Source organism: Pseudoxanthomonas daejeonensis (assembly GCF_010093205.1).
Classification (GTDB): Bacteria; Pseudomonadota; Gammaproteobacteria; order Xanthomonadales; family Xanthomonadaceae; genus Pseudoxanthomonas; species Pseudoxanthomonas daejeonensis.
This window is the reverse complement of the sequence record NZ_PDWN01000010.1, coordinates 54195-111865: the sequence shown is the minus strand read 5'-3', so window position 1 is coordinate 111865 and position 57671 is coordinate 54195. Positions and strand designations below refer to the sequence as shown.

44 protein-coding genes, 3 tRNA genes and 1 pseudogene (2 of these 48 cut by a window edge) are annotated in these 57671 nt (G+C 68.4%); 29 read left to right on the top strand and 19 right to left on the bottom strand.

Annotated features, from left to right (window positions below; all coding sequences use genetic code 11):
• Positions 1–162 carry the 5' portion of a DNA mismatch repair protein MutS gene (mutS, locus tag CSC65_RS11380; protein WP_162410692.1) on the bottom strand. 2466 nt of this gene lie to the left of the window's left edge, so 162 of the gene's 2628 nt are visible here — the first part of the coding sequence; it begins with the start codon at positions 160–162; its stop codon lies beyond the left edge, outside the window.
• 179 nt (positions 163–341) lie between these two features.
• On the opposite strand from mutS, the gene CSC65_RS11375 reads away from it, so the two are divergent.
• From CSC65_RS11375 to ubiB, 5 genes are all read left to right on the top strand, one after another.
• A complete protein-coding gene (locus tag CSC65_RS11375) occupies positions 342–1550 on the top strand; it encodes a dipeptidase (protein ID WP_162410691.1) in 1209 nt (402 codons plus the stop codon).
• Positions 1551–1612: 62 nt separating this feature from the next.
• Positions 1613–2632: a cation diffusion facilitator family transporter gene (locus CSC65_RS11370; protein WP_162410690.1), complete on the top strand. Its 1020-nt coding sequence runs from the start codon at positions 1613–1615 to the stop codon at positions 2630–2632.
• A gap of 208 nt (positions 2633–2840) precedes the next feature.
• On the top strand, positions 2841–5387 hold the full coding sequence (locus CSC65_RS11365) for a TonB-dependent receptor (protein ID WP_162410689.1): 2547 nt from the start codon (positions 2841–2843) through the stop codon (positions 5385–5387).
• 428 nt (positions 5388–5815) lie between these two features.
• Entirely contained in the window at positions 5816–6313 is a 498-nt protein-coding gene (locus tag CSC65_RS11360) for a CinA family protein (RefSeq protein WP_162410688.1), read from the top strand.
• A 40-nt stretch (positions 6314–6353) separates the two neighbouring features.
• Positions 6354–8036, top strand: coding sequence for a 2-polyprenylphenol 6-hydroxylase (gene ubiB / locus CSC65_RS11355; protein ID WP_162410687.1), 1683 nt, complete (start codon positions 6354–6356; stop codon positions 8034–8036).
• Positions 8037–8038: 2 nt separating this feature from the next.
• On the opposite strand, the gene CSC65_RS11350 is transcribed toward ubiB, so the two are convergent.
• The 3 genes from CSC65_RS11350 to CSC65_RS11340 form a co-directional block, all read right to left on the bottom strand.
• Positions 8039–8251, bottom strand: coding sequence for a helix-turn-helix domain-containing protein (locus CSC65_RS11350; protein WP_162410686.1), 213 nt, complete (start codon positions 8249–8251; stop codon positions 8039–8041).
• Positions 8251–8814, bottom strand: a complete 564-nt coding sequence (locus tag CSC65_RS11345; protein ID WP_162410685.1) for a hypothetical protein — start codon at positions 8812–8814, stop codon at positions 8251–8253. Before CSC65_RS11345 ends, CSC65_RS11350 begins: the two co-directional genes overlap by 1 nt.
• A gap of 208 nt (positions 8815–9022) precedes the next feature.
• Positions 9023–9559, bottom strand: coding sequence for a hypothetical protein (locus CSC65_RS11340; RefSeq protein ID WP_162410684.1), 537 nt, complete (start codon positions 9557–9559; stop codon positions 9023–9025).
• A 100-nt stretch (positions 9560–9659) separates the two neighbouring features.
• Between CSC65_RS11340 and lexA the strand changes: the two genes are divergently transcribed.
• From lexA to CSC65_RS11310, 6 genes are all read left to right on the top strand, one after another.
• Positions 9660–10313: a transcriptional repressor LexA gene (gene lexA, locus CSC65_RS11335; protein WP_162410683.1), complete on the top strand. Its 654-nt coding sequence runs from the start codon at positions 9660–9662 to the stop codon at positions 10311–10313.
• A 171-nt stretch (positions 10314–10484) separates the two neighbouring features.
• On the top strand, positions 10485–11516 hold the full coding sequence (gene recA, locus CSC65_RS11330; RefSeq protein ID WP_162410682.1) for a recombinase RecA: 1032 nt from the start codon (positions 10485–10487) through the stop codon (positions 11514–11516).
• Between the two features lie 125 nt (positions 11517–11641).
• Positions 11642–12205 (top strand): recombination regulator RecX, encoded by a 564-nt coding sequence (gene recX, locus CSC65_RS11325; protein WP_162410681.1) that lies wholly within the window; start codon positions 11642–11644, stop codon positions 12203–12205.
• Positions 12206–12342: 137 nt separating this feature from the next.
• The gene (alaS, locus tag CSC65_RS11320) at positions 12343–14985 is read left to right on the top strand and encodes an alanine--tRNA ligase (protein ID WP_162410680.1); all 2643 of its coding nucleotides are present in this window, start codon (positions 12343–12345) and stop codon (positions 14983–14985) included.
• 178 nt (positions 14986–15163) lie between these two features.
• Positions 15164–15370, top strand: coding sequence for a carbon storage regulator CsrA (csrA, locus tag CSC65_RS11315; RefSeq protein WP_162410679.1), 207 nt, complete (start codon positions 15164–15166; stop codon positions 15368–15370).
• A 79-nt stretch (positions 15371–15449) separates the two neighbouring features.
• Positions 15450–15542: transfer RNA gene (locus tag CSC65_RS11310), tRNA-Ser, on the top strand.
• A 184-nt stretch (positions 15543–15726) separates the two neighbouring features.
• Here CSC65_RS11310 and CSC65_RS11305 read toward each other — a convergent pair.
• A complete protein-coding gene (locus CSC65_RS11305; RefSeq protein WP_162410678.1) occupies positions 15727–16941 on the bottom strand; it encodes a BamA/TamA family outer membrane protein in 1215 nt (404 codons plus the stop codon).
• 32 nt (positions 16942–16973) lie between these two features.
• Positions 16974–19445: a hypothetical protein gene (locus tag CSC65_RS11300; RefSeq protein WP_162410677.1), complete on the bottom strand. Its 2472-nt coding sequence runs from the start codon at positions 19443–19445 to the stop codon at positions 16974–16976.
• A 461-nt stretch (positions 19446–19906) separates the two neighbouring features.
• On the opposite strand from CSC65_RS11300, the gene CSC65_RS11295 reads away from it, so the two are divergent.
• The gene (locus CSC65_RS11295) at positions 19907–20467 is read left to right on the top strand and encodes a DUF4136 domain-containing protein (protein WP_162410676.1); all 561 of its coding nucleotides are present in this window, start codon (positions 19907–19909) and stop codon (positions 20465–20467) included.
• Between the two features lie 111 nt (positions 20468–20578).
• Here the strand turns inward: CSC65_RS11295 and CSC65_RS11290 are convergent.
• The 7 genes from CSC65_RS11290 to CSC65_RS11260 all read right to left on the bottom strand — a co-directional run bounded on the left by CSC65_RS11290 (position 20579) and on the right by CSC65_RS11260 (position 26063).
• A tRNA-Arg gene (locus tag CSC65_RS11290) sits at positions 20579–20655 on the bottom strand.
• Between the two features lie 75 nt (positions 20656–20730).
• On the bottom strand, positions 20731–21570 hold the full coding sequence (locus tag CSC65_RS11285; protein WP_162410675.1) for an alpha/beta hydrolase family protein: 840 nt from the start codon (positions 21568–21570) through the stop codon (positions 20731–20733).
• A complete protein-coding gene (gene thiD / locus CSC65_RS11280; RefSeq protein ID WP_162410674.1) occupies positions 21567–22388 on the bottom strand; it encodes a bifunctional hydroxymethylpyrimidine kinase/phosphomethylpyrimidine kinase in 822 nt (273 codons plus the stop codon). Before thiD ends, CSC65_RS11285 begins: the two co-directional genes overlap by 4 nt.
• Positions 22389–22439: 51 nt before the next feature.
• A complete protein-coding gene (locus CSC65_RS11275) occupies positions 22440–23147 on the bottom strand; it encodes a YoaK family protein (protein ID WP_162410673.1) in 708 nt (235 codons plus the stop codon).
• A gap of 301 nt (positions 23148–23448) precedes the next feature.
• The gene (locus CSC65_RS11270; RefSeq protein WP_162410672.1) at positions 23449–24849 is read right to left on the bottom strand and encodes a PhoH family protein; all 1401 of its coding nucleotides are present in this window, start codon (positions 24847–24849) and stop codon (positions 23449–23451) included.
• 139 nt (positions 24850–24988) lie between these two features.
• Positions 24989–25465, bottom strand: a complete 477-nt coding sequence (locus CSC65_RS11265) for a peroxiredoxin (RefSeq protein ID WP_162410671.1) — start codon at positions 25463–25465, stop codon at positions 24989–24991.
• Positions 25466–25487: 22 nt separating this feature from the next.
• Positions 25488–26063 (bottom strand): glycine cleavage system transcriptional repressor, encoded by a 576-nt coding sequence (locus CSC65_RS11260; RefSeq protein WP_425501351.1) that lies wholly within the window; start codon positions 26061–26063, stop codon positions 25488–25490.
• A gap of 148 nt (positions 26064–26211) precedes the next feature.
• Between CSC65_RS11260 and dapA the strand changes: the two genes are divergently transcribed.
• A complete protein-coding gene (gene dapA, locus CSC65_RS11255) occupies positions 26212–27120 on the top strand; it encodes a 4-hydroxy-tetrahydrodipicolinate synthase (protein WP_162410669.1) in 909 nt (302 codons plus the stop codon).
• Positions 27121–27143: 23 nt separating this feature from the next.
• Positions 27144–27668: a hypothetical protein gene (locus CSC65_RS11250; RefSeq protein ID WP_162410668.1), complete on the top strand. Its 525-nt coding sequence runs from the start codon at positions 27144–27146 to the stop codon at positions 27666–27668.
• 111 nt (positions 27669–27779) lie between these two features.
• On the opposite strand, the gene fdxA is transcribed toward CSC65_RS11250, so the two are convergent.
• The 5 genes from fdxA to CSC65_RS11225 all read right to left on the bottom strand — a co-directional run bounded on the left by fdxA (position 27780) and on the right by CSC65_RS11225 (position 31784).
• Entirely contained in the window at positions 27780–28103 is a 324-nt protein-coding gene (gene fdxA / locus CSC65_RS11245; protein WP_162410667.1) for a ferredoxin FdxA, read from the bottom strand.
• 77 nt (positions 28104–28180) lie between these two features.
• Positions 28181–29080: a 2-dehydro-3-deoxygalactonokinase gene (locus tag CSC65_RS11240; protein ID WP_162410666.1), complete on the bottom strand. Its 900-nt coding sequence runs from the start codon at positions 29078–29080 to the stop codon at positions 28181–28183.
• Positions 29077–29997, bottom strand: coding sequence for an SMP-30/gluconolactonase/LRE family protein (locus tag CSC65_RS11235; RefSeq protein WP_162410665.1), 921 nt, complete (start codon positions 29995–29997; stop codon positions 29077–29079). The genes CSC65_RS11240 and CSC65_RS11235 overlap by 4 nt, the downstream gene beginning before the upstream one ends.
• A gap of 10 nt (positions 29998–30007) precedes the next feature.
• Complete coding sequence (dgoD, locus tag CSC65_RS11230) at positions 30008–31156, bottom strand: galactonate dehydratase (protein WP_162410664.1); 1149 nt, start codon at positions 31154–31156, stop codon at positions 30008–30010.
• 10 nt (positions 31157–31166) lie between these two features.
• Positions 31167–31784, bottom strand: a complete 618-nt coding sequence (locus CSC65_RS11225) for a 2-dehydro-3-deoxy-6-phosphogalactonate aldolase (protein ID WP_162410742.1) — start codon at positions 31782–31784, stop codon at positions 31167–31169.
• A 324-nt stretch (positions 31785–32108) separates the two neighbouring features.
• Between CSC65_RS11225 and CSC65_RS11220 the strand changes: the two genes are divergently transcribed.
• From CSC65_RS11220 to CSC65_RS11180, 9 genes are all read left to right on the top strand, one after another.
• Complete coding sequence (locus CSC65_RS11220; protein WP_162410663.1) at positions 32109–33107, top strand: LysR substrate-binding domain-containing protein; 999 nt, start codon at positions 32109–32111, stop codon at positions 33105–33107.
• A 292-nt stretch (positions 33108–33399) separates the two neighbouring features.
• Positions 33400–36480, top strand: coding sequence for a TonB-dependent receptor (locus CSC65_RS11215; RefSeq protein ID WP_238390369.1), 3081 nt, complete (start codon positions 33400–33402; stop codon positions 36478–36480).
• A 322-nt stretch (positions 36481–36802) separates the two neighbouring features.
• On the top strand, positions 36803–39772 hold the full coding sequence (locus CSC65_RS11210; protein WP_162410661.1) for a TonB-dependent receptor: 2970 nt from the start codon (positions 36803–36805) through the stop codon (positions 39770–39772).
• 197 nt (positions 39773–39969) lie between these two features.
• Complete coding sequence (locus CSC65_RS11205; RefSeq protein WP_238390368.1) at positions 39970–42153, top strand: cellulase; 2184 nt, start codon at positions 39970–39972, stop codon at positions 42151–42153.
• A complete protein-coding gene (locus CSC65_RS11200; protein ID WP_162410659.1) occupies positions 42150–44096 on the top strand; it encodes a sialate O-acetylesterase in 1947 nt (648 codons plus the stop codon). Before CSC65_RS11205 ends, CSC65_RS11200 begins: the two co-directional genes overlap by 4 nt.
• Positions 44097–44128: 32 nt before the next feature.
• Complete coding sequence (locus CSC65_RS11195) at positions 44129–45826, top strand: GH35 family beta-galactosidase (protein WP_162410658.1); 1698 nt, start codon at positions 44129–44131, stop codon at positions 45824–45826.
• 43 nt (positions 45827–45869) lie between these two features.
• Positions 45870–48716 carry a TIM-barrel domain-containing protein gene (locus CSC65_RS11190; RefSeq protein WP_238390367.1) on the top strand — a complete coding sequence of 949 codons (2847 nt, stop codon included), beginning with the start codon at positions 45870–45872 and terminating at the stop codon, positions 48714–48716.
• Between the two features lie 7 nt (positions 48717–48723).
• Positions 48724–51150 (top strand): glycoside hydrolase family 95 protein, encoded by a 2427-nt coding sequence (locus tag CSC65_RS11185; protein WP_162410656.1) that lies wholly within the window; start codon positions 48724–48726, stop codon positions 51148–51150.
• A gap of 282 nt (positions 51151–51432) precedes the next feature.
• Positions 51433–52863, top strand: coding sequence for a sugar porter family MFS transporter (locus CSC65_RS11180; RefSeq protein ID WP_162410655.1), 1431 nt, complete (start codon positions 51433–51435; stop codon positions 52861–52863).
• Between the two features lie 135 nt (positions 52864–52998).
• On the opposite strand, the gene CSC65_RS11175 is transcribed toward CSC65_RS11180, so the two are convergent.
• A tRNA-Glu gene (locus CSC65_RS11175) sits at positions 52999–53073 on the bottom strand.
• A gap of 124 nt (positions 53074–53197) precedes the next feature.
• Here CSC65_RS11175 and pcnB point away from each other — a divergent pair.
• From pcnB to pgi, 6 genes and pseudogenes are all read left to right on the top strand, one after another.
• A pseudogene (gene pcnB / locus CSC65_RS11170) lies at positions 53198–54502 on the top strand (polynucleotide adenylyltransferase PcnB); the annotation flags it as partial.
• Complete coding sequence (gene folK, locus CSC65_RS11165; RefSeq protein ID WP_162410654.1) at positions 54499–55008, top strand: 2-amino-4-hydroxy-6-hydroxymethyldihydropteridine diphosphokinase; 510 nt, start codon at positions 54499–54501, stop codon at positions 55006–55008. The pseudogene pcnB and the gene folK, both read left to right, overlap by 4 nt.
• A gap of 139 nt (positions 55009–55147) precedes the next feature.
• A complete protein-coding gene (gene panB / locus CSC65_RS11160) occupies positions 55148–55963 on the top strand; it encodes a 3-methyl-2-oxobutanoate hydroxymethyltransferase (RefSeq protein WP_162410653.1) in 816 nt (271 codons plus the stop codon).
• A gap of 25 nt (positions 55964–55988) precedes the next feature.
• On the top strand, positions 55989–56831 hold the full coding sequence (gene panC, locus CSC65_RS11155) for a pantoate--beta-alanine ligase (RefSeq protein ID WP_162410652.1): 843 nt from the start codon (positions 55989–55991) through the stop codon (positions 56829–56831).
• 157 nt (positions 56832–56988) lie between these two features.
• A complete protein-coding gene (gene panD, locus CSC65_RS11150) occupies positions 56989–57369 on the top strand; it encodes an aspartate 1-decarboxylase (RefSeq protein ID WP_162410651.1) in 381 nt (126 codons plus the stop codon).
• Positions 57369–57671: the 5' end (the start) of a glucose-6-phosphate isomerase gene (gene pgi / locus CSC65_RS11145; RefSeq protein ID WP_162410650.1), read on the top strand. It continues 1212 nt past the right edge of the window; only the first 303 of its 1515 coding nucleotides appear in the window; its start codon is at positions 57369–57371; its stop codon lies off the right edge, out of view. The genes panD and pgi overlap by 1 nt, the downstream gene beginning before the upstream one ends.

The following is a 57671-nucleotide window of genomic DNA, read 5'->3' as shown; positions in this document are numbered from 1 at the left end:
CAGGCGCGCGGCCTTGCGCGCGTCGTCGTAGAACAGCTCGTAGAAGTCGCCCATGCGGAAGAACAGCAGCAGGTCCGGATAGTCGGACTTGGCCGCGAAGAACTGCTTCATCAGCGGCGTGTGTTCGGGGGCTGCTGCGGACGTGTCGACGGGCTTGGCCATTGCTGCGGCGGTGGGGCAGGGCCGCCGATTGTAATGGCCTGCGCGCGCCGGCGGCCTGGCGGCGGCGCGGTGGAGGTCCGTGGCAGTGGTGCGCGCAGGCCCGATCCGTGGCGTCCGGCAGGGTCGTGCCGCCGCCGGTCGCGTTAGGATCGGGCTTTCCGATCCATGCAGGAGTCCACATGCCCATCCGTCGTTCCGCTTGCCTGCTGCTGCTCGCCGCCGGCCACGCTTTCGCTGCCGGCGCCGCCACCGACCCGCACCAGCTGGCCCGCGAGGCCGTCATCGTCGACACCCACATCGATGCGCCCGGCGAACTGATGGATGGCTGGAGGGACCTGGGCGAGCTCACGCCCGATCGCGAGTTCGACTACCCGCGCGCGCGCGAAGGCGGGCTGGACGTGGCCTTCATGTCGATCTACACCTCCCCCGGGGAGGACCGCGCCGGCACCGCGCGCGGCATCGCGCACAAGCAGATCGACGCGGTCGAGGCGATGGTCGGCCGGCATCCGGACCGTTTCGCCCTGCTGGACTCGCCCGGCGACGTCGACCGCCTGCGCGCCGACGGCCACGTGCTGCTGGCGCTGGGCATGGAGAACGGCGCGCCCCTGGGCGACGACCTGGCCGAGCTGGCCCGCTTCCATGCGCGCGGCGTGCGCTACATCACCCTGGCCCACAGCGAGAGCAACCGGATCAGTGATTCGTCCTACGGCCTCCAGCGCCAGTGGCAGGGGCTGAGCCCGTTCGGCCGGAAGGTGGTCGCCGAGATGAACCGGCTCGGGATCATGGTCGACGTGTCGCACCTGTCCGACGATGCGGTGCGCCAGGCGGTCGAGCTGAGCACGGTGCCGGTGATCGCCAGCCATTCGGGCTTCCGCCATTTCACCCCGGGCTTCGAGCGCAACCTCAGCGACGAGCTGGCCAAGGCGATCGCGGCCCGCGGCGGCGTGGTCCAGGTCACCTTCGGCAGCGCCTTCGTCAATCCGCAGATGGCCGCCGATACCCAGGCCTATTTCCAGGCCGACGCCGAGCTGGACAAGCGCAATGCCGCCGCGCGTGCCGCCGGCCGGCCGGAAGAAGACGAGGCCGCGTTCAACAAGGAGTGGAAGCGCACGCACCCCCCGCGTCCGACCGCGATCGAGGCGGTGGTCGACCACATCGACCACGGGGTCAAGCTGGTCGGCATCGACCACATCGGCCTGGGCTCGGACTTCGATGGCGTGTCGGGCAACCTGCCCGAGGGCCTGCGCACCGTCGCCGATTACCCCAACCTCATCGCCGCCCTGCAGGCGCGCGGCTATTCGGACGCGGACCTGAAGAAGATCCTGGGCGGCAACCTGCTGCGCGTGTGGTCGGCGGTCGAGGCAGGGAGCGCGCGGTCGAAGGATTGAGCGCGGGTCGCGGCGCGGGGATGTAATAGTTTCCAGGCAGGCCCGACCGGATAGTGCAAGGCATGGACCACGACCACGATCACGATCACCACGATGGTGCCGACCGCCATCCCGGCGACTCGCGCGAGCGCGCGCATGGACATGCGCACGGCCACGCCGGCCACCACCACGGGCCAGGCGGCCACACCCACGTGCCCTCGGAGATCCGCTTCGAACGGCCGTTGTGGTGGGCGCTCGGGCTTACCGCGACCGTGCTGGTGGCCGAGGTGGTCGGCGCCTGGCTGACCAACAGCCTGGCACTGCTCTCCGATGCCGCGCACATGGCCACCGATACCCTGGCCCTGGCGATCGCCCTGGTCGCGGTACGGCTGGCGCGCAGGCCGCCGGACGCGAAGCGGACCTACGGCTATGTCCGCTTCGAGGCGCTGGGCGCGCTGGCCAATGGTTCGATGCTGTTCGTGCTGGCCGGCTACATCCTGTGGGAAGCCTGGCACCGGTTCCGCGCCCCCATGCCGGTCGCGAGCGCGGGCATGCTGGTGGTGGCGTTGCTCGGCCTGGCCTGCAATCTCGTCTCGATGCGCCTGCTGCAGGCGGGCAGCGGGCAGAGCCTCAACGTCAAGGGCGCCTACCTGGAGGTCTGGAGCGACATGCTCGGCTCCCTGGCCGTGATCGTGGCGGCGCTGGTGATCCGCTTCACCGGCTGGCTGTGGGTCGACCCCTTGCTGGCGGTCATGATCGGCCTGTGGGTGCTGCCGCGGACCTGGGTGCTGGTGCGCGAGGCACTGAACGTGCTGATGGAAGGCGTACCCCCGGGAGTGGACCTCGCCGCCGTGCGCGCGGACCTGGAAGCGCATGCGCAGGTGACGGGCATGCACGACCTGCACGTGTGGGCGCTTGCATCGCGCACCCCGGCGATGACCGCGCACGTGGTCCTCGCCGAAGGCGCGGAAGGGGCAGCCGTCCGCCGCGAGCTGGAGCAGATGCTCGAGCAGCGCCACCGGATCGTGCACGTGACCCTGCAGATGGAAGCCGCGGGCGAGGATCACTGCGGCGGCACCAACTGTGACCGCAGTCACGCCTGAGTGAACTCGGCAATGCCGTGAGCCAAGGCCTCCATTCTTAATCGGCCTTCTGCGTATCGCCGCACCGCAAAATGCGCTATTTGTGAAGCGGGTTTAACGTCCGGGTGTGGATACCGGTCCGAATGGTCCGGTTCCGCCGCCTGACGAGCGCACCGGCGTTACCGCAGAAAGAGAACATCCGCCATCAAATTACCCTGGGGAGGGAACCATGGCCTGCGCAACCTTTAAGCACACTGGACTGGCGATCGCCGTGGTCGCCGCGTTGACGGCCATTCCTGCCGCACGCGGCCAGTCGGCCGCCGCCACGCCGGCGCCGACGGCCGAAGAGCCGGTCACGCTCTCGACCATGACCGTGACGGCGCAGAAGCGCGAACAGGCACTGCAGGAAGTGCCGATCACGGTGAACGTGCTCAGCGAACAGCTGCTGCAGGACACCGGCGTGCGCGACATCAAGGACATGCAGGTGCTGGTGCCGGGCCTGACCGTGACCAGCACGCAGAGCGCGGCGCAGACCGTGGCCCGCATCCGCGGCATCGGCACGGTGGGCGACAACGCCGGCCTGGAATCGTCGGTGGGCATCGTCGTCGACGGCGTCTACCGCGCGCGCAACAGCGTCGGCTTCACCGACCTGGGCGAGCTGGAGCGGATCGAAGTGCTGAAGGGCCCGCAGGGCACCGTCTTCGGCAAGAACACATCGGCGGGCGTGATCAACGTCATCACCCGCCGCCCGAGCTACACGCAGAGTGCCGAAGGCGAGGTGACCCTCGGCAACTACGGCGCGCTCGGCCTGGCCGGCGCGTACAACGATGCGCTCGGCGAGAAGACCGCGCTGCGGATCTACGCGGCCCAGCGCACGCGCGACGGCGTCGACGACGTGCGCATCGCCAACGGCCCGCGCACCCGGACCGACGACGGCGACCAGAACATGCACACCCTGCGCGGCCAGCTGCTGTGGGAGCCGTCGGACAATGTCGAGGTCGTGTTCGCCGCCGACTACACCAGCCGCGAGGAGAACTGCTGCGTCACCGTCACCACCGTGCGTGGTCCGACCGCGGCCATCCTCAATGCGCTCACCCCCGGTGGCGAGGCGGTGATCCCGGTCGCCGACCCGGACCGTCGCCTGGCCTACAGCAACCGCAGCACCGAGCAGGACATCAAGGACAAGGGCATCCAGGCCGAGGTGAACTGGACCACGCCGTGGGCCAATGAAGCGGTGCTGACCTCCATCACCGCCTCGCGCGAGTGGCAGGCGATCAACGGGCTCGACTTCGACTACAGCGCCGCCGACGTGCTGTACCGCGCGCCGGACGAGGACGAGTCGCTGACCAGGTTCAAGACCTTCAGCCAGGAATTCCGCCTGACCGGCTCGAGCGACAGCATCGACTGGATGGTCGGCCTGTTCTATTCGAACGAGGACCTGGACCGCAACGAGACCTACCGTTACGGCCGCGCCTACGAGCCGTACCTGTCGACCGCGCTGATCGGCCAGATCAACCCGGCGCTGGCCTTGCGCCCGGATGCGCCGCTGTTCCTGTCGCAGGCGACCGGCCGTCCGTTCGGCACGCTGTTCCCGGGCCTGGCCACGCTCGACACCTACAAGCAGAACGCCGAAAGCACCGCGATCTTCACCAACAACACCTGGCACGCCACCGACGCGTTCGACGTCACCGTCGGCCTGCGCTACACCAACGAAAAGAAGACGCTGGAGTCCAACTACACCAACCCCAACGGCAGCCTGGCCTGCGCCTCGTACTTCCTGCCCAACGGCCAGGTCAACCCGGCGGCGCTGCAGCGCATCGGCGCGGCGCTGGTGTCGCGCGGCATCCCGGCCGCCGCGGTGCCGACCATCGCGCCGCAGGTGATCGGCTTCACCTGCCTGCCGTGGGCGAACGTGGCCCACAACGGCCGCGCCACCGACCAGGAGCGTTCGGAGAAGGAGTGGTCCGGCACCTTGAAGCTGGCCTACAGCTTCAGCGATGACGTGATGGCCTACGGTTCGTACGCGCGCGGCTACAAGGCGGGCGGCTTCAACCTCGACCGCGTGCAGTCCTCCAACGGCCTGTCCAGCGGCACCCAGGGCATCCTGCCGGTGGACGACACCTCGTTCCCGGGCGAGTTCGTCGACAGCTTCGAGCTGGGCACCAAGACCACCTGGGCCGGCGGCAACCTGCTGTTGAACGCGGCGTTGTTCTACCAGGAGTACACCGACTTCCAGCTCAACAGCTTCCTGGGCACCAGCTTCGTGGTCCGCTCGATCCCGAAGGTGACCTCGCAGGGCCTGGATGCGGAAATGCTCTGGAACACCGGCATCGACGGCCTGTCGATGCAGGCGGGCCTGGTCTACGCCGATACCCAGTACGGCGACGACGTGCTGCCCGATGCCGGCCTGGTGCTGCTGCCGGGCAGCCAGATGAGCTTCGCGCCGAAGTGGTCGGGCAATGCCAACGTCACCTACGAATGGGACATGGGCTCTCGCCTGGTCGGCCGCTTCAACATCGGCGCCAAGTACATGTCCGAGTACAACACCGGTTCGGACCTGGATCCGGAGAAGCTGCAGGACGCCTACACCCTGGTCAATGCGCGCATCGGCCTCGGCGACGTGAACCAGCGCTGGACGCTGGAGCTGTGGGGCCAGAACCTCACCGACGAGACCTACAAGCAGGTGGGCATCGACGCGCCGATCCAGACCGGTTCGTGGAACGCCTTCCTGGGTTCGCCGCGGCTGTACGGTGTGACCCTGCGCGTTCGCTACTGATCGCGCGGGCAAGGGATGGGCAGGGAGGGGCCGCCTTGGCGGCCCCTCTTTTTTGTCCGGGGCGCCTTGGCGCTCCTTTATTTGCCCCGGCCGTCCTGGCGGCCCCTTTCTCTTGCCCGGGGCGCTTCGGCGCTCCGTGTTCTTTGCGGGTCAGCGAGCGCAGGGCCGGGCAGGTGGCTGGTGCACCGGTGCGAATGCCCCTGGAGGCGAATGTCCCCCGGCGACGGCCTGCGGCCATCGCCTCCTCCTTGATTTCGCCTCCAGGGGCATTCGCACCGGTGAGCGGAGGTGTGCGGCGGTTACAGGGCGAAAGCTGTCGTGGCTGGGGGCGTGCGCGGGTGGCACAGGGGCGGTTGCCAGCGGCCTGCGGGCAGACAGGGGGGAGCGTTTGGGCTAAAACGTCCGCATCCCCCCAAGCGCCTCCCCACATGCCGATTCCTTCCGATGCGCAGCTGCGCGAACAGGCCGATGCCCTCGGCAAGCGGTTGCGTGCCGTCCGCGAACACCTGGTCACGGCCGAAAGCTGCACCGGCGGCTGGATCGCCAAGAGCCTGACCGACATCGCCGGCTCCTCGGACTGGTTCGACTGCGGGATGGTGGTCTACAGCTACGAGGCCAAGCAGGGCCTGCTCGGCGTGCGTCCGCAGACGCTGGAGGAACACGGCGCGGTCAGCCGCGAGACGGCGATCGAGATGGTCTCCGGTGCGCTGGTCCATTCCGGCGCCAGCGTGGCCGTGGCGGTCACCGGCATCGCCGGTCCGGGCGGCGGCAGCGAGGACAAGCCGGTGGGCACGGTGTGGATCGCCTGGAAGCGACGCGGCGGTTATGCGCGCGCGCAGGTGTTCCATTTCGAGGGTGACCGCGAAGCGGTCCGGCGGCAGACGGTGGGCCAGGCGCTGGCCGGGATCGCGGAGCTGTTGCCGTGAGCCGCGCGGGCCGTCTCGCCCGGTCGCGGAGTACGCACTGATGTGGGAGACCCTCGGCACCGTCCGCGACCTGGGCAGGCTGCAGCAGATCGCATCGGTCCTGGTCGGTTACGGCTTCGGCGACATGGTCCGGCGCATCGGCCTGGCCGGCGCGCTGGAACGCGCCGGGCGCCTGCTGCACTGGCAGGATCCGCAGGCGATGGCGCACATGGCCCCACCCGAGCGCGTGCGCCGCGCGCTGGAGGACCTGGGCCCGACCTTCGTCAAGCTCGGCCAGGTGCTGGCCACGCGCGTGGACCTGTTCCCGCCGGAGTGGATCGGCGAACTGGGCAAGCTGCAGAACGCGGTGCCGCCGCTGCCGTTCGAGCGGGTGCGCGCGCAGCTGGTCGAAGACCTGGGGGCGGAACCGGAAGCGGTGTTCGCGCAGCTCGATGAAACGCCGCTGGCCGCCGCCTCGCTCGCGCAGACCCATCGCGCCTGGCTGGTCGATGGCACCGCCGTCGTCCTGAAGATCCGGCGGCCCGGCATCCGCGACACCGTGGAAGCGGACCTGCGCCTGCTGGCGCGACTGGCCGAGATCGTCGAGGCGCAGGCGCCGGACCTGCAGCGCTACCGCCCGCGCGAAGTGGTGCAGCAGTTCGCGCAGTCGCTGCGCCGCGAGCTGGATTTCGCCGCCGAATGCCGCAACGCCGAGCGCATCGCGGCCAATTTCGCCGGCCATGAGGAGATCGTGGTGCCGCGCGTGCACTGGCAGTGGACCAGCGAGCGGCTCAACGTGCAGGACTTCGTCGCCGGCATTCCCGGCCCGGACCTGGCCGCGGTCGACGCATCGGGAATGGATCGTAAGCACCTGGCCCAGGTCGGCGCCGGCATCGTGCTGAAGATGGTGCTGGAGGACGGTTTCTTCCACGCCGACCCGCACCCGGGGAACATCTTCTACCTGTCCGGCGAGCGTATCGGGGTGATCGACTTCGGCATGGTCGGGCGCGTGTCCGAGCAGAGACGCTTCCAGATCGTGCAGCTGCTGCACGGCCTGGTCGAGCGCGAGGCGCAGGCGGTGACCGACGTGCTGCTGGAGTGGGGCGAGGGCGCGGGCGAGGCCGACGAGACGCGCCTGCAGGCCGACATCGGCGCCTTCGTCGACCAGTACCGCGGGGTGCCGCTGAAGGACCTGCGGATGGGCGCGATGCTGCTGGACGTGACCACGATCCTGCGCGACCACGGCCTGAGCCTGCCGCCGGACCTGGCGCTGATGATCAAGGCATTCCTGACCCTGGAGGGCTTCGGTCGCCAGCTGGACCCGGACTTCGACATGGCCGGCGCCGCGCGTCCGTACGTGGAGAAGGTGATGCTGGCGCGCTGGTCGCCGCGCGCGCTGCTGCGCCGCGGACGCCGTGGCGCGATCGACGCGCTGGAGCTGGCCGGCGACCTGCCGCGCGAACTGCGCCGGCTGCTGCGCGCCGCGCGACGCGGGCGCCTGAACATGCAGATCGAGGTGACCTCGCTGAAAGCCTTCGGCGAGCAGGTCGATCGCGCCGCCAACCGGCTGACGATGGGCGTGGTCACCGCCGCGCTGGTGATCGGCTCGTCGATCGTGATGAACAGCGCCGGCGGCGGCGTCCCCAGCCGCTGGCTGCTCGGGCTGGGCGTGGCCGGCTTCATCGGCGCCGCGCTGACCGGGTTGTGGATCCTGCTGTCGATCTGGCGCAGCGGGCGGCGCTGAGCTCAGTCGCCGTCCGGACGATATTCGAGCAGGTCGCCAGGCTGGCACTCAAGCGCCTTGCAGATCGCCTCCAGCGTGCCGAAGCGCACGCCCTTGACGTGCCCCTGCTTGAGCAGCGAGAGGTTGGTCTCGCTGATGCCGATCGCGTCGGCCAGGTCTTTCGACTTCATCTTGCGCCGCGCCAGCATCACGTCGAGGTTGACGATGATCGGCATCAGACGAAGCTCTCGCTTTCGGTCTTCGGGATCAACGCCTGTTGGATGATGCGTTGAAGCAGGGTGAGTCCGATCAGTCCGAGGATCCCGAAATACAGGGGGCCGGCGCTGAAATCGAGATCGACGAAGTTCCTGAACTCGAGGGTCGAGGTCTTTGAAAGCCAGCAGTCGGTCAGCACTTGTGCAGTGAACGACAGCGCGATCGACATCGCCAAGCATGGCCAGCGCAGGTTACCCAGGGAACGCGCGGTGCGTTCGCCAAGGGGTGAGGCGCTGGAAAGGTGGGTGCCCAGGCGGCGGACGAATTCCAAAGATGCCGCCGCGACGGCGGTCTTGATCATGCCGAGCAGGTTGAGCGATGCGAATTCGCCCCGTAGGTAGGCGTGCCTCATGAACTCCACGGGCTGCATGCCTGTTACCGGCTCCTGAATCCAATAGAGAACCCAGGGGACCCGCACCAGCGAGTAGACGAGCGCGATCTGGCCGAGGATGGCAAGGATCGAAACGATCCGTCCGCATTTGCGGATGTACTGCTCGTTGATGATGTAAGTCCTGGTGTCCATAGGCTCGCTGGTGATTGGAAAGGGTGCCCCGGTTCGTCAGGGGGCTGGCTTCATCCGGTGCAGATGCGTCGGTGCAAATCGAATTGCGCGCGCCGGGGCAGGCCGGCAGAGAGAGGCAGGTCTGGGTTGATGTCGATGGCGTCGGTCCGCGCCCTTGCCGTCGCCAGCTGCGGCCTCCAGCAGTGCATCGGGGTACACCAGGTTGGCATCAGACGAAGGCCTCGTTCTCACAGGCAACCGCCACGGCGCGCGCGATCAACAGCGCGATGCACCAGGCCGTGACGATCGCCACGATGGTGGGCAGCAATCCGTTCGTGTTGATGTTCAGCGAGGTCTCGACTTCGTATCGGTTCCAGGCAAGCAGGAGCAAAGCGGAGGCCGCGGCCTGGAACAGCGCCCAGGCAGCCAGGGCCCAAGTGAGATGGCGGAAGGCGGCGCCGGTCGCGGGAGAGATCACTGGGTGCGCGCACAGACGCCAGCCCAGTTCCGCAACTGCGAACCAGGGCAGAAGGCTTCCGAGCGTCCCCACCGCGAGCGCGGCGATTGCGATCGTGCGTGCGGCGGGGTGGCCGGCGAGCCCGACATAGTCGTTGGAGAGGAGGCCGACCTCGAGTACGGGGGGCCGGAGGTCCCCGGCTGCGATGAAAAAGATCGAAGAGGCCACATCGAACACGGAACCGAGCAGGCCAGCGAGTGCCAGGCACGTCAGGATGAGTCCGAAACCGAGGTGCGACGACCGAGTCATTCATTCATCTCGTTGAATAATTTATGTGAAACATAAATTACATCGGGTGATCATTTCAAGAGCTTGTGGGCTGTCTTCGTTAGTAGTATTACTACTAACCATGGACCTGACCGATACCCAGCAAGCCATCCTTGCCCTGATCGCCGAGCGGATCGAAGCGGAGGGCATGCCGCCTTCGCAGGCCGAAATCGCCCGCGCCTTCGGCTTCAAGGGCGTGCGCGCGGCGCAGTACCACCTGGAGGCGCTGGAAGCGGCGGGGGCGATCGAGCGTCTGCCCGGCCGCGCCCGCGGCATCCGGGTCAAGGTCGCGCCGCTGCCGCCACAGGCCCGACTGGCGCTGCCGCCGGCCATGAACGACGACGCGCTGCGCCTGCCGGTGCTGGGCCGGGTCGCTGCCGGCACTCCGATCGGCGCCGATGTGCCGGCCGACATGGCCGAGAGCTTCCTGGTGCTGGACCGGGTGCTGTTCTCGCCCTCGCCGGACTACCTGCTCAAGGTGCAGGGCGATTCGATGCGCGACGAGGGGATCTTCGACGGCGACCTGATCGGCGTGCACCGCACCCGCGACGCACGTTCGGGCCAGATCGTGGTGGCGCGGGTGGACGAGGAGATCACGGTCAAGCTGCTGAAGATCGGCAAGGACCGCATCCGCCTGCTGCCGCGCAACCCGGACTACGCCCCGATCGAGGTTCTGCCCGACCAGGACTTCGCCATCGAGGGGCTGTACTGCGGCCTGGTCCGGCCGAACCGCTGATGCCGGTTTTCTCTCACGGCGGGGCATTTTCCGACACCCGGCCGCGGCCTGCGGCGATGGTCCCGGACTGGCGGCAAGACTAATTTCGATCCCGTCGCCCGACGTCGCAGCCTGTGCGACCGGGCCACCCCAGACTTCGCAACACACCACTGACACCCGAGGACGACCCCGATGGACGAGAACAAGAAGCGCGCACTTGCAGCAGCCCTGAGCCAGATCGACAAGCAGTTCGGCAAGGGTTCGGTGATGCGCATGGGCGACAAGGTCATCGAACCGGTGGAAATCATCCCCACCGGCTCGCTGATGCTGGACATCGCCCTGGGCATCGGCGGCCTGCCGCGCGGGCGGGTGGTCGAGATCTACGGCCCGGAGTCGTCGGGCAAGACCACGCTGACCTTGCAGGCCATCGCCCAGTGCCAGAAGCGCGGCGGTACCGCGGCGTTCATCGATGCCGAGCACGCGCTGGACCCGATCTACGCTGCCAAGCTGGGCGTCCAGGTCGATGATCTGCTGCTGTCGCAGCCCGACACCGGCGAGCAGGCCCTGGAGATCGCCGACATGCTGGTGCGCTCGGGCTCGGTCGACATCGTCGTGGTCGACTCGGTCGCCGCGCTGACCCCGAAAGCCGAGATCGAAGGCGAGATGGGCGACCAGCTGCCGGGCCTGCAGGCCCGTCTGATGAGCCAGGCGCTGCGCAAGCTGACCGGCAACATCAAGCGCTCCAACACCACCGTGGTCTTCATCAACCAGCTGCGCATGAAGATCGGCGTGATGATGCCGGGCCAGAGCCCGGAAGTGACCACCGGCGGCAATGCGCTGAAGTTCTATGCCTCGGTGCGCCTGGATATCCGCCGCATCGGTGCGATCAAGAAGGGCGACGAGATCATCGGCAACCAGACCAAGATCAAGGTGGTCAAGAACAAGCTGGCGCCCCCGTTCAAGCAGGTGATCACCGAGATCCTGTACGGCGAGGGCATCAGCCGCGAGGGCGAGCTGATCGACATGGGTGTTGAGGCCAAGCTGGTCGAGAAGTCGGGCGCCTGGTACAGCTACGGCACCGAGCGCATCGGCCAGGGCAAGGACAACTCGCGCCAGTACCTGCGCGAGAACCCGCAGGTGGCTGCGAAGCTGGAATCCGAGCTGCGCGAAAAATTCCAGCCGGCCGAAGCGGTGCGCAGCGAAGAGGAAGGCGACGACGAGTAAGCCGGGCGACCGGCAACGGGTGTCCGTTCCCCGGCGGTGCGCTGTCAGTGGCGTGCCGGCGGGGAACGGTCCTTGAAAGCCAGGAGGGCAGGCGCCAGGGACGGCGCACATCTTCCAGCGGAACCATGACCCAGCATTCAAACGACGATTCGCCCCAGGACCACCGGCCGCAGGACGACGAGGGTCAGGTGGGAGCGGCCGAAGCCTCGGCGCCGGCCGGTTCCACGCGGCGCAGGAAGCGACCCGAGCCCACCCCGGTGCAGCGTGCGCTTGGCCTGCTGGTCAGGCGCGAGCATTCGCGCAAGGAGCTGACCCGCAAGCTGGCCGCGCGCGGGGTGGATGCCGGCGAAGCCGCTGCTGCGGTCGAACGCCTGGCCGGCGAGGGCTGGCAGGACGACCGTCGCTTCGCCGAATCGCTGGTCCGGGGCCGCGCGCTTGGCGGCTATGGTCCTTTCTACATACGCGCCGAGCTGGGCACGCATGGCCTGGGTGCCGAAGCCGTCGCCGCCGCATTGGACAGCTACGAAGGCGACTGGGCGGCCAACGCCCGCGACCTGGTCCGCCGCCGCTTCGGCCCCGCGGGCCCAGGCGATCTGCAGCAGCGGCGCAAGGCCGCCGACCTGTTGGCCCGGCGCGGTTTCGATGGCGACAGCATCCGCGCGGCCACGCGCTGGGACCCGGACGACTGAGTCGCGGGTATCCGGACCGGGCCTGCCCCGGACCGTGACTCCCGGCCTCTGCTACCCTTTAGTCCGTCGAAAATCCCGTCCCGCCGGGCCGCCTTGGCGTGTCCCCCGGCCCGGACCTGTCCGCCAGCGAAAGCCAGATGACCTCCACTCCGTACACCACCGCCCGCATCCGCAGCGATTTCCTCGAATTCTTCCAGGGCAAGGGCCACACCATCGTGCCCTCGGCCCCGCTGGTGCCGGGCAACGACCCGACCCTGCTGTTCACCAACTCGGGCATGGTCCAGTTCAAGGACGTGTTCCTCGGCGCGGAGAAGCGCAGCTACGTGCGCGCGGCCGACGTCCAGCGCTGCCTGCGCGCCGGCGGCAAGCACAACGACCTGGACTCGGTCGGTTACACCGCGCGCCACCACACCTTCTTCGAGATGCTGGGCAACTGGTCGTTCGGCGACTACTTCAAGAAGGACGCCATCGCCTGGGCCTGGGAGCTGCTGACCGGGGTGTGGAAGCTGCCGGCCGAGCGCCTTCTGGTCACCGTCTACCACAACGACGACGAGGCCTACGCGCTGTGGCGCGACATGGTCGGCGTGCCGGAAGAGCGCATCGTGCGCATCGGCGACAACAAGGGCGCGCCGTTCGCCTCGGACAACTTCTGGCAGATGGCCGACACCGGCCCCTGCGGTCCGTGCACCGAAATATTCTTCGACCATGGCGCGCACATCGCCGGCGGCCCGCCCGGTTCGCCGGACGAGGATGGCGACCGCTACATCGAAATCTGGAACCTGGTGTTCATGCAATTCGACCGCCAGCCCGACGGCACGCTGATCCCGCTGCCGGCGCCGTGCGTGGATACCGGCATGGGCCTGGAGCGCCTGGCCGCGATCCTGCAGCACGTGCATTCCAATTACGAGATCGACCTGTTCCAGGCGCTGATCCGCCAGGCCGCCGAGCTGACCGGTGCGGACCTGGAGAACAAGTCGCTGCGCGTGATCGCCGACCATATCCGCGCCAGCGCGTTCCTGATCGTCGACGGCGTGCTTCCCTCGAACGAAGGTCGCGGCTACGTGCTGCGCCGGATCATCCGCCGCGCGTTGCGCCATGGCTGGATGCTCGGCGTGCGCCAGCCGTTCTTCCACAAGCTGGTCGGCACCCTGTCGGCGCAGATGGGCGATGCATATCCGGAACTGCCGGCCGCGCGCGACCTGGTCGAACGCGCGCTCAAGGCCGAGGAAGAGCGCTTCGCCGAGACGCTCGACGCCGGCATGAAGATCTTCGAGGACGTGGCCGCTCGCGTGACTGACGGGGTGATCCCGGGCATCGATGCGTTCCGCCTGTACGACACCTACGGATTCCCGCTGGACCTGACCGCCGACATCGCGCGCGAGCGTGGGCTGGTGGTGGACAACGCGGGTTTCGACGTGGCGATGGAGCAGCAGCGCAAAACCGCGCGCGCGGCCGGCAAGTTCGGTGGTGGCGTGCAGCTGCCGGCCGACCTGGTGGCCACGCTGCAGCCGACCGCGTTCCTCGGTCACGACGAACTGCAGGCCGGCGACCTCAAGGTCGTCGCGTTGCTGCGCGACGGCCGGCCGGTGGAGTCCGTCGCCGCGGGCGACGAGGCCATCGTGTTGACCGACCGCACGCCGTTCTACGCCGAATCCGGCGGCCAGGTCGGCGATACCGGTGAATTGACCGGCGCCGGCGTGCGTTTCGATGTCGCCGACACGCAGAAATTCTCCGGCCAGTTCCACGGCCACGTCGGGCGCGTCGCGCAGGGCGCGCTGAAGGTCGGCGATGTGCTTTCGGGCGAAGTCGATGCCGGACGCCGTTCGACCATCGTGCTCAACCATTCGGCGACCCACCTGCTGCACGGCGCGCTGCGTGGCCTGCTGGGCACGCACGTGGCGCAGAAGGGTTCGCTGGTCGCGCCCGATCGCCTGCGCTTCGATTTCTCGCATTTCCAGCCGATCGCAAGCGGTGAGCTGGCACAGATCGAACGCCAGGTCAACGACGAGGTGCGCGCCAACCATGCGGTCGTGATCAAGCAGATGGACATCCAGTCCGCGCTCGACGCCGGCGCGATGGCGCTGTTCGGGGAGAAGTACGGCGAGCGCGTGCGCGTGGTGACGATGGGTGACTCGGTCGAGCTGTGCGGCGGCACGCATGTGGGCCGCACCGGCGACATCGGCCTGTTCAAGATCGTGTCCGAAGGCGGCGTCTCCGCCGGCGTGCGCCGGATCGAGGCGGTGACCGGGCAGGGCGCGCTGGACCACGTGGCCGCCGAAGGCCGCAGCCTGGACGAGGCCGCTTCGGTGCTTGGTGGCAGCCGCGGCGACGTGGTCGACAAGGCCCGCTCGCTGGCCGACCGCATCCGCAAGCTCGAGCGCGAGATCGAATCGTTCAAGGCCAAGGCTGCCAGCAGTGCGGCCGCCGACCTGGCCTCGGCCGCGGTGGATGTCGGCGGGATCAAGGTCCTGGCCGCGCGCCTGGAAGGCATCGACGCGAAGGGTCTGCGCGAAGCCGTGGACCGGCTCAAGCAGCAGCTTGGTGATACCGTCGTCCTGCTCGCGGGTGCGCAGGACGGCAAGGCGGCCCTGGTCGCGGGGGTGAATGGCGCCGCAACGGGCCGGGTCAAGGCGGGCGAACTTCTGGCCCATGTCGCCGGTCGTATTGGTGGCAAGGGCGGCGGTCGCCCGGATCTCGCCCAGGGTGGTGGCGAAGACGGGCCCGCCCTTGCACTCGCCCTGGAGGAAGTCGCGTCCTGGGTGGGCCAGCGCCTGCAGTGATGCCGGCGCACCCCCGCGATCCTGACACCGTTTTACCGGCCCTTGCCGGCCCGCTGGCGGGGGCAGTACGATCCGGGGCTGTTCAACCCTTCTGTACGCTGCTGTAGTGGACGCGCGAGGCCTCCCTCCGGAGGCCCCGCGGGCCGGCGAAGGCATGCCGGCGCCATGGAGATAGACAATGCTGATTCTGACCCGCCGCGTAGGCGAAACCCTGATGATCGGTGACTCGATCACCGTCACCGTACTCGGGGTAAAGGGCAACCAGGTGCGCATCGGCATTACCGCGCCCAAGGACGTGGCCGTGCACCGCGAGGAGATCTACCAGCGGATCCAGCGTGGCGAAGGCCCTGGAAACGTCGCTGACGAAGCCGATCCGGCGACCTGACCGGAAAACGTTTGCCGCGAAACGGCCCAGACGGTATCCTTTCGCGGCCCGCAAGCGCTGTGGCGCGATGCGGGTCCACGGAGTGATGCCCGAGAGGCCGAAGGGGCTCCCCTGCTAAGGGAGTATAGGGTCAAAAGCTCTATCGAGGGTTCGAATCCCTCTCACTCCGCCAGATGCGAAACGACCCCCGGAAGGGGGTTTTTTTGTGGCCTGGAGCATGCGAATCCAGGGAGGAAATCCCGGCGCATTGGCGACCCGTGCCGTCGCGATGCAGCACCGGACGGCAGGCCATCGCAGGTGCCGCGGCAACCCGTTCCATTCCGCCGTCCGACGAGCTTCCGGGCGCGCGCAGCACCTCAGCGCCAGGCGCCCCCGAACTGCACGATCACCGTCCGGTCCTCCGGTCCCCAGGCGTAGTCCGCACCCATGTACAGGCCAAGGCGTCGCGCTACCAGGTAGCGCACGCCCAGGCCCTTGCTGACGGCGGTGGTGGCGTCATCGAAGCCGGCACGCGCACCCCAGGCACGGCCCGCGCCGATGAAGCCGATGCCGGCCCAGCGCGGAGTCACGTTCCAGCGCAGCTCCGATTCCAGGACGCCGGTCGTGTCGTCCTGGTAGCGCGCCGAGGCGATGCCGCGCAGGTCGATGTAGGGCAGGCGGTAGAACGGAACGTCGCCATCGGCATGCCGGAAGTCGGCACGTCCACCCAGCACCAGGTGCGCGCCGACCGGCCAATAGCCATAGCCATGCGCCCGATAGGTCTGGAACGTGAGGTCGCTTCCGATCTCCGGCAGGTAGGCGTTGCCCTGGGCCATCAGCAGGTAGCCGCGCGAGGGCGTGAACGGGTTGTCGCGGCTGTCGTATTCCAGGGACAGGCCCAGGCCCGAATTGACCTGTTCGAAATCCATGTCTTCGAACAGCGGGCGTTGCCCCGGATCCTGCAGCCGCGGATCGAGGTCGGTATAGATCCACTGCGCGGAAAGGAACAGCTCGCGGTTGCCGATCCGCCGCGAGACCTGCTGCATCGAGCCCAGGCCGGTGAGGTTGACCGCCACCTGCGTCTCGGGCAGCAGGCGTCCGCTCGTATAGAAGTCGATGTTGAAGTCTGCGTCGGCCACGCCACCCTTGTAGCGCCAGGTGTCGTCGCGGAAGTGGAGCATGCCGCCACCGCCGTATGCCTTGCTGCCGTTTTCCGTCTTCATCACCAGCGCCCCGATGATGTTGGGCGCGATCATCTGGGTGCTGCCATCGGAGGCGGTGCGCGTGGACGCGCTGCCCTTGGGGCGATGGAAGAACGCGAACACCATCCCGCCGCCATAGCCGAGCGCGGGGTCGGTGATGATGATCGGCACGGGCAGGAAGCCATGGCGATCGAGCAGCCACTTCGACATGTCGAAGCGGCCATCATCCGGGTCGCGGAACGTCGACGCTGCCACGGCAGGTTCCGCACCTGGTGCCTGCGTCGCTTCCACTGCCGCGCCTTCGCCGGCGCGACCGGCTGCGTGCAGGTCCGCCGCCAGCGCACCGCCGGCCAGCGCGACCCATGGCATCAACCGCCGCGCGCCGGTCATGCGTGGGTCCTATCGCATCGGTCCAGGCCTGCTCATCGACGGCGTCCGCCGCCGCCCATGGGCCGCGAGAATCCGCCCGCGGGCCGCGAATAACCACCCGCCGGGCGCGAGTAGCCACCGGCGGGCCTCTGCACGCTGCCGCTGTTCGAGCGCTGGTAGCCACCCTCTCGCGCCGAGCGGTCGCGGGACAGGTCGTTGCGGGTCTGTCCGTCGAGGTTGCCCCGGTGCTGTTCGGGCCGACCCACTTCCTGCCATTCGCCGTCCTTGTAGTGGTAGACGTTGCCGTCCTTGCCGGCATAGACGTCGTCGTTGATCCTGGCCACGCCGCCGCGGTCGAACTCGCCGGTGTCGGTGTTGTAGCGGTAGCCGCCGGCGCCGCTGACGTCGACCCGCTGGCCGTCGCTGTTGATCGCGCCGCCGCCCGCCGCGCCCTCCGGGCCCGACACCTTGCCGCCAGCCATTTCGGTGGTGCGCCCGGTCCCGGTGTTGACCACCGTGCGCGTGCCGCCGGCGGCCGACTGGCCGGTATAGGGGTTGTAGGCCGCGCCGCCCGTGCCGCCGACCACGCGACCGGTCTCCGGGTTGTAGCGCACGCCCTGTGCGCCGGCGCTGGTGGTGCCGGTATAGGCGTTGGTATTGACGTAACCGCGGCCGACGCCACGTCCGCCGGTCCGTTCGTTGTAGTAGCCGCCGCGGTAGCCGCGCCCGATGTTCCCGGTGTACGGATTGGCCCAGGCCGCGCCGGTGCCGGCGACCACGGCATTGCCCCAGCGTCCATAGAAGTTCCAGGCGCCGGCGCCGCCCCACCAGCCGCCGGGATACCCCCACCACGGCCCCCACCACGGGTACCAGGGGTAATAGCCCCAACCGAAGCCGAAGCTCCAGCCCGCATAGCTGCTCCAGCCGAAGTACACGCCCATGCCATAGGTGGCCGGGCAGCCGTACCAGTAGGTGTAGATCCACGGGTCGCAGTAGTAGCCGGTGCCGTAGACGACCACGCCACTGCTGGCCACGGTGCCGTAATAGCCGGGCGTGTAGCCGACGTAGACATCGTCGTCTTCGCCGCCGTAGATGCGCACGTAGGTCACGTAGTGCAGCGGCGAGCTGGTCGGGATGGAATAGATTTCCGAGGGCACGCTCTGCGCCACGCTCCACGGGCCGGTCGCGGTCGGGCCGGTGAACCAGACGCCCTTGTCGACCGCATAGAACGCTCCACCCGGCACCAGGATCACCGGCACCGGCGTGTTGGCTGCGTACTGCAGGCGGGTGCCGCCGATGGCTTCGAACTTCGGCTCGCCGTCGTACATCACCTCCAGCTTCGCCTTGCTGCGGTTGACCGTGGCCGTCTGCGGAATGCTGTTGGCGATCAGCGACTCGAACGCCTCGGGAGTTCCGGCGATCGAAGCCAGCACGCTGCCCTTCGGGCTGTCCGGCGGGATCTTTGCGAAATCCACCGGCAGCTTGTCGGGCGCGACGTGCTGCCAGGGGCCACGGCTGGATGCCGCGGTGAACCAGCGTCCGGACACCAGCACGTACCACGCGTTGTCCTTGGCGCCATTGATGATCACGTCGGCACGGCTGTTGGCGATGTAGCTCAGCGCGGTGCCCGGGATCGGCGCGAACTGCGGATCGCCGTCGACCACGATCAGCTCGGTCGGCCCGGTGCGGACGAGGATGTCGGGGAAGCCACCGGCGGCCAGCAGCTCCTGCATCGATTCCGGCGGATCGTCCAGCGTATCCACCAGCTGCGCGCCGACGGCCTGGTCGGCCGCGGCCTGCAGCGTCTTGTCGACCTTGTCGAGCCGGGTCCAGGGGCCTTCGAGTGCCGTGGCCGCGGCCCAGCGTCCGGCGAGGCGGGTGTAGTAGCGTCCATCCTTCTGCAGCAGCAGCGATCGGCTGTTGATGACCCGCTGCACGCCCTCCATCGAGGCCGGCCTGAGCGCGGGCTTGCCGTCGACGAAGATCAGCTGCGAGGGCTTGAAGGCGATCATGATCTCGGGCGGCACGTTCTTCACCGGCAGCGAGGCCGGTTTCTTCTCCGCCTGGCTCACGGCAAGCGCGGCCTCGAGCTGGTCCAGGTCGATGGTGAACGTGGCGCCGTCGCGGACCACGCTGCGCACCAGGCCCAGGTACTTGTCCTGGCTGGCGATCGCGGTCGGGAAGGTGGCGCGATCGAAGGTGGCCTTGCGCAGGGTGACCTCGCGGGCCTCCTTGTCGACCTCGGTGAGCGCGCTGAACCAGACCACGCCGTAGTCCAGGCTGTCGACCGTCTTGCCGTCGGCACCGGTCTCCACGCCGGTCTTCACCGATACGGCGAAGCGGCCCTTGAGCCGGTTGCCTTCCCAGCTTTCCATCTGCGGCTGGTAGACGGTGAAGGGCGTGCTGGATGCGCTGTACTGGCGCGGGAAGGGCCGCGCATCGATCGAGGTCGGTGCGGCACCCCAGGCGGGCAGGGAAATGACGGCCAGCAGGAAGCTGGCCACGAGGGTGGAGGTACGACCCATGCTTATCTCCCGCAGTACACGCAGCTGGTTGTGGTGGGACTCCGCAGGCAGGGCGGGTGCTCGGCTTGCGGCGCGAAGCACCGTTGCCCTGCGCGCCATCCCACGGATGGATGCATTCACGCATCATCGCCAGCGATACCGGGGGTCCGCATTGGGCCTTGGGCCTATATGTGAGGTAGTGGCGGCGAAATACGATCCAGATGGGCGGAGGCGGCGCCACTGCGCCCATTCCCGTAGATTCCATCCAGGGTGCTGCGCGGCGTGACGATGGCGTCGCGGCATCGTTCCGCGAGTAGACGATGATGCGAATCGACCGAGGGCTGCAGGTCATGGCTGCCTGAGGAGAAACGGACGAAACCGGCGCTCCTTTTCCGCAAGAACCTGATTACGACCAGAGGCGCGGCAGGCCGCCCGCGCTCCGCCGGATGCAAGGCCAGCAGCAGACCCAAAGGAGGAGTGACATGAAAGGTCTCTTAGTCATCGCAGCCATAATCCTGATGCTGGCCGGCTGCGCCAGCACCCCGACCGTGCATACCGACGCTGATCCGACCGCGAACTTCAGCGGGTACCGCACCTACACCTGGCTCAACAAGCCGGACCAGCAGGGCGTCCCGCCGCTGGCTTCGCAGCGGATCGTGGAATACGTCAACGCGCAGCTCGCCGCCAAGGGCTGGAAGGAATCGCCCAACGGCGACGTGGCCGTGGTGGCGCACGTGGCCACGCAGCAGCAGCAGAGCCTGGACACCATGTACTCCGGCCCGATGTACGGTGGCTGGGGCTGGGGCCCGGGCTGGTATGGCGGTGGCATGGGCATGAGCAGCGCCACCACGCGCGTGCGCACCTATACCGTAGGCACGCTGGTCGTGGACCTGTTCGACGTCAAGACCAAGCAGGCGATCTGGCGCGGCACGGCCAGCGATACGGTGCCCGATGATCCGGCTAAGGGCGACAAGCTGTTGCGCGCGGGCATCGCCGAGATGTTCTCGGCTTTCCCGCCGGGCAGCGTGCCGGCGAAGAAGTAACCGATACGTTCCCGGCCCGTGCCGCGAAAGCGGCCTGGTCGGGAATGCGGGACCCGGGCAGGAATCGCGGGCAAAAAAAAGGACCGGCGACAAGTCGCCGGTCCTCTGAAATGGTGCGCCCGGAGAGATTCGAACTCCCGACCGCCTGGTTCGTAGCCAGGTACTCTATCCAGCTGAGCTACGGGCGCATTTCAAGACGCGGAATTATGATGGCCCTTCGGGCGGCCGTCAATCATTTGTGTGATCGAAAGTTCGGGGCGCGATCACGCGGGTGATGGAGAGGCCAAGGCCGCAGCCACGGCGGCCGGCTGCTTCATCCAGCTGAAGTGATCGGCCGGGGCCTGCAGGGCGTGGCGATCCAGCTCCGCGACCGTGGCCGGGGCATGGCGCAACTTGGCCAGCAGGGCCTGAAGCGACGAGCGCGGCGCGAGCCAGTCGGCACGCAGGACGATGCCGCGCACCGGTCCGGTGAAGCGCGCCATGTCCGCTTCCAGGTCCGCACCCATGCCGGCTGCGGCATAGCGGTTGACCAGCCCGACCCGGGCCCAGTCCTTGATCAGGCCACGCGCCTCGGTACCACCGAAGCCGAGCCTGCGGCCGTGCAGTACGCCCTGTCGCTGCGCCAGCCAGGGCAGGAAGCGGTACACGAGCGGCAGCACCCAGCCGCGCGGCGCCGGGAAGCTGCGCCAGTAAGGAGTGCCGGAGGCGACCAGCCACAAGCCGGCGAAGGACTCCGGATGCTGGCCGGCCAGGCAGCAGGCCAGTTGTCCGCCGAGGCTGTGACCGCCCAGCAGCACCGGTACGTCACCGCGCAACGTGGCGAGGCTGGCGGGCAGGTCCAGCTCCAGCAGTTCGCGATAGCCCCAGTCCTGCGTGCGCGAAGGGCGCAGCGAACTGCTGCCGTTGCCCCGCCATTCGTGCAGGTGCACGGCGATGCCCCGCGTAGCCAGCGCCTCGGCGAAGGGCAGGTAGTGGCGGGCGGCCACGCCCAGCGCCGGCAGCCACAGCAACCGGGCCTTCGGTTGCGCGGGGAGCCGGGCCAGCAGCGTCCAGCGATGGCCGTCGTCTGCTGCGACCGGTGTTTCCAGAGGGTCGATGCTCATCGGCCGGGCATCGCCGCGAAATGATCCAGCACCAGCACCTCGCCCAGGCCGGGGCGATACCCCGAGCGCAACGCGGCGTGCACGTAGTCCGCCGCGGCCGTGCAGGCATCGCGCAGGGACAGGCCGCGCGCGAGGTTCGCAGCGACGGCCGAGGCCAGCGTGCAGCCGGTTCCATGCGCATCGACCCGCAGGCGCGGGTGCGCGGTGCGCTGCTCGCCCTGTGCATCGGCCAGGATGTCGACCACTTCGCCCGGGCCGGCCAGGTGCCCACCCTTGAGGAGTACCGCCGGCGCGCCCAGGGCACGCAGCGCCGAGGCAGCCTGCGACATCGCGTCGAGGTCGTCGATGCGCCAGCCCAGCAGCAGTTCCGCTTCCGGCAGGTTCGGGGTGACCACGGTGGCCAGCGGCAGCAGGCGCTGGCGCAGCGCATCCAGTGCGTCGGCTTCCAGCAGGCGCGCGCCACTGGTGGCGACCATCACCGGGTCGACCACCACGTGCGCGGGGCGGTGCCGTTCGAGCGCGCGGGCGACGGTGTCGATGACCGTCGCGCTGGCGAGCATGCCGAGCTTGACCGCACCGATGCGGAAATCCTCGAAGCAGGCATCGATCTGCGCGTCGAGGAACTCTGGCGGCGGCACGTGGACCGCGGTCACTCCGCGGGTGTGCTGCGCGGTCAGCGCCGCCAGCACCGAGAGTCCATGCACGCCATGCGCGGCGAAAGTCTTGAGGTCGGCCTGGATGCCGGCGCCGCCGCCGGAGTCGGAGCCTGCGATGGTCAGGACGGAGACGGGCCTGGCGTCGGATCGTGGATCGGTCATGCCGGTATTGTGCACCGGCCCTCCACCGGCGCGCCCGCTACCGGCGTCCGCTCAATCCGGTGAGGGCGGGGGGCGCGTCTCGTCAGGTCGGCGCTGCCGCATCAGTGTTACCTGCCGGTAGGCGACGTAGCCGATCCCGGTCAGTCCGGTGAGTGCGGAGGGGATCAGCAGCGCGTGGTACTGCAGGTGGCGGAACAGCCAGGCGCCAAGGATGCCGCCGCCCAGGAAGCCGCTGATGATCAGCCCGCTGAGCGTGAGCCGTCGCACCGGCAAAGGCAGGCCGCGGAGCAGATGGCCCAGGCCGATGCCCAGGTCGGTGAACATGCCGCTCAGGTGGGTGGTCCGCACCGCCGCACCGCTATAGGTGGTGACCATCGCGTTCTGCAGGCCGCAGGCCATCGCCGCCAGCCACGCGCCGAGCACCTGCTCGCGCACGAACAGCGGCACCGCTGCGGCCAGCAACAGCGATTCGAGGGCGAGGACGACGCCATAACGGCGACCCAGCCGCAGCGTGCCGTCCTGGATGACCAGTCCGCTCACCGTCGCCCCCAGGCAGAACGCGATCAGCACGCCCCACACGTGTCCGGCCGCACGCCAGTTGCCCTCGGCCAGCGCCGCGCCGAGCAGGCTGGTCGTGCCGGTGAGGTGGCTGACCGCCTGGTGCTCGAAGCCGAGGTAGCCGATCACGTTGACCATGCCGGCAATGCACGCCAGCGTGACCGCGCCGATCCAGACCCAGCGTGGCAGTTGCAGGCCCATGGTCGTGGCCGCGCCCGTCAGGAGACGGGCGCGTGGGACTCCAGGTAACCGCAGCCGGCGCGGCGCCAGGTGCGCGTCTCGTTCAACTTGCCCGACGGTTTCAGCCCCCTCCAGAATGATCGGCGCGGTTCGCCTTCAGGCCATGCGGCGACGAAGCGCCCGTGGGAGCCGCGATCCAGCAGGTAGCCGGCCTTCATCCGCGAGTGGCACTTCGGGCATTCGCCGGGAACTGGAAAAGTCATTGTCGGTATGGAATCCGGAGCGGGGTCGCCGCCCCCCCCGGGGGGCGCGGCGGGCGTGATCAAAGTACTTCCGAAGCGAAGTCGGCCAGGCGCGAACGCTCGCCGCGGCGCAGGGTGATGTGCGCGCTGTGCGGCCAGTTCTTGAAGCGGTCCACCGCGTAGGTCAGGCCCGAGGTGGTCTCGGTCAGGTACGGGGTGTCGATCTGCTCCACGTTGCCCAGGCACACGATCTTGGTGCCGGGGCCGGCGCGCGTGATCAGGGTCTTCATCTGCTTGGGGGTGAGGTTCTGCGCCTCGTCCAGGATCAGGTAGCGGGAGAGGAAGGTGCGGCCGCGCATGAAGTTCATCGAGCGGATCTTGATCCGCGAGGCGAGCAGGTCGTTGGTCGCCGCCCGGCCCCAGGCACCGCCTTCCTGGTTGTGGGTGAGCACTTCCAGGTTGTCGGTCAGCGCGCCCATCCACGGGGTCATCTTTTCTTCCTCGGTGCCGGGCAGGAAGCCGATGTCCTCGCCGACGCTCACCGTGGCGCGGGTCATGATGATCTCGCGGTAGCGCTGCTGGTCCATGGTCTGGGCCAGGCCGGCGGCCAGCGCCAGCAGGGTCTTGCCGGTGCCGGCGGTGCCGAGCAGGGTGACGAAGTCGATGTCCGGATCCATCAGCGCATTGAGCGCGAAGTTCTGCTCGCGGTTGCGCGCGGTGATGCCCCACACCGCGTGCTGGCCGCCGCGGAAGTCGTCGACCAGCGCCAGGGTGGCCTTGCCGCCATCGATCTTCGCCACGCGCAGTTCGACTTCGTCCTCGCCCGGCAGGTACAGGTACTGGTTCGGATGCCAGTCCTCGTCCTCGCGCGGTGCGACCTCGTAGCTGGTGCGGCCCTTGTCCGACCACGAGCGCAGGTCGTCGCGGTGGCGCTCCCAGAAATCCTCGGGCAGTTCGGTCGCGCCGGTGAACAGCAGGCTGAAATCGTCCAGCGCGCGGTCGTTCTCGTAATCCTCCGACACGATCCCGGCGATGGCCGCCTTGATCCGCAGGTTGATGTCCTTGGAGACGAACACCACCGGGATGTCGGCCGGGGTCTGCTCCTTGAGCGCCAGGATCGCGCCCAGGATCGCGTTGTCCGGGATCACCGCGCCGAAGCTCTTGCCGGCTTCGAAATGGCTGGTCTGGAAACGCAGCAGGCCGACGCTCTGCCGGCCGCGCAATTGCACGCCCTGCGGCTGCGCCAGCGGGATGCCGTCCTCGAGGTTGTCCAGGCCCGAGGCCTGCACGAGTTCGTTGAGGAAACGGCTGACCTGGCGCGCGTTGCGGCTGGCTTCGGACGTGCCCTTCTTGGCGTTGTCCAGCTCCTCGATGACCTGCATCGGCAGGTAGACGTCGTGCTCCTCGAACTTGAACAGCGCGGTCGGATCGTGCATCAGCACGTTGGTATCCAGCACGTAGATGCGCTTGCCTCGTGTCATCGTGGCTTCCTGGTGGGTGGGGCGTGGCGTCGAAGTGGATGACGGGGCGACGCATGCCGGACCTGCGCATGCGCCGGACAGGGGCGAGCCGTCGCGGCCTGCGGGGCAGGGCGACGGGGGAGGGTGGCGGCGATGGCGGTCACTGCGCGGTTTGGGCCTTCAGTGCATCGAACACGGCCTGCGCGTGGCCGGGGACTTTCACGCCGCGCCACTCCTGGGCGATGCGGCCGTCGGGTGCGATCAGGAAGGTGCTGCGGACCACGCCCAGCACCTTGCGCCCGTACATGTTCTTTTCGTGGATGACGTCGAAGGCGCGGCAGAGCGCCTCGTCCCCGTCGCTGACCAGCGGGAAGGCGAACCCCTGCTTGCTGCAGAAATTGTCGTGCGACCTGACCGAGTCGCGGGACACGCCAAGCACGTCGGCGTCCAGTTTCGCGAACTGCGGCAACAGCGCGTTGAAGTCCAGGCCCTCGGTGGTGCAGCCGGGCGTGCTGTCCTTCGGATAGAAGTAGAGGACCAGCCAGCGGCCGGCGAAATCGGCGAGGGTGGCACTGCGGCCGCCGGACAGGGCCAGCGGCAGGTTGAGGGTCGCGCGATCGAGCTTGCCGTGTTTCATCGTGCCGACATCGTGCTCCTGCTCAGAACTTCATCGGGTCCATGATCGCATCGAGGTTCAGGTGGTCGCAGAACTCGAGGAAATCGTCGCGCAGCGCGGCGATGTGCATGTTCGCCGGCACGCCAATGGTCACCTGCGCCGAGAACATCTCCGCGCCGGTCTGCATCGCCCGGTAACGGGTGCTCTGCAGGTTCTCGATGGTGATGCCCTGCCGGTCGAAGAAATCGGCCAGCTGGAACAGGATGCCGGGCTTGTCCGCGGCCACCACCTCGACGATGTAGGGCAGCAGGTTGGACTGGCTCTGCTTGGCCGCGGTCCGGTACCAGTTGAGCTTGAAGCCGTCCTCGCGCTCGAGGCGGCCGAGCATGGCTTCGAGCTTGGCCACCGCGTCCCAGGAACCGGTCGCCAGCGCGGTCATCGACACGTCGCGGCCCACTGTCGCCAGGCGCGCGTCCACCAGGTTGCAACCGCTGTCGGCGATACGGCGCGTCACCGCGAGCAGCGGCGACTCCGGATGCGTCATATAGGCGTTGATCAGGAGGTGGTTTTCGTTCGGCGAAGGCCGGGGCGGGGTATCGGTCAAGGAGGCTTCCGGCATTGCGAGAGGCTGAATGGCGGACGGGGCTTGGCCCGCCGCCGAGAGCAGCATACTTGCCCGTGCTTTCGCGCCGCAAGTATGATCGGGCCTCCCCGAAAACCGGCCTGCGCGACACGCGTGCGCCGCGGAAACCACAGCGAAACCTGCTTTGCATCCCACCGGCCTGATCACCGCGCTGGCGACCCCGTTCGACGAGGGCGGCGCACTGGACCTCGACGCCTGGCGCCGGCTGCTGGAGTGGCAGTTGGCCGCGGGCGCCGAAGCCGTGGTGGTCGCCGGGTCCACCGGCGAAGCCTCGATGCTCGAGCAGGCCGAATACGACACCCTGTTGCGCGTCGCGGTGGAGACCGTGGCCGGCCGCGTGCCGGTGCTCGCCGGGACCGGCCTGTCCGGCACTGCGCAGACCGTCGCACAGACTCGTCGTGCCGCTGCTGCCGGCGCCGACGTGGCGCTCGTGGTGACGCCGCCCTATGTGCGACCGACCCAGGACGGCCTGCTCGCGCACTACCGTGCCGTGGCCGAGGAGGGCGGGCTGCCGGTGGTGCTCTACAACGTGCCCGGGCGCACCAGCGGCGACCTGTTGCCCGCCACGGTGGCCGAACTGGCCTCGCACGAGCGCATCGTCGGGATCAAGGAAGCGGTCTCCGATCCGGTACGCGTGTCGGCGCTGGTCGCGCTGCGCGGTCCCGGTTTCCGCGTCCTGAGCGGCGACGACGGCAGCGCCCGCGAGGCGATGCTTGCCGGTGCCGACGGCCTGGTCTCGGTCGGATCGAACGTGGCTCCGGCGGCCTATCGGCGCCTGTGTGACCTGGCGCGCGGCGGCGACGCGGAGGCTGCCGGTGCATGGGACGGGCGGCTGGCCCCGCTCCACGAATTCTGCGGCGTCGAATCCAATCCGATCCCGGTCAAGGCCCTGCTGCGACGGCTGGGCTACGGCCAGGGCCTGCGCCTGCCCCTGCTGCCGCTCTCTGCGCGCCACCAGGACGAGGCCGATCGCATCCTCGCGCTGCTGCACCAACTCCAATCACACCCTGGCAGCGAATCGCTCGCGGCCTGATCCAGACACTTCCGGAGAACATGATGTCCAATACTCACCGCGTCGCCCGCGCCACCACGGCCGTGCTCTCGGCTTTCACCGTGGTCGCTTTGCTGGGTGGCTGCTCGTGGTTCAGCAAGGGCCCCAAGGGGGACTACGCCGTTGCCGCCGAGCAGCGTCCGCTGGAAGTGCCGCCGGACCTGAACCTGCCGGACACGTCCGGAGCGATGGCGTTGCCGCCGGTCGGCGGTACGCCGCGTCCGCAGGCTGCCCCGGCGGCCGCCCCGGCCGCGTCGCCGAGCGGCTTCACTGTCGCGGGGAGCCGTGACCAGGTGTTCGCCCAGGTCGGTACTGCGCTCGAAGGCATCGAAGGCCTGACCATCGCCAGCCGGGCGGAACTGCTGGGCACCTACGACGTCGGCTACCAGGGCGTGGATTTCCTGGTCCGCGTTGTCGCGGTGGAAGGCGGCGCCTACGTGTCCGCGGTCGATCCGCGTGGCCTGCCGTCCACCAGCGAACAGCCGCTCAAGGTGATCGCGGCGTTGCAGGCCGAACTGGCCAAGCGCTGACCCCACCCGCCGTTTTCGGCGGCGGCAAGACAAAGGCGCCCTCGGGCGCCTTTTGTTTTGTCCGGTCCCGCCGCCGGAGCAGCCGGCGTCTCGCGTCCCGTTGCCAGCCGCCTAGCGCTCCAGGAAGGGCAGCTTGTCGGGCTTGCCGTCCCAGTCCGCCGCATCGGCCATCGGCTCCTTGCGCACGGTGATCACCGGCCAGCCACGGGACAGCTCGGCGTTCAAGGCGACGAAGCCTTCCTGCCCTGCAGGCACGTCGTCTTCCGGATAGATCGCGTTGGCCGGGCACTCCGGCTCGCAAAGGGTGCAGTCGATGCACTCGTCCGGGTCGATCACCAGGAAGTTGGGACCTTCGTGGAAACAGTCGACCGGGCACACCTCCACGCAGTCGGTGTACTTGCACTTGATGCAGTTCTCGGTAACGACGAAGGGCATGGAGGCGGCCGTAGAACGGAAGAACAGGCGCGACATTCTAGTCCAGCGGCCGGCCCGCGTCGCCCCGCGTGCAGTGGTCAGGCCAGGCCGCGGGCCCTTGCCAGGCGGAACATCCCCGTCGCGGCGAGTTCTTCGGGGTGCCGATGGACGCCGACGCCGCGCTCCTGGAGCGCATGCGCGTAACGCTCGACCAGGGTTTCGCTGCCGACCAGGTGGACCGGCCCCGCGAAGCCGGCGAGTGCGGCCTGCAGTTCGTGCCCGACCAGCATTCCCGACAGGTAGGAGGCCAGCGCCTGCGGCTGGAAACGGCCGAACAGCAGCGCGGTGCGCACGCCGAACAGGTCATGGAGAAGGCCGCCGCCCGGATCGCGGCTGCAGGCCAGTCCGGCGTCGAACGCACCGGTGTCGAAGGCCGGCTCGCCCTCGGGCATGCCGCGCCCGAGGATGCTGTGCGAGCGCAGCAGCGCGTACAGCTCGCCGGTCATGGCGGTGGAAAGATGCGCGATCGCGCCGTCGCGCACCTGTACCCACTTGCTGTGGGTACCCGGCAGGCACAGCGTGTGCGCGCCTTTGCCCAGCAGGTCGACCAGGCCGGCGATCTGGGTCTCTTCGCCGCGCATGACGTCGCCGGCGGGCATGCTGCGGTCGGCCATGCCGGGCACGCACCACAGCGTGCGCTTGGCCAATGCAGGCGATTCGCGCGACGCGTCCAGCCGCAGCATGCCGGCGGCCAGCGCTCCAAGGTCGGCGGGGCATTGCACGTACGGCACTTCGATCCAGCCGCCGCGGGCGCCGACCATGCCGGCCATCACCACCAGAGGATCGTCCCAGTCGCCGATCAGCGCGCCCAGCACCCTGCCGAACCGGCCGTTGCAGGCGAGGGCACCTTCGTTGCCGCGGCGCCGCTCGAGCACGCCGCCCTCGCTGTCCAGGCGATAGGCGCGCAGGCTGCTGCCGCCCCAGTCGATCGCGATCATGGCAATGCCACGCGACTTTCGGGCAGGCCGCATGCGCGGCCGAGGGGTATCGCGTACAGGCTGCCGGACTCGGGGAAGGCCTCGCGTGCCGCGTCGTCCAGGCCCTGCGGCGAAGTGATCACGTACAGCGTGTCCAGGCCGGCTCCACCGATCGTGCAGCACGACGGCTGTGGCACCGGCACCGGGAAAACCCGGTCGATGTTCCCATCGGGCGCGTGGCGGACGACGCGGGCGCCTCCCCAGCGTGCGTTCCACAGCCCGCCCCCGGCATCCAGGGCCGAGCCGTCGGCGGCACCGCCCGCGGGATCGACCCGGGCGAACGGATGCGGCATGCCGGTCCATGCGGCGTCCGGTTCGTAGTCGCAGCGCTGGATCACGTCCTGCATCGAGTCGCAGAAGTAGAGCGTGCGTCCGTCGGGGGAAAAGCAGATCGAATTGGGGATCGCCGCGCCGGGCAGCGGCAACCTGCGCAGTCCATGCGCGGCGGAGTACTGGTAGAAATTCCCGATGGGCGATTTCTCCGGCGATTCGTCCATGGTCCCGAACACGAAGTTGCCATGGCGGTCAGCGCGGCCGTCATTGCTGCGCGTGCGCGGCTCGTTCGGTTCGACGTCAGCCAGGTGCGACAGGGCGAGCGTCGTGGCTTCCGCGCCGAGCGCCGCATCCAGGTCGGCGCGGAACATCGCCTTGGCCAGGACCAGCAGCAGTTCGCCGGAGGTGGCCAGGGCGATGCAGCCTGGCCGGTCGGGTAGCGACCAGTTGCGGGTGGCTCCGTCGGCTGGCGAGTGCATCCACAGCCGGGCGCCGTCGATGTCCACCCAGAAAAGCGCCTGGCGGCGCTCGCACCACAGCACGCCTTCGCCATGCGCGCAGCGCGAGGAGACGATCAGATGGGCGGCGGCGACAGGAGGGTCCATCGCTGACGTTCTACCACTCGGCGACGCTGCCGTCCGCATGGCGCCAGAGCGGATTGCGCCAGTCCGGTGGATTGGCGTGGGCGTGGCGCAGGCGTTCCTCGTCGATCTCCACGCCCAGGCCAGGCAGGGGCAGGGCGCGGATATCGCCGTTGTCGCAGGCGAAGTCGTCCCGGTTGACCACGTAGTCGAGCAGGTCGGCGCCCTGGTTGTAGTGGATGCCGATACTCTGTTCCTGCAGCACCGCGTTGTGCGCGACGAAGTCCACGTGTAGGCACGCGGCCAGCGCCACCGGTCCCAGCGGGCAATGGGGCGCCAGGGCGACGTCGTACGCCTCGGCCATCGCCGCGATCTTCAGGCATTCGGTGATGCCGCCGGCGTGCGACAGGTCCGGTTGCAGGATCGACACGCCGCCGGCCTCGAGCACGCGCTTGAACTCGAAGCGCGAATACATCCGTTCGCCGGCAGCCAGCGGGATCGCGCTGGCCGCGGCCAGGCGCGGGTAGTACTCGGCCTGCTCCGGGAGCACGGGTTCTTCGACGAACAGCGGCTTGTACGGTTCCAGTTCGCGCAGCAGCACGCGCGCCATCGGCGCACCGACCCGGCCGTGGAAATCGATGCCGAAGTCGACCGAATCCCCGAAGGCGTCGCGCACCGCGGCGACCTTGGCCAGCGCCGCATCGATCGCGCGCGGGCTGTCGACCAGGCGCATTTCCTCGGTACCGTTGAACTTGAAGGTGTCGAAGCCCTGCGCGCGATAGGCGCGGATCTGCTCGACCAGGTCGGCCGGGCGGTCGCCGCCGACCCAGCGGTAGGTCTTCATGCGGTCGCGGACCAGGCCGCCGAGCAGCTGGTACACCGGCACGCCCAGCGCCTTGCCCTTGATGTCCCACAGCGCCTGGTCGATGCCGGCGATGGCGCTCATCAGTACCGGACCGCCGCGATAGAAACCGCCGCGGTACAGCACCTGCCAGAGATCATTGATCCGCGCCGGATCACGGCCCACCAGGTACTCGCCGAGCTCGTGCACCGCGGCCTCGACCGTGCGCGCACGGCCTTCGACCACCGGCTCGCCCCAGCCGCTGATGCCTTCGTCGGTTTCGACCTTGACGAACAGCCAGCGTGGTGCGGCGTGGTAGGTGGTGAGTCCGCGGATTTTCATGGACAGGTCTTCATCGACGGTACCCGGTCTGGACCAGGCGGAATTCGCGGGCATTGGTGCGGGTGCGCTCGACCGGCTGGCCGGGGCGGTAGAGTTCGCCGCCGATGCCTGCGCCATTGCTGCCGGACGCGAGGAAATCGGTCAGCGTGAGCGGAGTGACGCCTCCGACCACGAACAGGGGGACCGCCGGCAGTACCGCGCGAAGTGCGCGCACGTGGCCGGGGCCGTAGGTGGAAGCGGGAAAAAGCTTGAGCATCTGCGCTCCGGCATCGACCGCGGCGAACGCTTCGCTGGCGGTGGCGAAACCCGCTACCACCTGCATGCCGGCTGCGACCGCATGCTTGATCAGCGCCGGATTGGTGTTGGGGGTCACCACGAATCGCGCGCCCAGGTGCTGCAGCGTATCCACCTCGGTGGGTCGCAACACGGTGCCGCCGCCGATCCAGGCACGGCCGCCGTACTCGCGCACGACCGCACCGATGCTCTGCGCCCAGTCCGGTGAGTTCAGCGGGATCTCGATCGCGTCGTAGCCTTCCTCGACCAGCGCGCCGACATGCGCGCCGGCTTCACCCGGGCCGATGCCGCGCAGGATGGCGATCAGCGGCAGGCGGAACGGGACGTGGGGCATGCGCCCCCCGGTAGCGGGGACCTCATTCATCGTGTGCCTCGTGATGGCGACGGCAGGGCGCGGCCACGACCGATGCTGGCCTGCGGCATGCGCAAGGGAGCGGGGGCGGTCCTGCCGCCCGCCAGGCGCGCGGCAATCCGCGCCGCCGGTGTAGTGGAACGTGCCATCGCCCTCCTCCCGGGCCGGTGGTCGCCCGGACTTGCAGGTGGGCCTGCGTGTCGCGGGTCAGTGGAGCGGCGTCAGCCTCGCTTGAGCAGTTATGTTGGGCAAATGAAATTTTCGCCGTAATCTATTCCGGGCCTGAATAGTTCTCTGGGAGGGGAAATGGGCAAGCCGACTGCCAACGCACACTGGTTCAACCCGTCGCGGCTGAAAACGCGGCATCTGCTGCTGTTGATGCACCTGGAGGAGCAGGGCTCGGTGCTGCGCGCCGCCGAGGCCGCGCGCATGACCCAACCGGCGGCCTCCAAGCTGCTGGCCGAGATGGAAGGGTTGCTCGGGGTGCCGCTGTTCGATCGCCACGCCCGCGGCGTCGAACCGACCTGGTACGGGCAGGTGCTGATCCGCCGCGCGCGCACCGCGCTGCTGGAGATCGGCCGCGCCCAGGAGGAGATCGCGGCGCTGCGCGACGGCCGCATGGGCCAGGCCTCGATCGGCACCGTGGTCAATCCGGGCACTAACCTGGTCCCGCAGGCGGTGGCCGCGGTCAAGCGCGAGTACCCGGACATCCTGGTCCGGATCGAGATGGACTACAGCCGGCCGCTGGTCACCAAGCTGCTGGATGGCCAGCTCGACCTGGTGATCGGCCGGATCATGGATCCGGAGGGCGGGGCGGACCTGGTGTTCGAGTCCCTGTCCGACGAACCGCATTCGGCGGTGGTGCGTACCGGCCATCCGCTGGACGGCCGCGCCCAGGTCAGGCACGAGGAACTGGCGCCTTACGGCTGGATCCTGCCGCCCCCCGACAGCGTGCTGCGGGCGCGGCTGGAGACCATGTTCCTCGAGCGCGGCCTGCTTGGCCCCCGCAACACGATCGAGACCTCCTCGCTGTCGGTGATGATCAACCTGCTGAGGGTCAGCGACCTGGTGACAGCGCTGCCGGTGGAGGCGGTCGCCCCGTACGTGCAGGCGCGCCAGCTTTCGGTCCTGCCGCTGGACCTGGGGGTGGGCATGGAGTCGTTCGGCATCATCCGCCGCCGGGGCCACCTGCTGTCGCCGGCGGCCGAACGGGTCCTGGAGGCGTTGCGGGCGACCGCGCAGCGGCTCTACGGCCTCAGCGAGGTATCTCCGGCCCCCCTTCCGGATATGTCGATTACCGGATAGGAGATCCTTCCCCTATCCGTTTTTTTCATTGGTGCCGCGTTGTCCACCGCACTAGCGTGAGGTCGGGGAGCGTGACCAGGGCGAGTACCGATTTTTTTTGATGTTCGCGTGGTAGCGCTACCACTGGCGACGAGGGGTCGCCGGTCCACTGACCAGCCGGTCTTCCGCAATTACCAGTCTCCTGGGGAGGGAACTGTCCATGACCCATCATCCGATCCGCGCCGTCCGGCGCGGCGCTGCTCCGCGTCTGACAAGCCGCATACACCATTCCGCTCTCGCGCTGGGCGTCGCCATGGCGCTGTCCGCCGGCGCGCTGCAAGCTCAGGAGACGGACCCGTCCTCCGGCGAGGCGGAGAAGCCGGAGGCCCGGGCCACCGAGCTCCAGACCGTGGAAGTGAAGGGCATCCGCGGCTCCGTGATGCGCGCCCAGGACATCAAGCGGGACGCCGCGCAGATCATCGACTCGGTCACCGCCGAGGACATCGGCGCGCTGCCGGACCGCTCGGTCACCGAGACCCTCAAGCGCGTCAGTGGCGTGACCGTTACCGGCTTCGCTGCACGTGACGATACCGACCACTTTTCCGCGGAAGGCAGCGGCGTGATGATCCGCGGCCTGACCTTCGTGCGTGGCGAACTGAACGGGCGCGACATCTTCAGCGCCGCCGGTGGCCGCGGCATCAGCTTCGAGGAAGTTTCGGCCGAACTGATGGCCGGCGTAGACGTCTACAAGAACCCGTCGGCCGAAATCATCGAAGGCGGCCTGGGCGGCACGGTCAACCTGCGCACGCGCAAGCCCTTCGACGAGCCGGGCCGCAAGATCGCCGGCAGCATCGATTACAACTACGGCGACAAGGCGAAGGATGCCAGGCCGTCGGCCTCGTTCCTCTTCAGCGACCGCTGGCAAACCGGCGTCGGCGAGGTCGGTGCACTGGCCAATGTTTTCTATTCCGAGCTGGCGACCCGTTCGGACGGCGTCCAGATCATGCCGTTCGACCGCCGCGGCCGTAAGCCGGCCGAGCAGACCGAAGGTTCGGACACCGACTGGGTCTACGACTGGGACCAGGGCTCGTGGCAGTCCTCCGAATCCCAGCGCGACGCATTGCTGGCTGGCACGGATCTGGACCAGGTGTTCGTGCCAGGTGGCGCGAACTGGCGGCGGACCGACTTCGAGCGTAAGCGCCAGGGCGGTGCGTTCGCCCTGCAGTGGAAGCCGAACGACAACACCGAGGTCTATACCCAGTTCATCACCTCGCAGTACGACATGAGCTGGCGCGAGCATTTCATGGAGTTCGGCGGTGCCTCGCAGAAGAACCAGCCCAACTGGAACGGCGATCCGGCCCACTTCAACCCGATCTACGCCGACGGCCTGGCCGACATGAGCAACAACCTGATCCCGGCAGTCGGCACCCAGTTCGTCTACGACAAGAACGGGCGCTTCGTCAGCGGCACCGTGCGCCAGGGCGGCTGGCTGGGCCAGCCCAGCGACCTGGACAACGGCAACCCCGGCGTCTACCAGGGCAACTCCGGCATCCAGTACATCAGCGGCAACCGCTTCAACGAGCAGACTTCGAAGACCACCGACTGGTCGACCGGCTTCCAGCACTTCATCACCGACAACCTGATCGTCCGCGGCGACTTCCAGTACGTGAAGGCCGAGAGCAGCAACGTCGATTTCTCGTTGCATGCCTCGACCCTGCTGCAGGACATGACCCTGGACCTGAGCGGCAAGTACCCGGAGATATCCGTCGGCAACCCGGCCACCGTCACCGACCAGAGCAACTACTTCTGGCGATCGGCCATGGACCACCTCGGCGAAAGCGAAGGCATCGAGCGCGCCGGCCGCGTCGACCTGGAATACACCTTCCAGGACAGCGACTGGCTGCAGTTCGTGCGCTTCGGTGCGCGCGTAGCGGACCGCGGCTACGACAACCAGTTCACCGGCTGGAACTGGGGCGTCATCAGCGACGACTGGAACAAGCTGACCGGAACGCCCGCCGATCCGACCCGCGCCAACGTGGCCTGGCTGGACCAGTTCTATTCCAGCGAGTCGACGCTGTACACGATGAAGGACTTCTTCGGCGGCAGGGCCAAGGTACCGACCAGCTTCTGGTCGCCGAAGGACAGCATGGTCGATATCGCCACCGTCGCCGGAACCCTGGGCCAGCTGCCCGGCGCGAGGTGGACCCCGATCGGTTTCGGCCCGGAGAGCACCAACACGCAGGACGAGCGGACCCAGGCCGGCTACGGCGTGCTGTACTTCGGCAACGATGCGCTTTCGAATCCGCTGGACGGCAACATCGGCGTGCGCGTGGTCAAGACCAGTGTCAATACCGTCGGCGGCGGGCTCATGCCCGACATGTCGAGCTGGGCCGACGTGGTGACCCAGGAAGTGCTGGACAAGTACGCCGGCCAGTCATTCACCTCCGACACCAGCAGCTCGTACACCGACGTACTGCCGAGCCTGAACCTGCGCATGCGCTTCGACCATGGCCTGCAGTGGCGCTTCGCCGCGTCCAAGGCGGTCGCCCGGCCGGAGTTTCGCCTGATGCAGGCATGGCTGCCGTTGTCGGCCAGCGCCTCGGCGTGCCAGCAGGCCCTCGATGACGGCCTGCGTACCGAGCTGTGCGGTCCGGCCGACCTGTCCTTCACCGGCAACGGCGGAAACCCGGAACTGAGGCCGATGCGGGCCACCCAGTTCGACACCGCGCTGGAATGGTACTTCGGCCCGGCCAACAGCCTGTACGCCACGTTCTTCTACAAGGATGTGAAGGACTACTTCGCCAACCAGGCGACCACCGAGGTCATCTTCGGCGACGAGTACCTGGTCACCCGTCCCCACAACCTGGACGAAGGCAAGATCCGCGGCTTCGAAGTGGGCTATTCGCAGTTCTTCAACTTCCTCCCGGGCATCGGCGTCCAGGCCAATTACACCTTCGTGGACAGCAGCGGCGGCACCAATGCCGCCGTCGGCGTGCCCAATGGAAGCGCCGCGCGCGCAGGTACGGTCGAGCTGCCGCTGGAAGGCCTGTCCGAGCACTCGTACAACCTCATCGGCATCTACGAGCAGGGCCGGGTATCGGCGCGACTGGCCTACAACTGGCGTTCGAAGTACCTGTTGACCAGCAGCGATGCGATTACCTTCCTGCCGACCTGGAACGACGACTACGGGCAGCTGGACGGCTCGTTCTTCTACAACATCAACAAGAACTTCCAGGTCGGCCTGCAGGTGAACAACCTGACCAACAGCATCACCAAGCTGCTGATCGGGCCGCGCAAGTACCTGCGTGACGGTTACGTCGACGACACGCTTTACACACGCTCCTGGTTCGAGAACGATCGCCGCTACTCGGCGGTGCTGCGCGCAAGCTGGTAAGGCGCCAGCAGGTGCCGGACAGGGCCCGCGCCGGGAGGCGCGGGCCCTTCTTTTTTCCGCCGGTCGCATCCACCTGCGAGGTATGACCTCCTAGTCGAGGCTGGACATGTACCCCGGTTGACATATTCCTCCACGGTATAGATTGCCCCGAATTCTTCATTGGCAATCCGTGACGCGGCGCGCCTAAGGTGGCCGCCGGGGCACAAGCCTGCAGGCATTCCCGGCGCAATCCACGGAATGACAGCGCTGGTCGCCCCGGACTGCCGGCTCCGGCCGGTTCACAACTCGAAGATTCGAATCAGTGTCCTGGGAGGGAACAGTGATGCCGAAACATCCGCACCGCGGCGGCGCCGTGTCGCGCCTGCCTGTCCATCTGGTCCGTTCGGCCCTGGCCCTGGGCATCGCCCTGGCCCTGCCGGTCGGCGTGCTCCACGCCCAGGAACAGAGCGCGGCCGACAGCGCCGCCACCGAAACCGAAACCGAAACGACCGAACTGGACGCCGTGCAGGTCCAGGGCATCCGCGCGAGCGTGATGCGCGCGCAGGACATCAAGCGCGATGCCGACACCTTCGTCGACTCGGTGACCTCGCAGGATATCGGCGCGCTGCCCGACCGCAGCGTCACCGAAACCCTGTCGCGCATCCCCGGCGTGACCATCGACCGCTTCCTGGCGGTGGGCGACCCGGAGCACTTCTCGGCCGAAGGCAACGGCGTGCAGGTCCGCGGCCTGACCCAGGTCCGTTCCGAGCTCAACGGCCGCGACAGCTTCTCCGCGTCGGGCGGCCGCGGCTTGAGCTTCCAGGACGTACCGTCGGAGCTGATGGCCGGCGTCGACGTGTACAAGAACCAGACCGCCGAGATGATCGAAGGTGGCCTGGGCGGCACCGTGAACCTGCGTACCCGCCTGCCGTTCGATTTCGAGGGCGAGAAGCTGGCGGCCAGCTTCAGCGTCAACAACGGCGACTTCGCCGACAAGACCAGCCCCTCGGCTTCGGTCCTGTACAGCAATCGCTGGAACACCGGTGCGGGCGACTTCGGCATCCTGGTCGACGTGGCCCGGTCGGACCTGGCGACCCGCACGGACGGCATGTTCGTGCGCCCGTTCTTCAACAACAGCAACGCCGACATCACCGGCGACGGCGTGAACGACGAAGCGTGGGTGCCGCGTGGCGCCGACTGGCGCACGCTGAACTACGACCGCAGGCGCTCGGGCGCGTACCTGGGCATGCAGTGGCGGCCCAACGACGACGTCGAGGTCGTCGCCACCGCGTTCCAGAGCACGTACAACGAACTCTGGAACGAAGACGCGATCTTCGTCGACAACGACCCGACCCAGGTCAGGATCGACACCACCCAGCCGTACGAGCTGGATGGCAACGTGTTCCGCTCCGGGCGCGTCATCCAGCCCGGTGGCGTGCCGATGGGCACGGACATCCGCGCGTCCAACCGCGACTCCAAGACCACCGACTTCTCGGCCGGCCTGACGTGGACGGTCAACGACAAGGTGGAGCTCTCGACCGACCTCCAGTACATCAAGGCCGACACCAAGAGCCTGGACTCCACGGTGGCCCTGGGCCTGCTGATGCCGTACATCGACGTCGACCTGACGAACGGCTTGCCGTCCATCGGCGTGGACCAGCAATTCACGTCGAACCCCGACAACTACTACTGGGGGTTCACGATGGACCACCAGGACGACAACGAAGCCGAGCAGGTAGCCTGGCGCGCGGATATCAAGTACAGCTTCGACAGCGGCTTCTTCCGTGCGATCAGGGGCGGCGTGCGCACGACCCGGCGCGATGCGACCAGCATCGACACCGGCTACAACTGGGCGGCGGCGATCCAGCCCTGGATGCAGTGGTGGCAGTTGCCCGGTGGCGTGCCGCTGCCTGGTCTGGACCTGAACAGCCAGGTCAATTCCAGCCTGACCCACTTCAACGAGTTCAAGAACTTCTACCGCGGTGACGCCAACACGCCGGGCGGGTTCTACGCGCCGATCCTGGCCACCGCGCTCGGCTATCCGGGCAGCTACCAGGCCATCCACGAGGCCGCCGAGGAGTACTACATCAATCCCGGTGGGTTCACGCCGTACAGCCCGGCGCTTCCGGGGCCGCAGCACACCAACGTGCAGGAAGAGTCCACCAACAGCGCCTACCTGATGCTCAACTTCGGCCTGGACGACGCGGCGTTCGACGGCAACGTCGGCGTGCGCGTGGTGCGTACCGAGAACTCGGCCAAGGGCTACGTGGTCTTTCCGAACCAGGCTTACGCGCCGTTCCTGGGAAGTGGCGAGTCCGAGCCGGTCTCCGCCGAGAACTCCTACACCGACGTGCTGCCCAGCCTGAACATGCGCTGGGAAGCGATCGAGAACGTGATCTTCCGTTTCGCCGCGTCCAAGGCCATCGCGCGTCCGAACTTCAGCGACATGCAGGCTTACCAGATCCTCAATGTCAGCCGCCGCGACTTCGATGACGCGGGCAATGCCTGTCCGGACGTGCCAGTGGTCTCGGTCGAGTGCCTCGACCTGACCGGCAGCTCCTACGACAACCCGTACCTGGAGCCGATGAAGGCCAACCAGTTCGACCTGTCCGCGGAGTGGTACTTCGATCCTGACCACGGTGGCATGGCCTGGGTGAACCTGTTCTACAAGGACATCAAGGACTACTTCCGCCGCCAGACGCAGGAGGTTCCGTTCCCGGGTGCGGACGGCAACACGTACGACTACCTGATCAGCCGTCCGGTGAACGTGGGCACGGCGAGCATCCGCGGTGCGGAACTGGGGTGGAACCAGTTCTTCGACTTCCTGCCGGCCCCCTTCGACGGCTTCGGCATGTCGGCCAACTACACCTACATCGACAGTGCCACCGAGGTGCCGAACAACATCGACGTGCAGCCGGTCGATACCGACGGCTCCACCTTCGACGACCTGCCGGCCGATGGCCTGTCGAAGAACGCGTTCAACGTCGCCGCGTTCTACGAGAAGGGCCCGTGGCAGGTCCGGCTCGCCTACAACTGGCGCAGCAAGTACCTGCTGTCGGTCGGGCCGAACGGCTACAACGGCAACAACAACAACATCGTCTGGAAGCTGCCGGTGTACAGCGACGACTACGGCCAGCTCGACGGCTCGGTCTTCTACCGGGTCAGCGACAACGTGCAGATCGGCCTGGAGATGAACAACCTCAACAACGCCGAGCAGCGCACGATCATGGACCAGAACGATGCGGGCAGCCGCACCACCTCCTGGTACGTCAACGACCGCCGTTACGCGGCGACCATCCGCCTGACGTTCTGATCGCGGTGCGGGAAGGGGGAGGTCATGCCTCCTCTTTCCCGCCCACGCTGTTTCCCGCCTGACGGAGAACGGAAGGCGCGGGGCGAGCGACGCCCCGCATGCCTGGCTGCCGAGAGTGTGCTTCCCGCATGACGCATCGGCTCGCTCTCCCAACGAGAGGACCGATGCACAGACTTCGACAGGTTTTCGCTCGTTGCATGCTCCTGCTGGTGCTCGCGCCTGCCATCGCCGGGGCCGCGGAAGGAACGACGCCGTACCGCTGGCGCAATGTCGCCATCGGCGGCGGCGGCTTCGTCACCGGAATCGAATTCCATCCCACCGAGCGGGACCTTGCCTATGCGCGCACCGATGTCGGCGGCGCCTACCGCTGGGATGCCGCGGCGCGGCGGTGGATTCCGCTGACCGACTGGATCGGCCACGCCGACGCCAACCTCATGGGTATCGAGAGCATCGCGATCGACCCGTCCGATCCCGGGCGTGTGTATCTGGCCGCCGGCACCTACACCCACGAGCGTGCGGGCAATGGCGCGATCCTGCGCTCGCTTGACCGCGGCGCGACCTTCGAGCGCCGCGACCTGCCGTTCAAGCTCGGTGGAAACGAGCTGGGCCGCGGCAACGGCGAACGGCTGGCGGTGGATCCGAACGACGGGCGCGTGCTGTTCCTGGGTTCGCGTGCGCACGGGTTGTGGCGCAGCGAAGACCATGGCGCGCGCTGGAAGCGCGTCGACGCGTTCCCGGCACTGGCCACCGCGGAGTCCGCCGGCGCCAGCAACTGGCGCAAGCAGTCGATCGGCATCGTCTTCGTCCAGTTCGATCCGGCCAGTGGAGCCGCGGGCGCGCCCACGCCGGTGATGTATGCCGCCGTTTCCAGCCGCGAGGGCGGACTGTTCCGTTCGCGCGACGCGGGCAGGACCTGGGAACCGGTCCCCGGCCAGCCCACCGGACTGCGCCCCAACCACATGGTCCGCGACGCGCGTGGTGACTTCCTGCTCAGCTACGGCGACGAGCCCGGTCCGGATCGCATGAACGACGGGGCCGTGTGGCGTTACTCGCCTGCCAGCGGTGCGTGGGCCGACATCACGCCCGTCGCGCAGTCGACCGACCTTGAGGGTGACGGTTTCGGTTGGGGCGCGGTGGCGGTGGATGCGCAGAACCCCGACGTGGTCGTGGCGACCACGTTCAACCGCTGGGCACCGCATGACGACATCTATCGCAGCACGGATGGGGGCAGGAGCTGGAGTCCGGTGTTCGAGCGATCCGAGTTCGACCATTCCGCTTCGCCGTGGACGGCGCAGGCCAAGCCGCACTGGATGGCCGACATCGAGATCGACCCGCACGATCCGGACCGGGTGCTGTTCGTCACCGGTTACGGGCTGTGGGCCTCGCGCGACATGTCCGCGCTGGACCGCGGCGGCACCGTGCACTGGATCTTCGACGATGCCGGCCTGGACGAGACCGTGCCGCTGGATCTCATCAGTCCGCCGGAAGGCGCGCCGCTGGTGAGCGGGCTGGGTGACATCGACGGGTTCCGCCATGACGACCTGACACGCACGACTACCCAGTTCGCCAGGCCGCCACGCTACAGCAACACCGAGAGCCTGGACTATGCCGGCCAGCAGCCTTCACTGCTGGTCCGCGCCGGCCACCTCCACCATCCGGATCCGGCGATAGTGCGCGCGGCGTACTCGCGCGACGGCGGCAGCACCTGGACCGCATTCACCCGCGAACCGCCGGCCAGCGAAGGCGAGGGCCGACTGGCCGTCGCCGTGTCGGCCGATGGCGGGCGCGTGATCTGGCAGGCCCACGGAGGGCCGCACTGGATCACCGACAACCACGGCGGTCGCTGGCAGAAGGTGCGGGGGCTGCCGACGAGCGCGGTATTCGCGGCCGACCGCTTCCAGCCGGCGTTGTGGTACGGCTTCGACCCGGTGTCGGGAAAGCTGTTTGTCAGCGGCGATGGCGGAGTGGCCTTCGAGGAGGCGGATGGTGGCGTCGGTGCGGTTGGCGACTGGTTCCGTGGCGAGCTCCTGCCGTCGCCGGAGAACACCGGCGTGGTGTACTTCGCCGCTTCCTGGCGCGGGTTGATGCGCTGGGGCGGAGGGCAGCTCGAACGCTTGCCGGGCGTGGAGAACACATTCGTCGCGGGCCTCGGTGCGCCGAAGCCAGGCAGCACCACGCCGGCTATCTTCGTGCACGGCCAGGTCGACGGTGCCGTTGGGCTATACCGTTCCGACGATGGCGGCCGCCACTGGCTGCGCATCGACGATGCGCAGCATCGCTTCGGAAAACCGCGCATGCTCACCGGCGACGCACGCGTGCACGGACGCGTCTACCTGGCCACCGGTGGCCGCGGCATCATCTACGGAGAACCGACCCCATGAAGTTCCGCGCCCTGCTGGCGACATTGGCACTGCTCGCGATCGCACCACTGGCTTCGGCGACCACCCCGTCGCTGGAACTCCCGCTGCTGTTCTCCGACGGTGCGGTGCTGCAGCGCGACCGCCCCCTGCCGGTCTGGGGACAGGCGAAGCCGGGCGAACGGGTGGAGGTGCAGTTCGACGGCCGCAAGGCACAGGCCACGGCCGGCGCCAACGGCCACTGGAGCGTTCAGTTGCCTGCGCATGTCGCGGGTGGGCCGTATGAGCTGCTTGTGCGCGCGGGTGCGGAAGAGCGGCGCGTGCGCGACGTGCTGGTCGGCGAGGTCTGGCTGGCGTCCGGGCAATCGAACATGGAATGGCCGGTCGCGCAGACCCTGCATGCACAGGAAGACGTGGCCGAAGCCGGTGATGCCTCGCTGCGCCATTTCAAGATTCCGAAGTCCTGGGCGGAGACGCCGCAGGCGCAACTGCAGGGTGGCGCGTGGCAGGCCGCTTCACCGGCGACGGTGGGGCAGTTCTCGGCCGTGGGCTACACCTTTGCGCGCGAACTGCGCCGGGTGCTGGGCGTGCCGGTCGGAATCATCGACAGCACCTGGGGTGGAAGTTCGATCGAGGCGTGGATGGATGCCTCGATGCTTGGCCTGGACGCCGCAGCGCTGGAGGCCAAGATGCGCGAGCGTCGGGCGGTCGATGCCCGGAGCGAAGCCGCTACGCGTGCACGGCTGGTCGGCTGGACGGCCACGGACCCGGCGTCGGAAGCCTTCGCCGCCGCGCAGCTCGACGACAGCGGCTGGAGTCCGATCCGCGTGCCGTCCGTCTGGGAGACCCAGGGTTTTGCCGGCATGGACGGGGTGGCGTGGTACCGCACGACATTCGAGCTGAGCGCACGCGAGGCCGCGTCCGGTGTCGTCCTTGGCCTGGGCCAGATCGACGATACCGACACGACCTGGGTCAACGGCCAGCGCGTGGGGGGTGTCAGCAACGGTTACAACGTGCCGCGCGAGTACCGCGTTCCTGCCGCGGCACTGCGCCCGGGCTTGAACATCATCGCCGTGCGCGTCCAGGACGATGGCGGTGGTGGCGGCATCGCCGGCAGCGCGAAGGAGATATGGGTGGAACCGGTCGGCGGCCAGCGCCGCAGCCTGGCCGGCGACTGGCTTTTCCGCACCGCCACGGTGACGGTGTCGACCTCCGGCGACAAGAACCAGGTCGATACGTTGCTCTATAACGCGATGATCCATCCGCTGCTGCCGTATCCACTGGCCGGCGTGATCTGGTACCAGGGCGAAACCAACGCCAGCGAAGAAGGCGCTTACCGCTATCGCGACCAGTTCAAGACCCTGATCGAGGGTTGGCGCGGTCACTGGCAGACGCCTGCGATGCCGTTCCTGTGGGCGCAGCTGGCCGCGTTCCATTCCGGGGACGACCGGCTCGATGCGCGCGGCGTCGTTATCGAAAGCCCGTGGGCAACCTTGCGCGAGTCGCAGTCGGCGGCTTTGGCGCTGCCGGCCACCGGGCAGGCGGTACTCATCGATGTAGGCGCGGCTGACGACATCCATCCGCGCGACAAGCGCACCGTCGGCCAGCGCCTCTCGCGTGCGGCGCGGCACGTGGCATACCGCGATGAGGCGGTTGTCCATCAAGGGCCGGCATTCCGCCAGGCCCGCGCCGGGGACGGCACGCTGGTTCTGGAATTCGACGCTGACGGCGACATTCTCGCCGCGCGTGGCGGCGGCGCTGCGCTGCAGGGCTTCGAGGTGGCGGGTGCCGACGGCCGGTTCCATCCGGCCCAGGTCCGCATCGAGCGGCACACGGTGGTAGTACGCAGCGATGCCGTGCCGAAACCGCAAGTCGCACGCTACGCCTGGAGCGACAATCCGGCGCAGGCCGACCTGGTGGGGCGCGATGGACTCCCGGCGTCGCCATTCCGCACCCGCGAATGGTGAGGCACGCACATGCACATGAAGGGGACAGGCTGATGAGGAAACGCACGATGCGCGGCTGGCACCTGCTGGTGGCCGGAATGCTGGTATTGCTGGTGGCCTGTGGCCGTGGCCCGGCCAGCGGCGAAGTGGCCCCGGCCGGAGAAGACGCCGGCAGCGGAAAGGCCAAGACCGCTGCGCCAGCACGCGATGGCGAGGCACCGATCCCCGAGATCGTCACCCGCGACGGCCGCCATGCGCTTCTCGTCGACGGCAAGCCGTTCCTGATCCTCGGCGCGCAGGTCAACAATTCCAGCAACTGGCCCAAGGCGCTGGACAAGGTGTGGCCGGCGATCGAGGTGCTCAAGCCGAACACGGTGATGGTGCCGGTGGCGTGGGAGCAGATCGAAGCCGAAGAAGGCAAGTTCGACTTCTCCTTCGTCGACGAACTGCTCAAGCAGGCGCGCGAGCATGACCAGCGCCTGATCCTGCTCTGGTTCGCCAGCTGGAAGAACAACGGGCCCAACTACGCGCCCAAGTGGGTGAAGCTGGACAACGAACGCTTCCCGCGCGTGATCACCGCCGATGGCCGCACGCTCAATTCGCTGTCGCCGCACGGACAAGCCACGCTTGACGCCGACCGCAAGGCGTTCGTCGAGCTGATGAAGCACCTCAAGGCAGTCGATCCGCAGCGCACCGTGATCATGGTCCAGCCGCAGAACGAGCCGGGGACCTATGGTGGCGTGCGCGACTTTTCGCCGCTGGCGCAGAGGGTATTCGAGGGCCCGGTGCCGGACGCCCTGCTGCAGAAGCTCGGCAAGTCGCCCGGGACCTGGAGTGAAGTGTTCGGGACCGATGCCGACGAGTTCTTCCACGCCTGGCATATCGCGCACTTCATCGACCAGGTCGCGGCCGCGGGCAAGGAAGCCTATCCGTTGCCGATGCTGGTCAATGCGGCATTGCGCGGGCCGTTCAATCCCGGCCAGCCGGGCCAGTACGCCAGCGGCGGTCCGACCGACAACGTGATCGACGTGTACAAGGCCGCCGCGCCGCACATCGACCTGCTGGCGCCGGACATCTACATGCCGGAATACCTGCTGTACACCACGGTGCTCGACCGCTACTCGCGGCCGGACAATCCGCTGTTCGTGGCCGAGACCGGCAACCGCGCCGAGTATCCGCGCTACCTGTTCTCGGCACTGGGCAAGCAGGCGATCGGCTGGTCGCCGTTCGGCATCGATTTCTCGCGCTACTCGAACTATCCGCTGGGCGCCCGGCATGTGGACGAGAAGGCGCTGGAGTCGTTCGCGCTGAACTACCAGATGCTCGGCCCGGCCGCGCGGGTGATCGCCCAGGCCAGCTTCGAGGGCAAGGTCCGTGGCACCGCCGAAGAGCCGGGCCAGGCGGTGCAGACGCTGAAGATCGACGATCGCTGGAACATGACCGTGACCTACGGGGTGCCGCAGTTCTGGTTCCAGGGCGAACCGCCCGGAAATCCGGAGCCGATCGGGCGCGCGCTGGTGGTGCAGCTGGGGCCGGACGAGTTCCTGGTCACCGGTGCGCATGCCAGGATCAACATCGACGCGGCCGACCCGGCGGTGGCTGCGCGCCAGATCTACGAGTACGTGGACGAGGGCACCTACGAGAACGGCGAGTGGGTGTTCCATCGCCGCTGGAACGGCGACCAGACCGACTACGGTCTCAATTTCTCCAGTGTTCCGCAGTTGCTGCGGGTGAAGCTGGCGACCTACTGATTTACCGATGAAGGCGTCCGCGGGCGCCGAGAGGAGGAGTGCGATGAGGGGACAGATGAAGCCGGTCCGGCTGGCGATGATCATGGTGGGGCTGCTGCCGCTTGCAGCGGTTGCGCAGACGGTCGAGCGTCAGGCTGATGGCGTGATCGTGCGCCTGGCCGATCCGAACGCCGCTGACGTGCGCGTGCAACTGGTGAGCGACCGCATCGTGCGCGTCAGCGCCGACACCGACGGCGACTTCGCGCGCAGCCGCAGCCTGATGCGCGTGCCGGTCGAGGGTACGCCGAAGTTCGAGGTCAGCCAGACCGCCGACGGGGTACGCGTGAGCGCGTCCGGCATCGCCGCCGAAGTGGCGCTGGCCGATGGCCGGGTCAGTTTCTTCGACGGCCAGGGCAAGCCGCTGGTGCAGGAAGTCGCGGGCGGCCGCAGCTTCACGCGGTTCGAGGTCGAGGGCCGCAAGCTCGAGAGCGTGCGCCAGCGCTTCGTGTCGCCCGACGACGAGTCCTTCTATGGCACCGGCCTGCACCAGCAGGGCTGGATGGACCTGAAGGGCCGCGACGTCGAACTGCTCCAGCACAACATCGACAACGCGATCCCGTTCGTCCAGTCCAGCCGCCATTACGGCATCCTCTGGGACAACAATTCGATCACCCGCTTCGGCGACCCACGCGGCCTGCGTCCGCTGGGCGAGACCCTGGTGCTGCGTGATGCCAAGGGCAAGCTCGGTGCGCTGACCGCGCGCTATTCCATCGACGGCAAGGAGAAGGTGTCCCGCCGCGAGAGCCAGATCAACTACCAGTACATCAAGGACCTCAAGGGCCTGCCGAAGGCCGGCTGGAATACCGCCCAGGGCGGACGCACGCAGGTGGTGTGGGAAGGCACGATCGAGGCGCAGACCGCCGGTCGCCACACCTTCTCGATGTACAACAGCGAGTACGCCAAGGTCTATGTCGACGGGAAACTCGTCATCGACCGCTGGCGGCAGAACTGGAATCCCTGGCACCACGAGTTCGCGCTGGACATGCAGCCCGGCGTCAAGCGCGACATCCGCGTGGAGTGGGACGCGATCGATCCCGCATACATCGCTCTGCTGCACCGCGACCCGCTGCCGGCGGCCGAGGCCAAGGACCTGTCGATCTGGTCCGAGGCCGGGCAGATGATCGACTACTACGTGGTCGCCGGCGACAACGGCGACGACCTGATCGCCGGCTACCGCCAGCTGACCGGCAAGGCGGTGATCCTGCCGAAGTGGTCGTACGGCTTCTGGCAGAGCCGCGAGCGCTACAAGACCCAGGCCGAGCTGACAGGCGCGCTGGACGAATACCGCCGCCGCAAGCTGCCGATCGACGCGATCGTGCTGGACTGGTCGTACTGGCCGCAGGATGCCTGGGGCTCGCACGATTTCGACAAGGACAACTTCCCCGATCCGGACGGCATGGTGAAGCACGTCCACGACCAGCACGCGCAGATCATGATCTCGGTGTGGCCGAAGTTCTATCCGACCACGGCCAACTACAAGGAACTCGACGCGGCCGGGCACATGTACCACCGCAACGTCGAGGTCGGCGAGCTGGACTGGATCGGCAAGGGCTACCTGAACTCCTTCTACGATCCCTACGCCAAGGAAGCCCAGGACATCTTCTGGCGCCAGGTCAACGAGAAGCTCAACAGCAAGGGCTTCGACGCCTGGTGGCTGGACGCGTCCGAGCCGGACCTGCACAGCAACATCGACATCGGCGAGCGCAAGGCGCGGACCACGTCGACCGCGTTCGGCCCGTCGATCGAATACTTCAACTCGTATCCGCTGGTGCATTCGGAAGGCGTGTATCGCGGTTCGCGCGAAGTCGATCCGGACAAGCGCGTGTTCATCCTGTCGCGCGCGTTCTTCGCGGGCCAGCAGCGTGCCGCGTCCGCGTTCTGGAGCGGCGACATCGTGCCGCGCTGGGACGACATGCGCGAGCAGATCTCCGGCTTGGTCAACGCGTCGATGGCCGGCGCGCCGAACGTGAGCTTCGATATCGGCGGCTTCTCGCCGGAGAAGCGCTACGAGACCCAGGACCCGGCGCACCTGGCCGAGTGGCGCGAGCTGAGCCTGCGCTGGTTCCAGTATGGGGCGTTCGTGCCGGTGTTCCGTCTGCACGGGCAGTTCCCGTATCGCGAGATCTGGGAGATCGCGCCGGAAGGCACGCCGCATTACGACAGCTTCGTCCACTACCTGAAGCTGCGCTATTCGATGCTGCCGTACATCTACACCCTGGCGGCCGACACCTGGCACAAGGACGGCACGATCCTGCGCACGATGTCGATGGACTTCCCGGACGACATGAAGGCGCGCGGCATCGCCGACCAGTACCTGTTCGGTCCGGCTTTCCTGGTCGCGCCGGTGGCGTCGTTCAAATCCACCAGCCGCCCGGTGTACCTGCCGGCCGGCAGCAGCTGGATCGACTTCGAGACGGGCAAGCGCCACGAGGGCGGGCAGACCATCGAAGCCGCCGCGCCGCTGCAGCGCATGCCGCTGTTCGTGCGCGCCGGTTCGATCGTGCCGCGCACGGTGGTCCAGCAGTACGTCGACGAGCAGCCCGGCGCGCCGCTGACCATCGACGTCTATACCGGTGCCGACGGCAGCTTCTCGCTGTACGAGGACGAAGGTCGCAACTACGGTTACGAGCGCGGCGAGTCCAGCCGCATCCCGCTGGCATGGAACGAGAAGAGCGGCGAGCTGGTGATCGGTGCGCGCCAGGGCACGTTCCCGGGCATGCAGCAGCAGCGCGAGATCCGGGTGCGCTGGATCGATGGCCCGCGCGACGATGCCGGAGCGGTGGAGCCCAAGGCCGACCGCACGGTCCGCTACACGGGCAAGGCCGTCACGGTCCGCCGTCCGCGCGGGTGAGGTGCGGATGGACCTGACCCGGCGTGAACTGCTGAAGGCGACGGCGGCCGTTGCCGCTGCCGGAACCGGTGCCCTCGCGGGCGTCGGTTCCGGCGCTGCCATGGCCGCAGGCAGCCCCCGCGGCGCGCAGGCGAGCGCCGCGCAACAGCCCGCCTTCGTGGCGGGCAGCGCCGCCGAGCCGCTGCGGCTGTGGTACCGGCGACCGGCCACGCAATGGGTCGAGGCGCTGCCCTTGGGCAACGGCCGCCTGGGCGCGATGGTCTGGGGCGGCGGCAAGTACGAGCGGCTGCAGCTCAACGAAGACACGCTGTACGCCGGTGGTCCCTACGACCCGACCCCACCGGACGCCCTGGCCGCGTTGCCGGAAGTGCGCCGGCTGCTGTTCGCCGGTCGCTATGCCGAGGCCGAGAAGCTGGCCAACGCGACGATGATGGGCCGGCCGAAGAAACAGATGCCGTACCAGCCGCTGGGCGACCTGCAGCTGGATTTTCTGGAAGTGTCCGACGTCAACGGCTACCGGCGCGAGCTGGACCTGGATCGCGCGCTGGCCACCAGCACGTTCGAGGCACGCGGGTTGCAGCACCTGCGCGAGGTGTTCGTCTCCGCGGTCGACCAGTGCGTGGCGGTCCGGCTGTCAGGCGACAAGAAGGGCCGGATCGGCCTGCGCATCGGCCTGGACTGCGACCACGTGGAATCGGAGGTCGTCGCCGATGGAGACGATGGCCTGCTGTTGCGCGGACGCAACGGCGATGCGTTCGGGATCGAGGGCCGGCTCCGCTTCGCCGCGAGGCTGCGCGTGTTGCCGTCCGGCGGGAAGATGCGCCGCCTGGGCGACCGGATCGAAGTTGCGAGAGCCGACGAGGTTCTGCTGCTGCTCACTGGTGCCACCAGTTTCCGGCGCTTCGACGATATCGGTGGCGATCCCGAAGCGATCACGCGCACGCAGCTCGATGCGGCTGCCGGCAAGTCGTGGCAGCAACTGCTCGACGCGCACGTGGCCGAGCACCAGCGGCTGTTCCATCGCGTGGCGATCGATCTCGGTCGTGCATCCGAAGCGGTCGCGGACCTGCCCACCGACGAACGGGTGGCGCGCTTCGCCGATGGCGGCGACCCGGCCTTGGCTGCGCTGTACCACCAGTTCGGGCGCTACCTGCTGGTCTGCTGTTCGCGGCCCGGCACGCAGCCGGCCAACCTGCAGGGCATCTGGAACGACCTGCTGTCCCCGCCGTGGGAGAGCAAGTACACGATCAACATCAATACCGAGATGAACTACTGGCCCAGCGAGGCCAACGCGCTGGGCGAATGCGTGGAGCCGCTGGAACGGATGGTGTTCGAGCTGGCCGACGCCGGCAGCGATACGGCACGGCGGATGTATGGCGCGCCGGGCTGGGTCGTGCACCACAACACCGACCTGTGGCGGCGGACCGCGCCGATCGACGGGGCCGAGTGGGGCCTGTGGCCGACCGGTGGCGCCTGGCTGCTGCAGCACCTGTGGGACCGCTGGGATTACGGTCGCGAGCCCGGCTACCTGGAAAAGGTCTGGCCGCTGTTCAAGGGCGCGGCCGAGTTCTTCGCCGCCACGCTGGTCGAGGATCCGGCCACCAGGGCGATGGTCACCGCCCCGTCCATCTCGCCGGAGAACGAGCATCCGTTCGGCGCCGCGCTGTGCGCCGGACCGTCGATGGACGCGCAACTGCTGCGCGACCTGTTCGGCCAGTGCATCGAGATCGCCGGCCTGCTCGGCGTGGACGCCGACCTGTCCGCGCGGCTGGCCGCGTTGCGCGAACGCCTGCCTCCGCATCGCATCGGTCGCGCCGGCCAGCTGCAGGAGTGGCAGCAGGACTGGGACATGGACGTGCCGGAGATCCACCACCGCCACGTCTCGCATCTGTACGCGCTGCACCCGTCCAGCCAGATCAATGTGCGCGATACCCCGGAACTGGCCGCCGCCGCGCGCCGCTCGCTGGAGATCCGCGGCGACGAGGCCACCGGCTGGGGCATCGGCTGGCGCCTGAACCTGTGGGCGCGGCTGGGCGATGGCGAACACGCGCACCAGGTGCTGGCGATGCTGCTCAGTCCGGCGCGCACCTATCCGAACCTGTTCGACGCCCACCCGCCATTCCAGATCGACGGCAACTTCGGCGGCACCGCCGGGATCACCGAGATGCTGCTGCAGAGCTGGGGAGGAAGCGTGTTCCTGCTGCCCGCGCTGCCCAAGGCCTGGGCCGAAGGACGCGTCCGCGGGCTGCGCGTGCGGGGTGCGGCGAGCGTGGACCTGGCGTGGACGCAGGGTCGGCTTGGCCAGGCCCGCATCACCAGCGATCGCGGTGGCCGCTACCGCGTCGAACATCGCGGGCAGGCACTCGTGCTGGAACTGGCGGCCGGCCAGTCGGCGATCCTCGAATGGCAGGCGGGCAGGCTGGTCCGTGCGTGATTCGCCGCGCGCGGGCAACCACACGGACGGGTATTGAATGATGCGCTGCGGCATGGCAGATGCGGCTGCAGAACACGTACGACAGCGCTGCCATTGAAGGTAAGCTGTGGCGCGCCGGTGATCGGTGCGGCATCGATGCAAAGGAGGGTCCGTGAGGGCGGACCCGTGTGCGTTGGCGACCCGCCCTGGCGGGTCGGCGGTTGAGCGGTCCGCGTGGCGGACCGTGGGGGAGGGCGTACCGGCCTGCCGGTGCGGAAGACCAATACGACGACAAGGGTTGAAATGAGCAGTCCATCCATCGCCGGCCAGACGGCCGCGCACAGCGGGGAAAACACCCGCTTCATCATCCTGATTGCCTGCGTGGCCACCATCGGCGGCTTCCTGTTCGGCTTCGACAGCGGCGTGATCAACGGTACCGTCGACGGCCTGCAGCAGGCCTTCGGCTCGAGCAAGGCGGCGCTCGGCTTCGAGGTTGCCTCGATGTTGCTGGGCTGCGCGATCGGTGCGTTCTTCGCCGGCCGCCTGGCCGACCGCTGGGGCCGCCGCAGCGTGCTGATCATCTCGGCGGTGCTGTTCCTGCTGTCGGCGATCGGCGCCGGCGCGGCGTCCAGCTCGCTGGTATTCATCGTCGCGCGCGTGCTCGGCGGTTTCGCCGTCGGCGCGGCCAGCGTGATGTCGCCGGCCTACATCGCCGAGGTGGCGCCGGCGCGCTACCGCGGCCGCCTGGCCACGGTGCAGCAGATCGCGATCATCTCCGGCCTGTTCGCCGCCTTCCTGAGCAACTACCTGCTGGCCAAGACCGCCGGCGCCTCCACCGAGGTGCTGTGGGGCGGGCATGCGGCGTGGCGCTGGATGTTCTGGATGATGGCGTTCCCGTCGGCGCTGTTCCTGGTGCTGCTGCTGGTGATCCCGGAGAGCCCGCGCTACCTGGTGGTCAAGCGGCGCAAGGACCAGGCGCTGGCCGTGCTGAGCAAGCTGTACGGCCCGGCCCAGGCCCAGACCACGCTGGCCGAGATCGACGCTTCGCTGTCGGCCGACCACCACCGTCCGCAGCTGTCGGACCTGATCAGCAAGGCCACCGGCAAGATCCGCCCGATCGTGTGGGTGGGCATTGGCCTGGCGACCTTCCAGCAGCTGGTCGGCATCAACGTGGTGTTCTACTACGGCGCGGTGCTGTGGCAGGCGGTGGGCTTCTCCGAAAACGACGCGCTGCTGATCAACGTGCTGTCCGGCGCGCTGAGCATCGGCGCGTGCCTGATCGCCCTGGTGCTGATCGACAAGGTCGGGCGCAAGCCGCTGCTGTGGGTCGGCTCGCTCGGCATGGCGATTTCGCTGGCGCTGGTGACCCTGGCATTCGCCAGCGGTTCGCTGGTCGACGGCCACCTGCAGCTGTCCGATGCGATGGGCATGCTGGCGCTGGTGGCGGCCAACATCTACGTGGTGTTCTTCAACATGTCCTGGGGCCCGGTCATGTGGGTGATGCTGGGCGAGATGTTCCCGAACCAGATCCGCGGCTCGGGCCTGGCGGTGGCCGGCGCGGCGCAGTGGACCTCGAACTTCGCCATCACCATGAGCTTCCCGATCCTGCTGGCCGGCATCGGCCTGGCGGCGACCTACAGCATCTACATGGTCGCGGCGTTCCTGTCGGTGTTCTTCGTCCTGCGCTACGTGCACGAGACCAAGGGCAAGGAACTGGAACAGATGGAGGGCTGAGCCCCGACCCGGCCGGGCGGCGCCTGCCGCCCTGGCCGGACCAGGCAGCCGGGCGCCTTCACCGGCCCGGCCGCTGTCCCGGAAACGAAAAAGCCCCGCGATGCGGGGCTTTTTCATGTCCTTCGCCGGGCCGGATGGCGCTCCCTAGGGGACTCGAACCCCTGTTTTAGCCTTGAGAGGGCCACGTCCTAACCACTAGACGAAGGGAGCGTTGCGGGTGTCGCCGGCGAAGGCGCGCTAGTATATTCACGCGCCCGCCGGACGGCAATCCGGCCGGACCGATCCCGTTCACGGAAGCACGCCCATCAATCCGCATCTCCTCCCGCAGCCCGTCCTGCGCGCCATCCCGCGCGACCAGCACTCCATTTCCCGGCGGGACATCAGTCCCAACGCCCTTCGCGTGCTCTACCGGCTGCGCGAGGCCGGATTCGGCGCCTACCTGGTCGGCGGCGCCGTCCGCGACCTGCTGCTGGGCATGCATCCCAAGGATTTCGACGTGGCCACCGACGCCACGCCCGAGCAGGTCAAGTCGCTGTTCCGCAACTGCCGCCTGATCGGCCGCCGCTTCCGCCTGGCCCACGTGGTCTACGGCCGCGAGATCATCGAGGTCGCCACCTTCCGCGCCAACGTCGACGACGGCAGCGGCGACCGCGAGGTCGAGGACGGGCGCCTGGTCCGCGACAACGTGTACGGCACGATCGAGGACGACGCGGTCCGCCGCGACTTCACCTGCAATGCGCTGTACTACGCGATCGAGGACTTCTCGGTGCGCGACTACACCGGCGGTTTCGAGGACGTGCAGGCGAAGGTCATGCGTTTGATCGGCGATCCGGAAACCCGCTACCGCGAGGATCCGGTGCGCATGCTGCGCGCGATCCGGCTCGCGGCCAAGCTCGACTTCGAGATCGAACCCGGCACCGCGGCGCCGATTCCCGTGCTCGCGCCGCTGCTCGGCGAGGCCGCGCCGGCCCGGCTGTTCGAGGAAATGCTGAAGATGTTCCTGTCCGGGCACGCGGTGGCCAGCTTCGAGCGGCTGGAAGCGCATGGCCTGCTTGGCGCCCTGCTGCCCGAAAGCGCCGCCGCACTGCGTTCGAACCGCACCGGCGCGCTGCGGCGCATGGTCCTGCAGGGGTTGGCCAATACCGACGCGCGCGTGGCCGCCGACGAGCCGGTCTCGCCGGCGTTCCTGTTCGCCCTGCTGCTGTGGCCGGCGTACTGCCGCGCGCTGGCCGGGTTGCAGGCGCAGGGCATGCACGCCGAGGAAGCGCAGCGTCGCGCCGCCGACCGGGTGACCCTGCACCAGGTGCAGACCATCGCGCTGCCCAAGCGCTTCTCGCTGCCGATGCAGGAGATCTGGCTGCTGCAGTCGCGTTTCGGCTCGCGCCAGCGCAAGCGGGTCTTCCGCCTGCTGGCGAACCCGCGCTTCCGCGCCGCGTACGACTTCCTGGTGTTGCGCCAGGCCGCCTCCGACTCGCACGCTGCCGACGTGGAATTCTGGAAGCAGGCCCAGCTCAGCTCCGGCGACGAACTGTCGGCGAACCTCGAAGCGACGGGCGCAGCGGGCGAGGGCGATGACGCCCCCGCGCGCAAGCGCCGCCGTCGCCGTCGTCGCGGTCCGGCCCCCGCCGCGGGCGAATGAGCGCCCCGGTCCACGCCTGCATAGGCCTGGGCGCCAACCTCGGCCGGCCGGAGCTGACCCTGCGCAACGCCGCGGTCGCCCTGGGCGCGCTGCCGCAGAGCCGACTGGTGGCATTTTCGCGTCTGTACCGGACCCCGGCCTGGGGCCAGGTCGACCAGCCCGACTTCGTGAATGCCGCGGCGCTGGTCGAGACCGGCCTTTCCCCCCTGGAGCTGCTGGACGCCCTGCTGGGGATCGAGCGCGAGGCCGGCCGCCAGCGCGATCCGGACGCGCGCTGGGGTCCGCGCGTGCTCGACCTGGACCTGCTGCTCTACGCCGGGCGGATGATCGACGAACCTGGCCTGCGCGTACCGCATCCGCACCTGCACGAGCGAGCCTTCGCCCTGGTGCCGCTGGCGGAGATCGCGCCGGCCGAGCCGTTCCCGGGGCACGGGACGGTCGGCGATGCCTTGCGCGGGGTCGATGCCGCGGGCGTCGAGGCGATCGATGCTTCGGGAACGGACTGATCCGGCGATCGTTCCCGCCATGATCGCGTCCTCGCGCGGGCGGTGGGCGATAATGTCCCGATTGGCGGTCCGTACGCGCTCCGCGCGAATCCCCTGATGAGACCGCACCCGATGAGACTCGCCTGATGAGAGCCGCCCGATGAGCGTCCATGCCGAGCAGAAGCCCTGGACCGTGCCCGCGCTGGCCGAGGCCAAGCGCCAGGGCCGCCGCCTGGCCATGCTGACCGCCTACGACGCCGGTTTCGCCCGGGTCATGGACCGCGAAGGCATCGACCTGGTCCTGGTCGGCGATTCGCTGGGCATGGTGGTCCAGGGCCACGACTCGACCCTGCCGGTGACCGTGGCCGACATGGCCTACCACACCGCCGCGGTGGCGCGGGTGCTGAAGCAGGCCCTGCTGGTATCGGACCTGCCGTTCCAGTCCGACGCGACCCCCGAGCGCGCGCTCGACGCTTCGGTCGTGCTGCTCCAGGCCGGCGCGCAGATGGTCAAGCTGGAGGGTGCCGGGCACAAGCTCGACGTCATCCGCTTCCTGGCCGCGCGCGATATCCCCGTCTGTTCCCACCTGGGACTGACCCCGCAGTCGGTGCTCAAGCTCGGCGGGTTCAGGGTCCAGGGCCGCGAAGCACAGGCGGCCGCGCAACTGCTGGCCGATGCGCAGGCCACCGTCGAGGCGGGTGCATCCCTGCTGGTGCTGGAATGCGTGCCGACGCCGCTGGCGCAGAAGATCACCGCCGCCGTTTCCGTGCCGACAATCGGCATCGGCGCAGGCCCGCACTGCGACGGGCAGGTACTGGTGATGCACGATTTCCTCGGCCTGGACAGCGGCCACCGCCGGCCGCGGTTCGTGAAGGACTTCCTCGCAGAGGGCGGTTCTGTGGCCGGCGCGGTGCGCGCCTATGCCGCAGCGGTCCGCGATGGCAGCTATCCTGACGCCGAACACGCCTACGCCTGATCGCGTCCTTCTTCGAGCACGAGCAATGATCGAGACCATCACCGAACTGGACGCCCTGCGCGAGCGCGTGCGCGGCTGGAAGCGCGAGGGCCTGCGCGTCGGCTTCGTGCCGACCATGGGCAACCTGCATGCCGGCCACTACTCGCTGGTGATGCTCGCGCGGCAGTACGCCGACCGCGTCGTGTCCAGCGTGTTCGTCAATCCGACCCAGTTCGGCCCCAACGAGGACTTCACCCGCTACCCGCGCACCCCCGACGCCGATACGGCTGGACTGGAAGGCGCCGGTTGCGACGTGCTGTGGCTGCCGACGGTCGAGTCGATGTATCCGTTCGGCGTGGAGCTGGCCTCGCGGGTCCGCGTGCCCGGGGTGAGTTCGGTGCTGGAAGGCGAATGCCGGCCGGGGCATTTCGATGGCGTTTGCACGGTGGTCAGCCGCCTGTTCAACCAGGTGCTTCCCGATGTCGCCGCCTTCGGCAAGAAGGACTACCAGCAGCTGGCCGTGATCCGGCAGTTGGTCGCCGACCTGCAGTTCCCGATCGGGATCCTCGGCGGCGGCATCGTCCGCGAGGCCGATGGCCTGGCGATGAGTTCGCGCAACCAGTACCTGGATGCCGACCAGCGTCCGCGCGCGGCGACGATCCATCGCGTGCTGCGCGACATGCGCGATGCGTGCCTGGCCGGTGCACCGCGTACGGTGGTTGAAGCGCAGGCCGGCGCGCAGCTGCGCGACGCCGGCTTCGTGGTCGACTACGCCGCGTTGCGCCTGCCCGACCTGGCTGAGCCGGTCGATGGCATGCACGGTCCGCGCGTGGCCCTGGTCGCCGCCCGGTTGGGCACGACGCGCCTGATCGACAACATCGAATTCTGATTCCGCATGGCGGGCGGCGGTGCGGCCCGTGCCGCCCGATGCGCGCCACCGTTTCGCGTGCAACGGCCAAGCGCCGCGCATGCGCCTCCGCACGGCGTTTCCGTCGCATCGACGGCGCCTGCATTGCTACCATCCACGACGAAGAGTTGAAGACCCGATGCACCTGACCCTGCTCAAAGCCAAGATCCACCGCGCCACCGTCACCCACTCGGAACTGAATTACGAGGGTTCCGTGGCGATCGACGGCCTGCTGCTCGACGCGACCGGCATCCGCGAATTCGAGCAGGTGCACGTGTGGGACGTCACCAACGGAAGCCGCTTCACCACCTACGCCATCCGTGCCGACGAGGGCAGCGGGATCATCTCGCTCAACGGCGGCGCCGCGCGCCACGTGCAGGTGGGCGACCTGGTGATCATCGCCGCGTTCGCGCAACTGGGTGCGGATGAAGCGGCGACCTTCCAGCCGGACCTGGTCTACGTGGACGCCGGCAATCGCATCACCCACACCAACCATTCGATCCCCAAGCAGGCCGCCTGATGACCGTTTCCGCTCCTGGTTTCCAGCTTCTCCAGTCCCATGCCGCGCGCCTGTCCGGCGCCAGTATTGCCGGGCTGCTGGACAGCGAGCCGGAGCGGATCGGCACGCAGGCACTGCAGGTCGGCCCGCTGTACGCGACCTTCGCCCGCCAGCGCTACGACGCGCAGGCCTGGGAAGCGCTGCTGCAGCTGGGTCGCGAGCACGACCTGGCTGGCGCATTCCGGCGCCTGTTCGACGGCGAGAAGATCAACGTCACCGAAGGCCGCGCGGTCCTGCACACGGCACTGCGCAGCGACGTGTCG

Excerpts from the sequence above, each read along its gene's own strand:
- CSC65_RS11375 (WP_162410691.1), top strand. The coding sequence starts at position 342 with ATGCCCATCCGTCGTTCCGCTTGCCTGCTGCTGCTCGCCGCCGGCCAC.
- CSC65_RS11370 (WP_162410690.1), top strand. The coding sequence starts at position 1,613 with ATGGACCACGACCACGATCACGATCACCACGATGGTGCCGACCGCCAT.
- CSC65_RS11365 (WP_162410689.1), top strand. The coding sequence starts at position 2,841 with ATGGCCTGCGCAACCTTTAAGCACACTGGACTGGCGATCGCCGTGGTC.
- CSC65_RS11360 (WP_162410688.1), top strand. The coding sequence starts at position 5,816 with ATGCCGATTCCTTCCGATGCGCAGCTGCGCGAACAGGCCGATGCCCTC.
- ubiB (WP_162410687.1), top strand. The coding sequence starts at position 6,354 with ATGTGGGAGACCCTCGGCACCGTCCGCGACCTGGGCAGGCTGCAGCAG.
- CSC65_RS11350 (WP_162410686.1), bottom strand. The coding sequence starts at position 8,251 with ATGCCGATCATCGTCAACCTCGACGTGATGCTGGCGCGGCGCAAGATG.
- CSC65_RS11345 (WP_162410685.1), bottom strand. The coding sequence starts at position 8,814 with ATGGACACCAGGACTTACATCATCAACGAGCAGTACATCCGCAAATGC.
- CSC65_RS11340 (WP_162410684.1), bottom strand. The coding sequence starts at position 9,559 with ATGACTCGGTCGTCGCACCTCGGTTTCGGACTCATCCTGACGTGCCTG.
- lexA (WP_162410683.1), top strand. The coding sequence starts at position 9,660 with ATGGACCTGACCGATACCCAGCAAGCCATCCTTGCCCTGATCGCCGAG.
- recA (WP_162410682.1), top strand. The coding sequence starts at position 10,485 with ATGGACGAGAACAAGAAGCGCGCACTTGCAGCAGCCCTGAGCCAGATC.
- recX (WP_162410681.1), top strand. The coding sequence starts at position 11,642 with ATGACCCAGCATTCAAACGACGATTCGCCCCAGGACCACCGGCCGCAG.
- alaS (WP_162410680.1), top strand. The coding sequence starts at position 12,343 with ATGACCTCCACTCCGTACACCACCGCCCGCATCCGCAGCGATTTCCTC.
- csrA (WP_162410679.1), top strand. The coding sequence starts at position 15,164 with ATGCTGATTCTGACCCGCCGCGTAGGCGAAACCCTGATGATCGGTGAC.
- CSC65_RS11305 (WP_162410678.1), bottom strand. The coding sequence starts at position 16,941 with ATGACCGGCGCGCGGCGGTTGATGCCATGGGTCGCGCTGGCCGGCGGT.
- CSC65_RS11300 (WP_162410677.1), bottom strand. The coding sequence starts at position 19,445 with ATGGGTCGTACCTCCACCCTCGTGGCCAGCTTCCTGCTGGCCGTCATT.
- CSC65_RS11295 (WP_162410676.1), top strand. The coding sequence starts at position 19,907 with ATGAAAGGTCTCTTAGTCATCGCAGCCATAATCCTGATGCTGGCCGGC.
- CSC65_RS11285 (WP_162410675.1), bottom strand. The coding sequence starts at position 21,570 with ATGAGCATCGACCCTCTGGAAACACCGGTCGCAGCAGACGACGGCCAT.
- thiD (WP_162410674.1), bottom strand. The coding sequence starts at position 22,388 with ATGACCGATCCACGATCCGACGCCAGGCCCGTCTCCGTCCTGACCATC.
- CSC65_RS11275 (WP_162410673.1), bottom strand. The coding sequence starts at position 23,147 with ATGGGCCTGCAACTGCCACGCTGGGTCTGGATCGGCGCGGTCACGCTG.
- CSC65_RS11270 (WP_162410672.1), bottom strand. The coding sequence starts at position 24,849 with ATGACACGAGGCAAGCGCATCTACGTGCTGGATACCAACGTGCTGATG.
- CSC65_RS11265 (WP_162410671.1), bottom strand. The coding sequence starts at position 25,465 with ATGAAACACGGCAAGCTCGATCGCGCGACCCTCAACCTGCCGCTGGCC.
- CSC65_RS11260 (WP_425501351.1), bottom strand. The coding sequence starts at position 26,063 with ATGCCGGAAGCCTCCTTGACCGATACCCCGCCCCGGCCTTCGCCGAAC.
- CSC65_RS11250 (WP_162410668.1), top strand. The coding sequence starts at position 27,144 with ATGTCCAATACTCACCGCGTCGCCCGCGCCACCACGGCCGTGCTCTCG.
- fdxA (WP_162410667.1), bottom strand. The coding sequence starts at position 28,103 with ATGCCCTTCGTCGTTACCGAGAACTGCATCAAGTGCAAGTACACCGAC.
- CSC65_RS11240 (WP_162410666.1), bottom strand. The coding sequence starts at position 29,080 with ATGATCGCGATCGACTGGGGCGGCAGCAGCCTGCGCGCCTATCGCCTG.
- CSC65_RS11235 (WP_162410665.1), bottom strand. The coding sequence starts at position 29,997 with ATGGACCCTCCTGTCGCCGCCGCCCATCTGATCGTCTCCTCGCGCTGC.
- dgoD (WP_162410664.1), bottom strand. The coding sequence starts at position 31,156 with ATGAAAATCCGCGGACTCACCACCTACCACGCCGCACCACGCTGGCTG.
- CSC65_RS11225 (WP_162410742.1), bottom strand. The coding sequence starts at position 31,784 with ATGCCCCACGTCCCGTTCCGCCTGCCGCTGATCGCCATCCTGCGCGGC.
- CSC65_RS11220 (WP_162410663.1), top strand. The coding sequence starts at position 32,109 with ATGGGCAAGCCGACTGCCAACGCACACTGGTTCAACCCGTCGCGGCTG.
- CSC65_RS11215 (WP_238390369.1), top strand. The coding sequence starts at position 33,400 with ATGGCGCTGTCCGCCGGCGCGCTGCAAGCTCAGGAGACGGACCCGTCC.
- CSC65_RS11210 (WP_162410661.1), top strand. The coding sequence starts at position 36,803 with ATGCCGAAACATCCGCACCGCGGCGGCGCCGTGTCGCGCCTGCCTGTC.
- CSC65_RS11205 (WP_238390368.1), top strand. The coding sequence starts at position 39,970 with ATGCTCCTGCTGGTGCTCGCGCCTGCCATCGCCGGGGCCGCGGAAGGA.
- CSC65_RS11200 (WP_162410659.1), top strand. The coding sequence starts at position 42,150 with ATGAAGTTCCGCGCCCTGCTGGCGACATTGGCACTGCTCGCGATCGCA.
- CSC65_RS11195 (WP_162410658.1), top strand. The coding sequence starts at position 44,129 with ATGAGGAAACGCACGATGCGCGGCTGGCACCTGCTGGTGGCCGGAATG.
- CSC65_RS11190 (WP_238390367.1), top strand. The coding sequence starts at position 45,870 with ATGAGGGGACAGATGAAGCCGGTCCGGCTGGCGATGATCATGGTGGGG.
- CSC65_RS11185 (WP_162410656.1), top strand. The coding sequence starts at position 48,724 with ATGGACCTGACCCGGCGTGAACTGCTGAAGGCGACGGCGGCCGTTGCC.
- CSC65_RS11180 (WP_162410655.1), top strand. The coding sequence starts at position 51,433 with ATGAGCAGTCCATCCATCGCCGGCCAGACGGCCGCGCACAGCGGGGAA.
- folK (WP_162410654.1), top strand. The coding sequence starts at position 54,499 with ATGAGCGCCCCGGTCCACGCCTGCATAGGCCTGGGCGCCAACCTCGGC.
- panB (WP_162410653.1), top strand. The coding sequence starts at position 55,148 with ATGAGCGTCCATGCCGAGCAGAAGCCCTGGACCGTGCCCGCGCTGGCC.
- panC (WP_162410652.1), top strand. The coding sequence starts at position 55,989 with ATGATCGAGACCATCACCGAACTGGACGCCCTGCGCGAGCGCGTGCGC.
- panD (WP_162410651.1), top strand. The coding sequence starts at position 56,989 with ATGCACCTGACCCTGCTCAAAGCCAAGATCCACCGCGCCACCGTCACC.